Consider the following 56,954-nt stretch of genomic DNA (forward strand, 5'->3'; position numbering starts at 1 on the left):
CAAGAAGCTAAAACTCAGGAAGCAGTCAATCAAGCGCTAGAAACTGCTCTCGAACAAATCAGCAAGCTCCAAGCAGCTCAGTCTGAAAAACCGGCGCAACCGGAAACTCCAGCTCAACCTGAGAAACCAGCTCAACCGGAAACTCCAGTTCAACCGGAAAAACCGGCGCAACCGGAAACTCCAGTTCAGCCTGAAAAACCGGCGCAACCTGAAAAACCTGCTGAGCCTGAGAAACCAGCACAACCTGAAACCCCAGCGCAACCGGAAACTCCAGTTCAGCCTGAAAAACCAGTTCAACCTGAGAAACCTGCTGAACCTGAGAAACCTGCTCAGCCTGAGAAACCTGCTGAGCCTGAAAAACCTGCTCAACCGGAAAAGCCAGCTCAGCCTGAGAAACCGACGCAACCGGAAACTCCAGTTCAACCTGAGAAACCAATCACTTCTTCAAGTCCTGAGGAAGGGGTTAAAGACCTTGTCTTTACACTTCCAAGCTTGGAAATCGTCAATAAGGTAGTACCGTTCAAGACTATTCGTCGCGAAAACCCACAATTAGACAAAGGAAAAGAGCAAGTTCTATCAGAAGGAAAAGACGGTCTTTTAGTTGAGTATGTTGAAGTGGACGGTGACAATCGCAAGGTTCTCCAAACAGAAGCAACTCCAGCTCAAGATCGAGTGATTGAGGTAGGTAGCAAACAAAGCTCAGTTGGTACAGAAGCGCCACCAGTTGTGACTCTTCCTGAGTATGTTCTACCAAGAGAGACTGAAAAACCGGCTCCAGCCGTAATAGATAATTCATCAGCAAAAGATGAAAAAGCTCCTGTTACAGCTACAGTCAAAGAAGACAAGGAAAGACTACTCCCTGCAACTGGGGAACAAGAAGCAACTGCCTTCCTCTTCTTGGCGACCATTACTTCTATCTTGTCTCTCCTCATCTTCCAAAAGAATTTCAAAGACTAATAACCCTCTTTGATTGATTCTTTTCCATTATTTCAGTTCCCCCGTTGAGAAGACCATTTGGTCTTCTCTTTTTCTATCTGTAAAATTAAAAAACATCCACAAATTTATATGGATGTTTTAGTATAAAATTCTAAACTAAGGTTATCATTGAGGATAGGTATTTTCAAAGTCAACTACGATTTCAAGCAAACGGTCATCTAAAAAAGTCAAAGCCTCTTGTCTAATGTCTTCAGGAATGCCATAGTAAGCTTCAGCGATCCCTCCACAGATAGCAGCGATAGTATCGCTATCTCCTCCGATGGAAATCGCATTTCGGATAGCATCCTCGAAATTTTCAGACTCAAAGAAGGCCTCTAAGGCCTGGGGAACAGAGCCCTGACAAGTCACGTCAAAAGTGTAATCCTCTCTGATGTCGTCCAGAGTAAAGTCCATAGGATAGTAATTCTTATCAATATGGTCCCTGATTTCATCCATACTAGCACCATTTCGTGCCAAGAAAATTGCTACAGCCGTCGCTTCAGCTCCCTTTATGCCCTCAGGATGATTATGAGTCACTGCTGTAACCGCTTGTGACAAAGACTTGGCTTGCTCTATACTTTCTGCCGCAAAACCGACAGCACTAATGCGCATAGCGGCGCCATTACCATAACTACCATAGGATTGAGGATCCTCAGAAAAAATCCAATGGAAAAAGTGACCTCCATAACCACAATCGGGATAATGACGGCCGACTTTCTGCATATACTTGACAGAATTTTTTGACAGTTGACTCCAGTCTTCCTTACTGGCCAATATGGCTTTAGCAACCGCCAAAGTCATAATACTATCATCGGTCGGGCAAGAATTCTGGGTGAACAAATCAAACTCTTTGCTTTTATGATTATCCGCCTCGAATCGAGAACCAACAATATCTCCAATAACCGCTCCTAGCATGATTTACCTCCTGCAATATTCTCTACTCTTATGAAAATAGAATCAATTAAATTCTTTTGAAATTTATTTTATTATAGCATATTTAGACATTTTTCAGAGACTTGGACAGGCTCTATGCTTGCAGTCCCATATAGGCATAGGTTCGATTTCTGGGGCACTCTTTTTCTGTCACTAGCCTAAAATAAAAGCGATGCTCCCGCCCATCCTTGGCATTTTCCTTGTTCAAGACGAAGTAGTTCTTCTGATTCATTGCCATGGTTCGTAGGATATCATCGATCAAAAAAGTCAAGGGAACATTCATGGCAGAGTATTTTTGGAAATCCTCTTCAAAGCGGATGTAACTATCTGAAAAATAATCCATCTGTAGTTTGTTTTCATACAGCTCTTTTCTAGTCATAAACTTCCTCCTCCCACAATCGAATTTCGAGGACATCTACAATCTCTACCAGCCTATATCCCTCATTTGTCCTAATAGATAGAGTTTGAGGTGATAATTCGCTCACCTTACCGATGATCGTCATTTTTTGCTTTCTTTCCTTGACAACAAAACATCCCTTTAATTGACCAACATAAAGCTGAGAAAGCAAGCGTAGCTTCTCAACTAAATTCAAATTCGTCGAAAAATCAACACGATTTTTTTCTTCACCAAGCGAGCTAGTATGCTCTGAGAGGAAAAAGCCCATCCACTTCTGCATCCCTGGATCTTGATAGTCTCGCGCAGATTGAAAAGGTAAATAAGAACGATCAATCATTGTAATCCATCTAATCCTCCAGCAGAATGCCCACCAATCAGCTTGCTTCTGGCAAGACTCCTAGAGGCTTCTTCCAGTGCATTGGCCTTTAAGAGAGAGGTAAAACCAAATTGTTCCCGAATGGCATCAATAGCCGTCTGGAGCCTTTCTTCTTTTTCTAACTTGTCAACATCATCAAAGAGGGAGATCAAGCCAAAGGACTCATCCACAAATCCTGAATAGTTGACTCCGACACTTCTGACCGCTCCAGAAGTGTATTTGCTATGAAATAGCTTCAAAACATAATCCGTTAAGACAGCTGTATTATTGGTCGGTTCGACCTTCATTTGTGTATGAATAGACGGCCTGACCTCCTGTTTAGAGAAACCAACATAGAGAGAGACAAGGGTTGTTTTCTTTCCCGCCCTTCTCAGTCTAATAGCCACCTGCTCCGCCATTTCTCGGAGAATAATTTCGATATCCCGTAGCTTCACGTAGTCTCTCGGCAAGATTTGAGAATTTCCTAATCCCTGAGACTTGGCTTTATAGGGCATGTGAACATTGCTCTCATCAATCCCATTAGCATGAAACCACAAACGCAGGCCAGCCTGACCGAGAGCTTTCTGTAGCTGGTCTGGGTTGCTTGTAGCTAATTCTCTGATGGAAAAAATCCCCAGAGCATGCAAGCGTTTCTCCATCCGCCTGCCAATCCCCCAAAAGTCCGTCATCTTGGGAATGGCCCAAACCTTCTCTTCCACGTCTTGGTAAGACCAGTTAGCCCTCATGGTCGGGGTGTGCTTGGCCTCATTATCCAGTGCCAACTTGGCCAGTAAGGGATTGGCATTGGACATACCCACCGTAGAGTAGATCCCTGTCTGCCTCCAAATATCCCTCTGGATACGAGCAGAAAGCATATCTAGCTTGTCTTTGCGAGAGAGATTCTTGTCTGGGATGAAATAGTTGAGCGAACTAGTCAGGTCAATAAAGCCCTCATCGATAGAGTAAGGATAAATATCCTCTGGACTCCCATAGTTTTGAAAGATTCGCTGGATTTCCATATTGACTGCGATATACTCGTCCATCCGAGGAGGGACAATCAAGGTGACTTGAGCCCAATCTTCAATATAGCGCACATAGTCTGAATCTGTAGGCAACCCCTGCTTTCTGGCGTTATAGTAGGAAAATTTGCGGGTCTTGATATCAAAGGGCAGATCATAGGCCCGACCAACATTGGACTTGCCAAAAATCTTCTTAAACATGGGAGAGGAGGCTAGGATAAGGCCAGTTGAATTATCCGCGCGACTCATGACACAAAGCGAAGTCTTCAGCGGATGCAAGCCCCTTTTCACACACTCGACACTGGCATAAAAAGATTTCATATCGACAAAAGCAATATCACTCTTGGGCTCTCTGGAATAATCAAAGTAGCCCATAGACTAACCCTCCATCGGCACAAAATTCCCAACGATAATCCCTACAATCCGAGGATCATCCTCATAGGAGATGAAAATATCCTTGTATTTGGGATTGATCGATACCAGACGCAAGCCATCTTCCTCCCGATAAACCCGTTTGATATAGGTCTGGTTGTTGCAGACCACTGCATAAACCGCCCCATCATAATCAAATCCTGTTTCCCGAATCAGAGCCACCGAACCATTTTGATATTTAGGTTCCATAGAGTCCCCAGATACCCAAGATGCAAAATCATGGGCCAACTCCTCGTTAAAGTAGACCGTATCAAAATTCTGATCATCATAGACCGAAGCCCCGATCCCTGCTGACATGCGTTCATAGACGTGATACTCATAGAGGCGCTCTGGCATGGTCGTCACTTTCTGAGTTTGTTCTTCTTTAGCCAGGTTGCGAGCATAGAGCACAACCTTGTCCTTCCCTTGCTTGGAGAGGCTATTGTAAAGACGAACAATCTCAATCTGAGTAAAATAGCCTTTTGCCACTTTTAAAATCTTCTCCAGCTGAGCAACCTTCTCCTTGGATGGTTCCTTAATCCCGCGTTCCCAAGCGGAGTAAGCCTGAAAACTAATCCCTAATTCCTCTGCAATTTCCTTCTGTGTCAATTTTAACTCTTTTCTCCGAGCCTTGAGTTTTTCTGGTTGGTACATGATTCACCTCCTAGTGTGATGCTTTAATGAACATTATCTCCCTTAGAAAGATAAATCGACGGTTGAGCTTACACTTTCAAAACTCAACCAATTCGGTTTAGTTTTATTATATAAAAAAAGTGGACGATTGTCCACTGGGAAAATCAAGTTTAAACAGCAACACTTATCTATTTTGAACAAAAAAAGACATCCAAGAGTAAATTCTTAAATGTCTGGAAAGATTGATGCCTCCATTAACCTTGTTAATAGACCGGAATTGATGATATTATGGTCTCCTTATCTCAAATACTGCTGTATGAACCCACTCATTATGAATTTGTAAGTCATTTTCTATAACCCTACTAAAGGTGAAGCCATTTTTTAAAAGCACCCTCTGAGAGGCTAGATTACCTGTTGCCGTTCCTGCAATGATTCTATTGAAACCATAAGTCGTGAAGGCTTTTTCTAAAACGAGTTTAACCGCTTCGCTGGCATAACCTAAATTGTTAACATTTTCCCCAATCCTATACCCAAGTTCTACTGTATTTCGATCACTCTCTAAGACACTTAAATTGATTCTCCCAACCATAACACCTTGCGAATTTCTAATAAGATGCATGTAAACAGCACGATTCCTTTGTTCCGTTAACAATTCCCTTGTAATTTCTTTAAAACCTTCTAAATCAAAATAGTTAGCTGGTCTAGGAGGTAAATTTCGTTCAAAATACTCTCGATTTTCTTTTTCAAAAGAATAGACGTCTAGACTATTTTCTTCAGACAACAGCTCTAAACTGATCATTACAAATCCTCTCCCATCATTATCTACATTCAAATTTTCTCATGTTTACGCAAAGTGAAATTTACAGAATTTAAAGAGATTCTTTTATTTTCTGTATAGTTTCTACATTATAACACAAAATACTATGGATAAGCATAATGTTCAAGCGCCACACCAGCAAAACAAGCTGGAGTTTCGCTTGAAGAAATTTCTGAAGCGCTAACCCATAGTGATACGATTACAACTAAGACCTATGTTAACACTTCTAATGTGATTCCAATGGCTGTTGGAAAATTTGCTTTAAAGTCTCTAAAACAATAAGGTAAAAATAAGGTGAACTTTGAGGTAAACTTTTCAAAAAAAACACGAAAAAAGCACCCATAAGGTAAACTTTTGAGTGCTTTGAAACGTTGATAGTATCGTATTGATTAACGTTTTGAGAATTGAGATGCTTTACGAGCTTTCTTAAGACCTGGTTTGGAAAGTATGAGTTTCATTTGGACTAAAAATAGCGTAATATCAAGGCTTTTCAGAACTAAAACCACTTATTTATTTCATAAAATTTGAATCAATATTTTTTAAATAGGGGAATTTCTTAACGCAGAACTTTCAATCCTATCCTCTTCCTTCTTATCCTAACAAAGTTTGTAATATTGGAATAACAACGATAAATAGAACCGTACTTAGGGTCACCACATTCGTTGAAAACTCAACATCTCCTTTTCCTTGATTGGCAAGGATTGGAAGAACTGCTAGAGCTGGTGTAGCAGACTGAATCATAAAGGTCTTAAATTCTGCTGGTGCCATATTTGGGGCAAAGAACTTCAATACAAGAAGCATGATCAGAGGAGCTAGGATAAAGCGTCCAACCAAAGTGACAATTGTATCTTTATCAAAAGCAATCGTATTCAAGCCTGCCTTTGCAAGAACAATACCGATATAGACAAGAGATAATGGCGTTGTTAAACTACCAATATAAGTCAAGGTACTTTCCGCAAAACTTGGGACAGGAAGACGGAGCACTAAAAATACGAGGGCTACGAGAAATCCCAATAAAGGTGCTGGTAAGAGCTTCTTCCAATTGAATTTTTGAGCTTGCTTTGAAGCCCCTTCTTTGCTACCCGAGGTCATTAGATAGACACCTAATGTCCAAGTAGATACCGTATTTGTAATATAATACACCAAGAAGTAGGGAAGGGCTTGATTTCCAAACAGAGCTATGTTTAAAGGCAAACCAATAAAAATGGTATTGGCATTAACAAAGGTATTAATCATAGTTCCTTGACGGCCTGGGCTCACTTTAAAAAGTTTCACCGCTATAAAAGCTATTAGGTAACCGAGAATGAAGGCGATAAACGTATACAATAAACCGCTAGACAGGCTAATCAATTTATCTAAAGTTAAATATTTAAGAACAGAGGTAAAAATTGCCACTGGCATGGCCACATTCATAATGAGTTTAGATAAATCATTTCCAAAACTCTCTTGAAACCAACCACGAACTTGTAAGAAGTAACCTAGAATGATAATGACGATAATAGGTACAATACTCTGAATTGAAGTTAAAAAGATATCCATAGTCTCCCTTTCTATATGATCTAGCATATATTAGGAGGTGTACGAAGCATCCAGTCACACTCGTACACCCCATTTCCATTTACTTATTTATAGGTTGGATACCATTTCAAATCACGAACTGCTTTAGCCATATCAGTTTCTTTAGCACGTGCAAGACCTTGTTCTTGCGCTTTTTTAGCGACTGCTTCTGCTACTTTAACAGAAACATCTGCTACATACTTGAATGGTGGCAAGACAGGAGCTCCTGGTTGACCTGGATTGATAATACCACTCAATGAATGAGCCGCTGCTCCAATCATTTCATCTGTCAAAAGACTTGCTTCAGAAGCCAGCATACCTAGACCAAGACCTGGGTAAATCAATGCATTATTTGCTTGACCAATCACATAGTCTACACCTTTATAAGAAACCGTATCAGCAGGAATTCCTGTTGCGACAAAAGCCTTACCATCTGACCATTCAATCAAATCTTTGGCACTAGCTTCGGCTAGCTTGGTTGGATTTGATAATGGGAAAATCATTGGACGTTCAGTGTTTTCACACATAGCTTCTACAATTTCTTTAGTGAAGGTATTTGGCTGAGTTGAAGTTCCTACAAGAATGGTTGGCTTCACAGTCTTCACTACTTCAAGCAGATCAGTCAACTTGTCTGCGTTGCTAAAGTCAGCACGTTTCTTAGCAAACGGTTTTTGTTCAGGAGTTAGGTCATCCATGTCATCAAAGAGAAGACCTTGTTTATCAACCATAAAGAAACGTTTATAGGCTTCTTCTTCAGAAAGACCTTCACTCACCATTTCGCGAAGAACACGAGAGGCAATTCCTGCACCCGCAGTACCACCACCATAGCAGAGATAAACTTGATCTGTTAATTTTTCACCACTAATATCTAGTGAACCAAAGATACCACCCAAGGTAACGATTCCTGTACCTTGAATATCATCGTTAAAGGTTGGGATTTGTTTCCGATATTTTTCAAGAATATTAGCAGCATTTAAGCGACCGAAGTCTTCCCAGTGAAGGTAGAGTTTAGGAAAGAGACGTTCTGCTGTTTGAACAAATTGGTCAATGAAGTCGTAGTAACGTTCTCCGCGGACCCGTTCGTGACGATTTCCCAAGTAATTAGGATTGTTCCGAAGTTCTTCACGGTTAGTCCCTGCGTCAATGACTAAAGGAAGGACCATAGAAGGATCGATTCCAGCAGCGCCAGTATAGACCATCAATTTCCCAACAGAAATATCGACACCATTTGTTCCCCAGTCACCGATTCCAAGGATTCCTTCTGCATCTGTTACAACAATGAGACGAATCTCGCGATTCCCAGCAGCATTTTTCAAAGTGGCTTCAATATTTTCAGGATGATTGATATCAAGATATCCCGCATATTGTGGATCTACAAAGAGGTCACTATAGCCTTCAATGGTATCTGCAATAGTTGGATCATATACAATTGGATTGAATTCCTCCAAATGTTGAGAAAAGAGGTAATAGAAAAGAGTCCGGTTCGTGTTAAAAATTTCCATTAGGAAAAGACGCTTTTCCAAATCATTGGCTTTTGTTTGCATTTGTGCATAAGTTTGCGCCGCTTGTTCTTCAATCGTTTGAACATACGGTGGCAGTAAACCAATAAGACCTAGTTCCTTCCGCTCCTCTAAGGTAAAGGCAGTACCTTTATTGAGGAAAGGGTTGTTTAAAATATCATGTGCAGTCATAGTGCAACCTCCTTTTTACTTCTATTATACCACTTAAAACGAATTATTTAGAAAACTTTGTTTTTTAAAAAATACAATCGTGTACGCATATGTTATAATGAGTCTACGAAGACAATTTTCTAATAAGCTCTTTATACTTAAAACACCACTGTTAATGGCACTTTAAGTTGTTATATTTTATAAGGTTCTGAACTCATAAAACTCTCGATGATCACTCTTTACTAAAAGCTTCGAGTAAAAGAAACTAATCATACAAATTGGCAATCCGAATTAAAATAAATATCATATAAGTTTGTTATATAATACTTTGTATTTTTTAGGGTGTTTTTTTGTCATGCAAAACTTGTATTCTATTTATATGACGAATAAAAACTATTTACAACAATATATTTCCCAAAAAGTGAAATATTTTCGAACACAGAAAAAAATGAGCCAGGAAGAACTTTCGGAACAAGCGGGGCTCGGGCTTAAGTATATCAATCAACTTGAAAACCAAAATGTGAATCTGACCATTCACAGTCTTGAAAAAGTGATTGTCGCCCTAGAGATGACCCCAGAAGAATTTTTCAATTTTGATAGCCTTGAATCAACCTCTGATAAGACCGACAATCTTTCACTCAAAAGAATCAACATGAAGATTAAACAGCTCCCTATTGATAAACGAGAAAAGATGTTAGTCATTTTTGAAAGTATCTTAGATAACCTTTGATATCCCTGACTCACTTACATTTTAACCGGTGAATACTCGTATAGTCAAATTGTAGGATACGGATAAAAAGTATTTATCTGGTGATTTCCACTTATTTTCCTTCTCCAACTAATGAAAGTGAGCCTATATGAATTTAAAAGATCTACAATATTTTTATGACCTCTGCCAGCTTCAATCCTATAAGGAAGTAGCAAAACAACACAAAGTCAGCCAACCATCTATTTCTTATGCCATTAAGCGCTTAGAGGAATCTTTTAATTGCAAATTGATTCACCATGATCCTTCACATCGCTCCTTTAAACTAACTAATCAAGGACAAATCCTTCTGAAGCATACAGAACTAATTTTACCTGAGGTCATTTCTACTCGCAAAGAAATTAATCGCTCTTTGGCGCATTGCTCTACTGTAGGATTCCCTCCTATTATCATTCAGTATCTTTTCTCTGTCTTAAATAAAGAAACTGAATTTGATTTTTTAAAAAAGGTACGTCCTATTCGTGGTGGATCCGTAGAATTATTAAATCTTCTCCTTAAGGGAGAACTAGATGCGAGCTTACTCGGATTGATTGAACCACTCAATCATCCTTCAATAGAGACACATGAACTCTTTCATAAAGAACTGTATGTTGTTTTATCTAAGAACCATCCTCTTGCTACTGCTCTTTCCCTCACTTTTGAAGATTTAGTAGATCAATCCTTTATACTTTTAGACGAACACTTTGTTCACCTGAAAGCTTTTGAACTACTTAATCAAAAGCATCAAAACAAGGCAGAAATATTCTTCAAGAGTGACGACATTGTCATCATTAAAGAACTTTTAAAGAAAGGGATTGGCGTTAGTTTACTGGCTGATATCGCACTTTCTGATAAAGATGATGATTTAATAAAAATCCCTCTAATACCGGAGGACCAGATAACATTTACAGTTTATTACGCTTATCTCAAATCAGCTACACTGTCATCAGAAGTAGAGGATTTATTTAATTTTATTAAACTATACAAACCAAAAGAACTTGGCTCTTTGTCAACTGTAGTAGATTGAAGAAAAGCTAAGCTCGAGAAAGGACGAAATTCGTCCTTTCTTTTTTGATGTTTAGAGCGATAAAATCGCTTATCACTCAATTTACGGCTATCCTGTTGAATGAGCTTCCGGTAATGTTTGATGGCTTTATATTCATGAGATTTTCGCTCAAACTGATTCATGATTTGGACACGCACACGACTCATAGCACGGTTTAAGTGTTGGAGTAAAACAGTCCAGTGGACTGTTTTAGCCTGAGTTCAGAAATATAATAACGAAGGGTGAAAACGATCGAGAACGATTTTAGCACATGGAAAAAGCTGTTTAGCTAATTCATAGTAGGGACTAAACATATCCATAGTAATGATTTTCACCTGACAACGAACAGCTCGATTGTAGCGAAGAAAGTGATTTCGGATGACAGCTTGTGTTCTTCCTTCAAGAACAGTGATGATATCGAGCTTTTCAAAATCTTGCGCAATGAAACTCATCTTCATCTCCCGATTAAAACAGTCACTTCCCTAACTGTTTCAACATCCCATGATATAATCTCAGGAAGATGCGAAAAATCATGCTTAAAGTGAAAGTCATTGAGCTTTCAAATGACAGTTGAAGTTGAAATGGACAGCTGATGGGCAATATCGGTCATAGAAGTCTTTTCAATCAACTTTTGAGCAATCTTTTGGTTGATGATACGGGAAATTTGGAGATTTTTCTTGACTATAGGAGTCTCAGTGACCATCATTTTAGAGCACTGATAGCACTTAAAACGGCGTTTTTTAAGGAGAATTCTAGTAGGCATACCAGTCGTTTCAAGGTAAGGGATTTTAGAAGGTTTTTGAAAGTCATATTTCTTCATTTGGCTTCCGCAATCAGGACAAAGTGGAGCATCATAATCCAATTTAGCGATGATTTCCTTGTGGGTATCCTTATTGATGATGTCTATAATTTGGATATTAGGGTCTTTGATATCGAGTAGTTTTGTGATAAAATGTAATTGTTCCATATGATTCTTTCTAATGAGTTGTTTAGTCTCTTTTCATTATATGTCTTATGAGACTTTTTTTCTACAATAAAATAGGCTCTATAATATCCATAGGGGATTTACCCACTACAAATATTATAGAGCCTAAAAAGTAAGCCATCGGCTTACTCTTAATCAAATAGTCGGTGCCTTATTTCCTCTAGAGCCATAATGATAAATGGACAGACGAGCAAATAGAGCCAATCATCAAAACCAATCGGAGCTGTATTAAAGAGAGTGTGGAAAAGAGGTACATAGGACAGGATAATAAAGAGAATGATTTCTAAGATAATCCCCAGACTAATAATCTTATTTGCAAATGGTTTGATTTTGAAAATAGATCCTCTACCTTTGCGACTATTCATAGCCATACCAATCTGCGTGAAGATGATAGCTCCCAAAGTCATGGTTGTTGCCTCTCGATAAAGAGGTCCTGAACTAGCTAGATGATTCAGATGTCCTTGATTAACCCAATAATTAAGGAAGAAGGCACCCATAGCCAAAACAGACTCAATCATACCATACCAAGCAAAGGCTTTTAATAATAATTGCCGATTTAACAAACGATCTGATAGGCGTCTTGGTGGCCTGTCCATAATGCCTTCTTCTGGTGGCTCAACCCCCAATCCCAAAGCGGGCATCATATCTGTTCCAAGGTCAATCGCTAGGATTTGCATAACTGTTAAGGGAAGAGGAATGCGCCCCAAAGAGAACAAGAAGAAAGTAGAGGGTACAGCTTCAGGAGTATTGGAATTAAAAATATAGGTAAGGAATCTTTGAATATTTCGATAAACGGCACGTCCTTCTTCAACAGCATGGACAATAGAAGCAAAGTGGTCATCCGTTAAAATCATATCAGCAGATTCCTTGGCTACGTCGGTTCCAGATACCCCCATAGCTACACCGATATCAGCCTTTTTAAGAGCAGGGGCATCATTAACACCATCACCAGTAACAGCGACAACTTCACCAAGTTCCTGAAGTGCATTGACTACACGATATTTTTGTTCAGGAGCCACACGAGCAAAAACAATCTCGCCTTTAAGAGCTACTTTGAGCTCTTCGTCGGTCATATCTGCCAGTTCAAGCCCTGATATCACTCGTGCATTGTTACCTTTTACAATTCCAATTTTCTTGGCAATACTAAGAGCTGTCAAACCATAGTCACCTGTGAGCATGATAATGCGAATACTGGCACGGTGACATTGCTCAATTGCTTCACGTACACCTTGACGTGGAGGGTCACTCATGGCAACAAGTCCCACAAAGACCATATCTTCTTCGAGGGTCCGCATATCCCACTTGTCTTCTCTAATATCTTCGCTTTCCAAAGGACGATAAGCAACAGCTAAAACACGTAAGCCGTCACGAGCAAATTGATCGTTAGCAGCAAGAATTGCTTGACGTTCTGTAGCAGTCATAGATTTGATTGCTCCTTGACCATCATAATAGTCTGAGCAAAGTTCCATCACTTCTTTAGGTGCACCCTTAGTGATGGAAATATGGTGACTGCCATCCAGACTTTTTTCGAGACTATGTACCGTTGTCATTCGTTTACGATCCGAATCAAAGGGAATTTCTTTGATACGAGGAGCCCAGTTGTGGTTGTCATTTAAATCAATACCTGCTTTTTCTGCAAGAACATTAAGACAAGCTTCAGTCGGGTCTCCCAAGACCGTATAATCGGGATTGTCAGCACTTGGCGCAACCACTTGAGCATTACTAGCCAAGTGAGAAAAGCGAACCAAACGATTCAGGAGATCATTTCCCTTCAGAGAAACAGGGTCACCATCCTTCTCAATATGCCCTTCTGGTGCATAACCTAGCCCAGTCACCTCATAATTACCCGACAAGGTCCATAAATGATTAACTGTCATGGCATTTTGAGTTAGGGTCCCTGTTTTATCTGAGCAAATAACAGAGGTTGCTCCAAGAGTCTCAACAGAAGATAATTTCTTCACTAAAGCATGTTCTTTAGCCATGCGTTGTACAGCCATAGCTAGAGAGAGGGTAACTGTAGGAAGTAACCCCTCAGGGATAAAGGCAACAATCATTCCCAAGGCAAAGATGAAAGCTTGAGAAAGAGGCTGATGGACAAATAGTGTTGCTGCAATCATAAAGAAGAGACCTACAGATACTGCGATAACCGAAATCTGTTTTGTCAAATGGTCTAGTTCCTTTTGCAGTGGGCTCTTTTCCTGAGCTAGGTTTTGCGTCAAGTCTGCAATTTGTCCAAACTCAGTTTCCATACCGATGGCAGATACTATAAAATGTCCTGACCCAGAGGAAACTGTGGTCCCTGCAAACACCATATTGTCATATTCCAATTTAGTCTTATCAGGAGTCAAATCTGCTTGGTCTGATTTATAAATGGGATTAGACTCACCAGTGAGGGCAGACTGATTTACTTGCAAGTCTGTCACAGCAACCAAACGTCCATCTGCAGAAATACGGTCACCTTCTTCAATGAAAACCAAATCACCTGGCACCAAGTCCTGTGCAAGGATTTTATCTTCCTTTCCATCACGAAGAACTCGGGTATAGGATGGAAGAAGCTTATTCAGTGCTGCCGTGGCTTGACTAGCCTTATATTCTTGAATAAAACTAAAGAGACCATTAATGATATTGACCAGCCAAATCGCAATTCCCAACTCCAAGCTATGGGAAATCACAGCAATAAAGCCACCAACCCACAATAAGAGGGCCATGAGACTGGTAAAATGTTTGACAAAGGTCAACCAAATAGGTTCTTTCTTACTTTCTTTCAACTGGTTAGGACCATAAGTTGCTTGCCTCTTTTTTACTTCTTGTGAGTTTAACCCTTGAGGACTTGTTTGCAACACTTGATAAACCTGATCAGGGGCACGGGTTCCTAATGTAGTCCCCTTCTGTCTAGAATCACTCATAATCCTTTCCTCGATTCTAAATCATTAAAGCGATTTCATATTTACACCCTCATTATACTCCTTTTTCAGAAAATGTTGAAAGAAAAGGCTCTATAATTCCTATGGTGGCTTTACCCACTACAGAAATTATAGAGCCGAGAACTTTAGCTTGTATACCCAATAGCTAAAGTTCTTTTGGTAGTGTAAAATAAGCCGTGTAAACACAAACAGGAAGAAATCCGTTATAGTAGAGTTACGAAACATTACTGGAACGAGGTTTATTCCTATGACACAGTTTACTACAAAACTACTTAACTTCTTAGCCCAAAAGCAAGATATTGATGAATTTTTTCGTTCATTCCTTGAAACAGTTATGAACGATCTGCTTCAAGCAGAGTTATCAGCCTTTTTAGGGTATGAGCCTTACGATAAAGCTAATTATTTTAAAGCCAACAGTCGTAACGGAACGTATTAACGGAAATTCAAGGTTCAAATATTTGGGATGAACAGAAAAAGCATCCCGTATTTTTGATACGAAATGCTTTCAATAAGTGTAAATAAGTTTTAACGTTTACTAAATTGAGATGCTTTACGAGCTTTCTTAAGACCTGGTTTCTTACGTTCAACTTTACGTGAGTCACGTGTAAGAAGTCCTGCGCGTTTCAATGAATCGCGGAAGTCTGGGTCTACTTGAAGAAGGGCACGAGCGATACCGTGACGGATAGCTCCTGCTTGACCAGCGTATCCACCACCTACAACGTTAACGAAAACATCGTATGAACCTACAGTTGAAGTAACTGCGAATGGTTGGTTGATAACAAGACGAAGGTCAGCGTGTGGGATGTACTCTTCAACATCTTTTTTGTTAACAGTGATTTTACCAGTTCCTGGAACAAGGCGAACGCGTGCAACAGCGTTTTTACGACGTCCAGTACCTGCATATTGTGCTTGTGACATACTTTATTGTTCCTTTCCTTAGATAAGTCCTGAAATATCAAGAACTTCTGGTTGTTGTGCAGCGTGAGTGTGCTCAGCTCCAACGAATACTTTCAATTTCATACCTTGAGCGCGGCCAAGAGTATTGTGTGGAAGCATACCTTTAACTGATTTTTCGATCAAACGTACTGCATTTTTAGAACGAAGTTCACCAGCAGAGATTGATTTTAATCCACCTGGGTGGTTTGAGTGAGTGTAGTAGATCTTATCAGTTGCTTTTTTACCAGTCAATTTAACTTTTTCAGCATTGATAACGATTACGAAGTCACCTGTATCAGTGTGTGGTGTGAATGTTGGTTTGTTTTTTCCGCGAAGTACGCTAGCAACAACTGCTGAAAGGCGTCCAAGAGGTACATCAGTTGCGTCAACAACGTACCATTTGCGTTCTACTTGGCCTGGTTTAGCCATGAATGTAGTTTTGTTCATGATTTCTCCTATATGAATATCGTTTTTGTTTACTGGGCGGATGTTCCGGTCCGCGGGGTATTTGAAAGGTTCCGGGGCCTTACAAATGGGGTAAACAATACCGTCTACTATCATACCAAATTTTACTACTAAAAGTCAATAGATATGAAAAATATTTTTGCCGATTTCAGTGTTTAACATCTAGAAAAACCTCGCTTTTGCGAGGCTCTCCTATTTATAAGCTAAGGCGCGTTTAAAGGTCTTCCAGATTCCCAAATCATCCGTTTGAAGGACTAGACTAGCATACATGCGTCCGATAAAGGCTGTCGCAGTTACTGCAAAAACAACCGTTATGGCAAGCGAAATCCAAGCTTCTAGACCACTTGCATACCCATTTATAGCTCTAAATGGCATAAAGAAGGTCGAAATGAAGGGAATGTAGGAGCCAATTTTCAAAACCAAATTGTCCCCCGTAGCACCTAGAGCAGTCACTCCGACAAATCCTGCGATAATTAAGATCATCAATGGCGACAAGGCCTTTCCTGAATCCTCAGGGCGAGAAACCATAGAACCTAGGAAGGCTGCCAAAACTACGTACATAAAGAGGCTAACCAAGACAAACAATAAGGTATTAAGCGAGAAGGCATCTCCTAGATGATTTAAAATACCAGATTGAGCCAAGATTGGTAGGTCTTTAAAGAGCAGAATCGCAGCCAGACCACCCACGACGTAAATCCCAATATGGGTCAAAATCACAAGGAGCAGAGCCAGCATGCGAGCGTAGAAATAATGGCTAGCTTGAATACTAGAGAAGACCACCTCCATGATTTTGGTTCCTTTTTCACTAGCCACTTCCTGAGCAGTGACGCTAGCATAGGTAATCAAGATCATATAAAGGAAGAAACCAAGCCCCGCAGCCGCAATGGTTTGAACCATTTTTTTATTTTCTTTGGATTCGTCAATCTTCTCAGTAAAGTCAACAGTTTGAGCCAGGCGTTTTTCCTGCTCTTGGGACAAATTAGCCGCCGAGCGATTGAGTTGGTATTGCAGTTCGTTGAGCTTATTGGTTACTGCTAGCTTGATGCCTGTTTCAAGAGAAGTTTCACCATGATAGACAGCCTTGAGGACGCTGTCCTCTTGGTCAATGGTTAGGTAACCCTTGATTTTCTCATCTTTGATAGCAGCTTGGGCACTGGCTTCATCCTTATAATCAAAGTTGATACCATTGGTACCCTTGAGCCCATCTTCCACAGATGGCACAGTTGTTACTACTGCTACCTTGCTATTTTTAGCCATCGAAGAATTTTGGAGATAGCCGATTCCTGCAGATAAAGCCAAAAAGAGGAACGGCGAAATCACCATGAAGAAGAAACTCCACGACTTGACATGTCGAAGATAGGTTTCCTTCATTACAACCCACATATTTCTCATACTTCCACCCCTGATTCTAGTTTAAAGATTTCATCGATTGTTGGAGCTTGTTGGTCAAAGGTCGCGATGTATTGACCTTGAGTGAGGATGGGGAAGAGTTCCCTTCCAGCGCTCTCATCATCTAGGATTAATTTCCAACTGCCTTGCTTGGTCAAGCTCACCTGTTTGACATGAGGAAGACTTTCCAGTTCTTCCTTGCTTCGTTCACTTGAAACAAAGAGACGTGTTTTCCCATATTGATTCCGAACATCCTGAACTGGTCCATGCAAGACCACACGCCCATCTCGAATCATGAGAATATCATCGCAAAGTTCCTCAACGTTGGTCATGACATGGTCAGAAAAGATAATGATTGCACCGCGCTCTTTCTCTTTCAAGATGACCTGTTTGAGCAACTCGGTATTGACTGGATCCAAACCACTAAAAGGCTCATCCAGGATAATCAAGTCTGGTTCATGGATTAAGGTGATGATCAACTGAATCTTCTGCTGATTCCCTTTGGAAAGACTCTTGATTTTGTCGGTCAATTTGCCCTTCACTTCCAATTTTTCCATCCATTGAGGGAGTTTTTCCTTGACTTCCTTGGCATCCATGCCCTTTAGAGTCGCCAAGTAGCGAACTTGTTCAAAGACTGTCAGCTTGGGCATAAGACTGCGTTCCTCAGGCAGATAGCCAATCCGAGCGTAGGTTTCCTGACGAATCTCCTGCCCATCCAGACTGATTTCTCCTTGATACTCTAAAAATTTTAACATACTGTGAAAAATCGTTGTTTTCCCAGCACCATTTTTCCCGACCAAGCCCAGAATCCTTCCTGGACTTGCCTGAAAATCGACACCAAACAAGACTTGCTTGGAACCGAAACTTTTCTCTAGATTTCTTACTTCTAACATTTTCCACCTCCGAGATATGTTGCACTTATTATACTCCTTTTTGATAGCCTTTACAACGTTTTGTGTCTATTTTTATCGAGATTATTTATAGTAAAAATCTACCAAATCTAAGTTTTTTAAGCGGTTCAGTGATAACTTAAGTATAGCTCATTAAAGGCTTTCTGAGATGATTCCTCTCTCAACTGTTGCTTTTCTCTTCTGAACTGTCCTTTTGAAACTAAAAATCCACCCCGAAGGATGGATTGATGAGTTAACGTACTTCTGCATTCACTTTTTCTTCGAGTGATGCTTGGATTTTTTCCATGTAGCGTTCGACTTCCTCGTCTGTTAAACTATCTTCTGGATTTTGGAAGGTCAAGCTATAGGCCATTGACTTCATACCAAGTCCTAATTTTTCACCTGAGAAGACGTCAAAGAGTTTGATATCTGTCAAACGTTTCACGCCTGCAGCTTGGATAGCGTCTACAACTTCTTGGTGAGTGACTTCTGCCTTGAGAAGTAGAGCAATATCACGACTAACAGCTGGGAATTTGGTAATTTCCACAAATGGAGCAGCCGGTTGGAGGGCAGCTTCGATGGCTGAAAGGTTAAGTTCAGCTACATAAGTTTCTGGGATATCGTAGGCCTTCGCAGTGACTGGATGCACTTGGCCAAGGAAACCAAGAACTTGGTCACCGAGTGAGATTACGGCTGTACGTCCTGGATGAAGGCTAGCGATTTCAGATGTTGCTGTATAAGTTACTTGGAGTCCCAAACGAGCAAAGAGAGTTTCAAGGATTCCCTTAGCATAGAAGAAATCAACTGGAACTGCTGCCGTTTGGAAGTCTTTTTCAGCAACCAAGCCTGTCAAGGCAAAGGCAAAGCTGTTGATCTCGTTTGGTAGGTCTTCTTTTGGATTGCCTGTTTGTTCAAAGACTTTTCCAATCTCGTAAAGAGCCAAGTTTTTGTTCTTACGAGCCACATTGTAGGCAACCGTATCAAGGATACCTGAGACCATATTTTGGCGGAGAACGGAGCGATCCACTGTCATTGGCCACATAAGTTCTGTAAGGTTACTTGGTTGAGCTGTGAACTCAACTGCTTTTTCAGGAGTTGTTAGAGCGTAGGTAATGATTTCTGTCAAGCCTACTCCTTCAGCAATCGTACGAACTTGGCGACGCAATTTTTGTGTTGCAGTCAATTCACCTGCTGTACCATCATCTTTTGGAAGACTGGTTGGCAAACGGTCATAACCATAGATACGAGCGATTTCTTCAAAGAGGTCCGCTTCAATGGCGATATCCCAACGACGACGTGGAACGCTAACGGTAAAGCTGTCTTCATTTCCAGAAAGACCAAAGCCAAGACGACGGAAGACATCTTCGACATCAGCGTATGAAAGTTCTGTTCCAAGGACACGGTTGACATCGACAAGAGTTGAAGATACTTCTACATCTGAAGTGTCAAGCTCACCCGCTGAAACGATGCCCTTACGCACCGTCGCACCTGCAAGTTCTGCAATCATGCTAGCTGCAGCATCCAAGGCCTCATTGACTGTTGCCACATTGATCCCTTTTTCAAAACGAGAAGATGATTCCGAACGAAGGTTAAGGCGTCCGCTAGTCTTACGAATGGATGTGCCATTGAAAACAGCAGCTTCTAACACAATACGACTAGATTTTTCAGAGATTTCTGTAGCCTCTCCACCCATGACACCTGCAAGGGCGACTGGTTTGTCAGCGACAGTAATCACTAAGTCATTTGTTTCCAACTCACGTTCTTCACCGTCCAAGGTCACCAACTTTTCACCAGCACGCGCTTCACGCACACGGATGTCAGTCCCTTCAAAGTTATCCAAGTCAAAGGCATGCATAGGCTGACCAAAGTAGAGTAGGATATAGTTGGTCACGTCGACCACATTGTTAATCGGACGGATGCCTTCGTTCATAAGAAGGTTTTGCAACCATTGTGGACTTGGTGCGATGGTCACATTGTCCAAGATACGGGCCGCATAATATGGCGCCTTATCTGTTTCAATCCCTACAGAAAGAGCATCTGCTGCACTTTCATTTGTTTCTGTTAAACTGAATTCCTTAAAGCTAACTGCCTTGTCATAGATAGCTGCCACTTCGTGCGCTACTCCACGCATAGATAGAGCATCTGCACGGTTTGGAGTGATTGAAAGTTCGATAATTTCATCATCCAAGTCTAGGTAAGAAAAGACTTCGTCCCCAGGAATAGCATCTTGAGGCAAGATTTGGATACCATCTGCGAATTCCTTTGGCACAACTGAGTCAGAAATACCTAATTCACCAAGTGAGCAAATCATTCCGAGAGACTCTAAGCCACGGATTTTCCCTTTTTTGATTTTGTAATTGTCAGCGATACGAGCTCCTGGAAGAGCCACCATGACCTTGATACCAGCACGCACATTTGGGGCACCACAAACGATTTGACGGGCTTCTTCTTCGCCAACGTTAACCTGACAAACATGAAGGTGAGTTTCTGGCACATCTTCGCAAGACAAAACTTCACCGACGACAATTTTTGAGAGACCGGCAGCCGGTGATTCGACACCTTCGACCTCTATTCCTGTGGTTGACATTTTTTCAGCCAACTCTTGTGATGGCACATCAATGTCCACCAATTCTTTTAACCATTTATAAGATACAAGCATAATTTAGTTTTCCAGAATGACAGTTGTCACTCTAGTTTTTTCCTTTCCTATCATTTCAATAGAAGAATCCTCTTCTTACCTTAATTTCTTTTTCAGTAACCAATCCGTATCTACTTTTTGACCAACCATAAAATGATGTTGGCTAAATTTTTCAAAACCATATCGATTATAAAATGCTTGAGCTTTTGTATTATGTTCCCAAACACCTAGCCAAGCCCAGGAAAAACCATTTTTTTCGGCAAGTTCCAGAGCGAATTCAAACAGTTGCTTACCAAGTCCAAATCCTTGATATGTTTGTAGCACATAGAGGCGTTGAATTTCAAAAGCGTTCTCTAATTCCCTCTCAGTTTGAGCATTTCCCCAGTTGACTTTGAGAAAACCGGCTATCTCCTCTTCATGCATAATGAAATAAGTTTCGGAGTCAGGATTTTCCAACTCAGTTGACAAAGTTCTCAGACTATATGCCTCTTCAAAGTATTCCTGTAACTGCTCTTCCGTATTATCATGCGCAAATGTTTCACGAAAGGTTTGTTTGGCAATTTTAGCCAACATCTCAACATCTGCCATTTCTACTTTTCTAATCATTATTTAAACTGTTCTGAGAAGCGGACATCTCCTTGGTAGAATCCACGGATATCGTTAATTCCGTAGCGGAGCATAGCGACACGTTCTTGTCCAAGACCAAAGGCAAATCCAGAGTAAACAGTCGCATCGATTCCACTCATTTCAAGGACACGTGGGTGAACCATACCGGCACCCATAATCTCGATCCAACCTGTTTTCTTACATACGTTACAGCCTTCTCCACCACACTTAAAGCAGGAAACATCCACTTCAACAGATGGCTCTGTGAATGGGAAATAGGAGGGACGCAGACGGATCTGACGCTCTTCACCGAACATTTTTTTGACAATCAACTGGAGGGTTCCTTGAAGGTCAGCCATAGAGATGTTTTTCCCAACAACCAAACCTTCGATTTGGTGGAACTGGTGACTGTGGGTTGCATCATCCGTATCACGACGGAACACACGCCCTGGTGAGATCATTTTCAAAGGACCTTTTGAAAAATCATGGGCGTCCATGGCACGCGCTTGAACTGGAGACGTGTGAGTACGAAGCAAGATTTCTTCTGTGATGTAGAAAGTATCCTGCATATCACGAGCTGGGTGATCTTTTGGAAGGTTCATACGCTCGAAGTTATAGTAGTCTTGCTCCACTTCAAAACCATCCACGACTTGGTACCCCATCCCGATGAAAATATCTTCGATTTCTTCACTGGTTTGTGTAAGAACATGACGGTGACCAGTCGCAACTGGACGACCTGGAAGTGTTACATCTATGCTCTCACTAGTCAGTTGAGCTGCGACTTTCTTTTCTTCCAAGAGTTTCGCTGTTTCCTCAAAGGCTGCTGTCAAGACATCACGAGCTTCATTGACGTGTTTCCCGATGACAGGGCGCATTTCAGCAGAAACATCTTTCATTCCTTTAAGAATCTCCGTAAGCGAACCTTTTTTACCAAGGACAGAGACACGTAATTCTTGCATCTCTTTTTCATTTTCAGCAGTAATCTGCTTTAAGCTAGCCAGCGTTTCTTCGCGAAGCGCTTTTAATTGTTCTTCAATAGTTGACATAATTCCTCCATCAGTCGCTCGTAGATAAAAAGAAAACCACATGCCAAAAACTCCACTCGGAGCGTTGACACGCGGTACCATCCGTTTCATCTGACAAGTCAGACCTTCATTTCTAAATCCATGCGCAAGTGAATTCACTCAGCTTTCATATAGAGAGCTTGCAGTCATGGCTCTCCTCCCTGATATACTTCCCTTGAGTTACTAGTCTTGCGGATTCCTATTCAATTACTACATAGTTTATCAGATTTTTAGTTAAAAAACAAGTTAGACCAGACTAATTTCAATATAAAAAGGAACAAGACGCAATGCACTACCTATTTGTAAGATCTGTTTCATCCGCTTTCCTTTTCAACAAAAGAGTTGCTGCTTGATTAAAACCATCGCACCAGTTATACCATTTTGCTTCATACTCATCTTGAGCTAAGATACAGTCTTTTAAATCCAAAACAGAGTAAATCTTTCTTTCCTCGCAAGCTTGCGCATAGAGATAATACAGTTCATCGCCACCATCTCTATCCCACTCAGCAGAAATCATATTCCTACCCGCCAATAAAGCCTGATAAGCCCTGTGATGGCCATCTGTAATCAACAAGCAATCTCCGAACGCAAGAATACTGATTGGAGCAACATTGATTATTTCTGCCGACTGATAAAGTGTCTGGATGCCTTCTAGTTTCTTTTCTGATAAGTATAGTTGAGTCGGATGGAGAGCTTTTATGTTGACTTTCATTTCTTCCTCCTCAAGGGAATTCGATATTTACTTCTGTTTACCTTTAAATCGCCATTGGAAGCGTAGCTTGTCATAGAAGGGAAATTCGATAAACAAGACTCCCAAGCCCACACAGAGACTGGCAAGAACGTCTGATGGATAGTGAACTCCCAGATAGACCCTTGATACCAGTACACTGACTAGGTAGAACCCTAGCACGATTTGCACGATTTTTCTCCAAACCGGATCTTTAATCCGTTGACTCAGAATGACAATCAGAGTGCCTACCATCAAGGTTACAGCCAGAGAATGCCCACTTGGGAAGGAAAATCCCTTCTCCTCTACCAGATGTAAGATAGCTGGTCGTGGGCGCTGGTAAATATTTTTAAAGGTCACGATTAAAAGACCGGCTAAGGCCAGATTGCCCGCCATGAAGTAGCTTTCTATCTTCCACTGCTTACGATAAAAGATAAAGGCTGCGATGGCAACCCAGGTGATAATCACTGGGATATCAATCAAATGCGTAAGGGCACGGAACAAAACTGTCAAATAATCTGGCAAGTCCCCACGAAGGGCAGTCTGAATTGGTTGATCAAAACCGACCAGCATTTCAGGATAGAACTTAACCGTATAGCCAAGAAGGACGAAAAGTAAAAGGGCAAAACTGCCCTTCATTAAAAATGTTTGTTTATCTCTCATAATGTTTTAAGGTTGGTTTCAAGAGGACATACAACAACCAGAATGAAACGGCAAAGATGATACCCTCAATCAAGTTAAAAGGTAAAACCATGGTCATTAGGTAGTTAGAAAGTCCCAAAATTTTTCCAATATCAAAGTTGGCAAACTTCGCGTACAAAGGAACAGCATAGACATAGTTGAGAAGCAACATAGCCGCAGTCAAGCCGACAGTTCCCGCTAGAGATGCCAGTAGGAAACGAAGGGTGCTGCGTTCCTTTTTCCAAATCAAACCAAAAGCGATAACAAAAACTCCCAAGGCTACGATATTCATTGGCAAGCCAATGTAAGTATTCACTCCCTGGCTATTGAGAAGCAACTTCAAGAGTGAGCGCAGCAAGAGAATTCCTAGAGCAGCTGGCAAATCCATCACCACCAAGCCCACAAGGACTGGCAAGATACTAAACTCGATCTTGAGGAAGGTCGCCGCTGGCAAGAGCGGAAAGTCAAAGTACATCAGCACAAATGAAATGGCTGATAAAATCGCAATGGTCGAAAGTCGACGTGTGTTTGTCATAACAGGTTCCTCCAATTTTCTATAAAATCAGAAGAAGTTGGAAAGGATCCCTCTATCTATTCTCACTTTTTATATCCCAAAAGTTCCCCCCTCACTCTTTTGAGCAAGCGGTTGCAATTTATCTATAAACTCATCAGAACAGACAAGGCTATTCTTTCGTCTTCTCCCATCCAGACTATACTGTCGGTTGTGGAATCGCACCACATCAGCTTGCGCTCGCGGACTTCTTTAACTAAGATATCTTGGAGTAATCTAGGCGTCGCAGTCGAAGATAATACTTAAAGTATATCGAGACAAGACAAGGACGAGAAAGCCAAAATAGCTAGTTAAAGTCACCGCCGGTCGGGAATCACACCCAGCCCTGAAGACCCTTTAATCATAACAAAAAACGCTTGCAAGTGCAAGCATTTTGTTTATTTCAATTTATCCGCTTCATAGGTGTGAACGAGCTCTAAACCAGCAAAATGTTGCTGACGAAGAGCCTCATAGACAATCATGCAGACCGTATTGGAAACATTGAGACTGCGGACATGTTCATCATTCATCGGGATACGGAGAGCTTTCTCAGGATGTTCTCTCATAAAGTCCTCCGGCAAGCCCTTGTCTTCACGTCCGAAGAGAAAATAATGGGCTTCGTCAGTCGATAAATCTGCCTCAGAGTACACCTTTTCCGCGAATTTCGAAATCAGATAGAGTTTACCCTTCATCTGAGACATAAAATCTTCCAAACTGTCATAAAAATGAATCTCTAACTTATCCCAGTAATCCAAACCTGCTCGCTTCATCTTGCGATCATCAATAGGAAATCCCATCGGTTTGATGATGTGGAGGGGAGAATTGGTCGCAGCGCAAGTACGCGCAATGTTACCTGTATTTTGTGGAATCTGAGGTTCAAATAATACAATGTGATTTGTCATGACGGGTTTCCTTTTATCATTGCAAAAAAATAGCCACACTGCCCGGAGTCAAGCTCAGCAAACAGCGTGGTTAAGGCATCGTTAACTTACCTCACAACAGGTTTGAAGTAAATCAGCGAAACTACTTCCTTAGTATAACACTTTCAGAATCATTGTCAATAGAAATGACTTGATTTTTTTACTTTTTTGATAATATTTCCATACTTCGTTATTCTTTTTCTGAGAAAGGATATTAAATGAGCGAAATCATTTCATATAATAGACATTTCTATGAAAGGTGACCGATTTTATCTTTGAAAACTTAAAAAAAGCTTTTCTTATCCTCTGAAATGGCTTGGCAAGTGCATTTTTTGCGAAAAAAGGGTATGATAGTTACATCATGAAAAAGTAGGGTTTTTATATGAAAATTGTCCTTGTTGGTGGAGGGAAAGTCGGTTTCGCCCTCTGTCGTTCACTGGTTGCAGAAAAACACGACGTTGTCCTCATCGAACAAGATGAGGCTGTTCTCAATCATATTGTCAGTCGCTTTGATATCATGGGACTCCTTGGAAATGGAGCAGACTTTGCTATCTTAGAGCAAGCCGGTGTTCAAGAGTGTGATATCTTTATCGCTCTAACGGAACACGATGAAGTGAATATGATTTCAGCAGTACTTGCTAAAAAAATGGGCGCTAAAGAAACTATCGTTCGAGTGCGAAATCCTGAATACTCCAATACCTATTTCAAAGAGAAAAATATTCTTGGATTCTCACTTATCGTTAACCCAGAACTCCTAGCCGCCCGTGCTATCTCAAATATCATTGATTTTCCGAATGCACTCTCAGTTGAGCGGTTCTCAGGGGGAAGGGTCAACCTGATGGAGTTTGTTGTCAAAGATTCCAGTGGTCTCTGTCAAATGCCAATCTCAGATTTTCGTAAAAAATTTGGCAATATCATTGTCTGCGCTATGGAACGAGACCATCAACTTATGATTCCGAGCGGTGATATCACCATTCAGGATAGAGATAGAATTTTTGTTACTGGGAATCGTGTGGATATGATGCTTTTCCATAACTATTTCAAATCACGTACAGTGAAAAGCTTGCTCATCGTTGGTGCTGGAAAAATTGCTTATTACCTACTTGACATTTTAAAAGATAGCCGTATTGACACTAAAGTTATCGAGATTAATCCTGAGAGAGCTCGTCTCTTCAGTGAAAAATTTCCAAATCTCTATATCGTACAGGGAGATGGAACTGCCAAAGATATCTTGCTTGAGGAAAGTGCTCCCAACTATGATGCAGTTGCAACTTTGACTGGAGTTGATGAGGAAAACATCATTACCTCTATGTTCTTAGACCGTGTTGGTGTCCATAAGAATATCACCAAGGTGAATCGAACTAGCCTTTTAGAGATTATCCATGCACCTGATTTTTCAAGTATCATCACACCCAAAAGCATTGCAGTGGATACCATTATGCACTTTATCCGTGGTCGAGTAAACGCTCAATACTCAGACCTTCAAGCCATGCACCATCTAGCAAACGGTCAAATTGAAACTCTTCAATTCCAAATCAAGGAAGCTAATAAAATGACTGCCAAACCTCTTTCACATCTGAAATTGAAGAAAGGGGTTCTCATCGCAGCCATTATCCGAAAAGGAAAAACAATCTTCCCTACTGGAGAGGATAGACTTGAGGTAGGAGATCAGTTACTCGTGACGACCTTATTACCAAATATCACCAAGATTTATGATCTGATTGAGAGGTAAAAGATGAATAAAAGTATGATTCGTTACCTCCTCTCAAAACTTCTCTTGATTGAGGCGGTTCTCCTTCTAGTACCCGTTAGCGTAGCAACCTATTATCAAGAATCCAGCCAAGTATTTACAGCTCTCTTTACAACAATTGGAATTTTAATACTTCTTGGTAGCTTGGGAATTTTACGGAAACCCAAAAATCAGCGAATTTATACTAAGGAGGGAGTCTTAATCGTCGCCCTCTGTTGGATTCTATGGTCTTTCTTTGGAGCGCTTCCCTTTGTCTTTTCAGGACAAATCCCAAGTGTCATCGATGCCTTCTTTGAAACCAGTTCTGGTTTTACAACTACAGGAGCAACCATTCTGACAGATGTCTCCGTTCTCAGCCGTTCCCTCCTCTTCTGGCGAAGTTTTACTCACTTGATTGGAGGGATGGGGGTACTCGTCTTCGCGCTTGCCATTATGGACAATGCCAAGAATGGTCACTTAGAGGTGATGAAGGCTGAGGTCCCTGGGCCTGTCTTTGGCAAGGTTGTATCCAAACTGAAAAATACTGCCCAGATTCTCTATCTGCTTTATTTAGGGCTCTTCTCACTTTTTGTAGTCATCTACTATCTAGCTGGTATGCCTCTATTTGATAGCTTTGTCATCGCTATGGGAACGGCAGGAACCGGTGGCTTCACCGTCTATAACGACGGAATTGCCCACTACGGCAGCTCACTCATCACCTATCTCGTCAGTATCGGAGTTCTGGTTTTTGGGGTCAACTTTAATCTCTACTACTCCCTCATGCTCCGTCGGGTTAAGGCTTTCTTTGGTGATGAAGAACTTCGCACGTATGTAATCATTGTCCTAGTTTCTACCGGCTTGATTACTCTCAATACGCTCCACCTCTACCAAGGTGTCTCTAAGAGCTTTGAAATGGCCCTCTTTCAGGTTTCCAATATCATTACAACAACTGGTTTTGGTTATGGAGATATTACCAACTGGCCCCTCTTCTCCCAATTTATACTCCTCTTCCTTATGGGAATCGGTGGCTCTGCTGGATCAACCGCAGGTGGACTCAAAGTTATCAGAGGGCTCATCCTTTCAAAAATTGCTAAAAATCAGATCTTGTCCATCTTATCTCCTCATCGCGTATTGACTCTACATGTCAATAAAACTGTGATTGATAAGGATACCCAGCACAAGGTCCTAAAATATTTTGTCATTTATGTGATGATTTTACTGTCACTTATCTTCATTGTCAGTCTAGATAACAATGATTTTCTAGTTGTTACCAGTGCTGTCTTCAGTTGTTTCAATAACATCGGACCTATTCTAGGTACAACTTCTAGTTTTGCTATCTTTAGTCCCATCTCTAAAATCCTTCTCTCATTTGCAATGATTGCAGGTCGTCTAGAGATTTATCCCATTTTGCTTCTCTTTATGAAACGTACCTGGTCCAAACGCTAATCACAATAAAACTCCCCTTTTACAAGCTAGTGAAAGGGGAGCTTTTCTATTAAAAATGAGAAGACCTTTCGGTCCTCTCATAATCTGTTTATTTTTTAAGAGCTTCCTTGTAACGAGCAAGTTCTGCTTGATTGGCCCAAACATAGTGACCTGGACGAATTTCCACCATAGATGGTTTGTCTGTCTCATAGTCATGTTGGCTAGGATCATAGACTTTCAAGACCTTCTTACGTTCCAAGATTGGATCTGGAATCGGTACAGCAGATAGAAGCGCTTGAGTGTACGGATGAACAGGATTGTTAAACAACTCCTCTGTCTCCGCTACTTCAACGATAACACCCTTATAGATAACTGCGATACGATCTGAGATAAAACGAACAACTGACAAGTCATGCGCAATGAAGAGATAGGTCAAGCCCAATTCTTTTTGAAACTTCTTGAGCAAGTTCAAGACTTGCGCACGAACAGACACGTCCAAGGCTGAAATCGGTTCATCCGCAATAACGAAATCAGGTTCCATCACAAGAGCACGGGCAATCCCAATACGTTGACGTTGACCACCAGAAAACTCGTGTGGGTAACGGGTCAAGTGCTCTTTCAAAAGACCGACTTCATGAATCATCTTTTGAACTTTTTCTTTTCGCTCTTCTTCGTCTTTGAACAAGTGGTAGTTGTAAAGACCTTCAGAGATGATATAGTCAACTGTCGCACGTTCATTTAAACTGGCTGCAGGGTCTTGGAAAATCATCTGGATACGGCGGATCAACTCTGAAGATTCCTTGTGAGATTTTTTCCCATTGATCTTATGACCGTCAAAGATGATTTCACCTTTACTAGTATTATTCAAACCAATAATGGCACGACCAATCGTCGTTTTCCCACTACCAGATTCACCAACAAGAGAAAAAGTTTCTCCCTTGTTGATAAAGAAGTTAGCGTTTTTAACGGCAACAAACTTCTTACTTCCTTCACCGAAGGAAATTTCTAAATCTTTAATTTCTACTAATTTTTCAGACATTTCCTTCCTCCTAGTCTTCTAGATGAGCAAAGCCCATTTTATCACGAATTTTATCATGTAAATCTGCGATGATTTCTGGTTTTTCAACCTTAGGAGCATTCTCATGAAGCAACCAAGTCTTAGCCCAGTGAGTATCAGTGACTGAAAACTGAGGTGCTTTCTGTTCAAAGTCAATTTGCATCGCATAATCTGAACGAAGGGCAAAGGCATCGCCTTTCAACTCAGTATAAAGAGACGGTGGTGTTCCAGGGATAGAGTACAATTCCCCTTTATCATCAGCAAGCTGAGGCAAGCTAGACAAGAGACTCCAAGTATATGGATGACGTGGGTCGTAGAAAACTTCCTCAACAGTTCCGTATTCTACAATTTCACCAGCATACATAACTGCTACCTTATCCGCAATACTTGCTACCACACCAAGGTCATGGGTGATAAAGATAATGGTAAAGTGGTACTCGTTCTGTAAAGTTTTAAGCAAATCAATGATTTGCGCTTGAATGGTTACATCAAGGGCCGTTGTCGGCTCGTCACAGATCAAAATATCTGGGCGACAAGCAAGGGCAATCGCGATAACGATACGTTGACGCATCCCTCCAGAATATTGGAAAGGATACTCGTCAAAACGTTTTTCAGCGTCTGGAATTCCGACCTTGTTCATATAGTCGATTGCCATTTCTTTGGCTTCCTTAGCTGTTTTCCCTTGGTGTTTAACGATAACTTCTGTGATTTGACTACCGATTGTATTAATTGGATCCAAACTTGTCATTGGGTCTTGGAAGATGGTCGCAATTTTAGCACCACGGATTTTCTCCCACTCTTTGTTTGAAGTCAAGGCTGTCAAGTCTTGTCCACGATAGTCGATACTTCCTTGGGCAATACGTCCATTGTCTTCTAACATCCCTGTAAAGGTTTTTGTTAATACAGATTTACCAGAACCAGACTCACCTACCAAGGCAAGAACTTCTCCTTCAATCAGGTCCAGAGAAACTCCTCGGATAGCCGTCAGAACTTTGTCACGAACGTCAAATTCCACGACAATATCACGAGCAGTCAAAATTACATTATTTTCTTTTGTCATGTCTACTCCTATCTATGTGTACGTGGATCACTAGCATCCGCTAGGTTTTGACCAACAACGAATAGAGATAGGGACACCAAGATCAAAGTTGTCAACGGAATCCAGAATAAGTAAGCGTTGGTCGTAACGTTTTGTGAGTAATCTGAGATCAAACGTCCCAAACTTGGCACTGTTACAGGCAATCCCAATCCAAAGAAGGAAAGGAAGGCTTCATAAGAAATAAAGCTTGGCAACATCAAGGTCATCGTAGAAACAATAACGGATACCAATTGTGGCATGATATTTTTAACGATGATTTTGAAGGTTGGTGTCCCAAGTGTTTGAGAAGCAAGGTTGTATTCCAAGTCACGGTAACGCATGATTTGGATACGAATCATATAAGCAATCCCAATCCAAGTTGTCACACTCATGGCAAAAATCAGATTCCAGAAACCAGCACCGATTGAGTAAGTCAAGACGATAACAATCAAGAGAGATGGAATGTTTGAAATAATGTTATAAACTTCCATCATGACGCGGTCAACAGATTTTGAAATTCCCCAAATTCCACCAACAATAACCCCGATCACAAGGTTGATAAAAGTAGCAATTACAGAAATGAGGATAGAATTACGCGCACCAAACCAAACTCCATCAAACAAGGATTTACCATTGCTATCAGTACCAAACCAGTGTTCGGCATTGGGCTTAATAAAACGAGCGCTAAAGTCATTAACCTTACTTACATCGTTAAAGTCAAAGTTTGAGAACATTGGATAAATAAAGCTCATCAAGATAATAGCAATCAAAATCCCCAACATAATGACTGTTGATTTTTTCTTTAGAAATTGTCTAAATACAGAACCCCAGTATGAATAGGCAGGGGCGTCAATTGTTTCAGAGGCAAAATCGTCACGTTTTACGAACTGAAATTTTTCTTTTCCGATTGTTGACATTATTTGCCTCCTTTCTCTGTCAATTTAATACGTGGATCAAGCATGGTCATCCAGATATCTCCTACAAAGAGTGAGAAGATAGAAATACATGTGAAGATGAAGACGAGACCAACTACCATTGAGTTGTTGGATGCCTTAACAGAGTCGATCAACATTTTACCCATACCTGGAAAGGCGAAGACTGTTTCTGTCAATGTTGCACCACCAATAACTCCAATTACGGCACCAGGAATACCCGAAACCAAAGGAACCATGGCATTTTTAAAGATGTGTTTATTTGAAATTTCTTTTTCAGACAGTCCTTTTGCACGAGCAAATCGAACGAAATCTTGAGATTGCAAGTCAATCATATAACGACGAATCCAGATAGCTGTACTTGGCGCTCCCAACAAACCTAGAATGACTGCAGGCAAGACATAGGAACGCCAATCTCCAGCCCCCAAGATAGGGAATGAGTCTGGCAGACCAATAGATGATCCAATCAAGCGTACGATGTAAACCAAGGCAATCGTTGGAAGAGCAAGCAAGAAGGTTAGGGCACCTGTAGAGAAGCTGTCAATCCAAGTATTCTTGTGGCGAGCCATAGCAGAACCAAGAGGAATGGCGATAGCATAAGAAATAATCAAACCGATCAAACCAGCAACCGCTGAGCTTGCAATCATTGATGGGTATTGATAATTGCTTTCTGTAGCTGTATATGGATCGTCCTTCCCATAGTTGGCTACCTCACGCGCATCTGCTTGACTTGGAGACTTGTAGGTACGAGAGTAGATATCAACAGATGAAGTCTTTTTACCCGTAGGGAATTGAACTTCCGATGTCTTAGTTTGTCCTTGACCTTGTGTGATAACTTGAAGCACTGGTGTGTTTGCATAAGTTGGGTAAGAGTCACCCAAGTTAATGTTCACAAAGTTTTGGTGTACAAATGGGAATTGTTTGTTGAAATACAAAAGGTATTTATGTTTTGTACCTGAACCAACCAATGACCAACCAATAGCAGGATCATTTTCAAAACGAAGATAACGTTGCAAGTTTGGATTTTCAGGGTCTTGAATTTTGTTTGTATGATCAATATCAATCAAGTTGGCATAGAATTTGAAAACACGTTCAAAAATCGGAATTTCACGCGTCGCATAGAATTGACCACTCTCTGAAAAGACACCTAACGTCCAACCATTACCGAGTTGGTTGATGTATTTTTCGTAGATTGCCTTATTGGTATCATTGGCATCTACTGTTACAGATGAGTCCATTGAGCTAGCTTTTTCTTGCAACTCCTTAGTATCGTAGTACTCGATATAGCCCATACGTTCATAAACGGTATTCTCATAATTATCCCGCTTATCTGGAGTCGTTGCAATCTTGTTGTAGTTGGTATCCTGCTTGAAAATCAGTTTCCGAGGAACCATCGTATAGATAATCGTGTAGGTCAAGGTTGTCACCAAGAAGATAGACACCAATGAACGCAATACACGCATAAAAATATATTTCTTCATATCGTTTCCTTTTAAAATCCCAAAAGAACCTTCTCCTCATGGAGAGAAAGTTCTCTTGAGAGTTATTTATTTAACGTGATTAGCCAATTCTTTTTGAACTTTTTCGTTTGATTCTTTTTTCTCTTTGAGCCATTTCTCACGAGCTTGTTCATAGTCAGCTTTGGTTACAACCTTGTCTTGCAACTGAATATACTTGAAGTATACATCTGAGCCTTTATCTCCAGATTGGCTATATGATGCAGAGAATGGCACAACACGAGAAATGATTGGTGCAGCACCACTTGATGACATAGCTGGCAAGAAGAGTGAGCTGTCTGTTAACCAAGCTTGGGCAGCTGCGTATTTTTCATAACGAACATTCAAGTCGCTTGTTTCTTTAGCAGCTTCATCAACTAGCTTATCGTATTCTTTCAAACCAACTTGAGCTGCTGCAGCATTATCTGCACCTTCGTAACCCATGTATGTTTTTGTTTGTTCAGCATTCGTTGTCTTCAAGATATCAAGGTAAGTTGATGGATCTTCGTAGTCAGGGTTCCATCCAACTGCTCCTGAGAGGTCCCAATCTTCTGCCGCAGCGTTTGCAGCATAGTAAGTGATATTGTTCAACTCATCTTTAGAAATTTGTTGGATATCGATCACTACATTGTCTTCTCCAAGTACTGTTTCAACTGATTGTTTGAAAGATTGGATACGTGCAATATAGGCTTTAGAAGTTTGGTCTACTGGGATATCCAAGTGGATAGGGAATTTCACACCTTCTGCTTCCAATGCAGTTTTAGCTTTGGCAAATTCGGTTTTGGCTTTATCAGCATTGAAAAGGCCATCCTGACCATCAGCAAAGTTTACGTTCTTCCACTCATCGCCATAAGCAGCCATCTTTTCAGTTACCAAGTCACCGAAAGTTTTTTCGCCTGCTGAGACAAAGGTAGGTTTCACAAAGAGGTTACGAACTGCAAGAGGAGCGCCTTCTTTACCATTAATTTGTGCTGAGTAAGAAGTACGGTCAAAGGCAAAGTTCAAAGCCTGACGGAAGTCTTTGTTAAGAAGGGCTTTCTTAGTAGAAGTCTTCTCTTCGTCAGTTGTCTTAGAAGTGTATTTGTAACCTTGACGGTCAATATTCACACCCAAACCAGCGATACCAGGTCCTGATGGATTGTAGTAGATATTTTCCTTGTAGGTCTCTTCTACTTTAGAGTAGTTTGAACTTGTAGGGAAAAGGCGAGCATAGCTATAAGCTCCACTTGTAAAGTTACGCTCAATTGACTCTTGGTCTGACCCATCATAGAAAGCAAGGGTTACTTTATCAATATGAACATTGTCTTTATCCCAATAGTTTTCATTCTTAGCGAATTCAATAGAAGATTTAGCAGTCAACCCTTTCAGCAAGAACGGACCATTGTAAAGTAATGATGTAGGGTCAGTCGCTTTACCAAAGTCAGCCCCTTTTGATTTTTCAAAATCTTCGTTCAATGGCCAGAAGATTGCGTAGGCCATCTTAGAGTTCCAGTATGGTTCTGGTTTGTTCAAAGTATACTCAAGAGTATAATCATCAACAGCCTTCACACCGACTGAAGAAAAATCTTTATTGTTTCCAGCTGTATAGTCAGCTAGACCTTTAACTGAATCTTCTGCTAGATAAAGAGCTTCTGATTTTTTATCAGCTGCGTGTTTCAAACCATTTACAAAGTCTTTGGCAGTAACTTCTGCGTACTCTTCTCCGTCAGATGTAAACCATTTGACTCCTTTACGAATCTTGTAAGTATAAGTCAAACCATCTTTTGAAACTGACCAGTCTTCTGCAACTGCAGGAACTAGGTTCCCATACTTGTCGTTTGTGAAAAGACCATCGATACCATTTGAAGTGGCAACCTTAGTACTTTGTTTCCCTGAAATGAGGTAATCCAATGTTTCCGGATCAGCTGTATAAACATAACCATAATTTTTTGGTGCTGTTGAATCAGATGATTTTGAAGAACCGCAAGCAGCTAGTACTCCAGTTGCTAATAAAGCAACTCCTGCTGCAACAAATACTCTACTTTTTTTCATGTTTTTAACTCCTCTTGAAAAATTTAGGCTTATTGAAGATTATAACATATATCTTCTAAAAAGTAAACGAATTTTCAGAATATTTAGGCGTGCATCCATAAAAAACTTTCATTTGTCAAATTTCTTTATTCTTTGTTTGCTATCTATCGAGTCATAAGGCAAACTTAATGTTCATAAAGCCTGATTTTCAGGTTTCCTTTCTCCATTTTCTACCCAGTCAGAAAGGGCAATCTTCTAAATTGGATTTTCGATTAAGAAACTATTGACGGGAAATGATTTTCAAGGTATAATAATAAACGTTGAGGCGGTATAGCCAAGTGGTAAGGCACGGCTCTGCAAAAGCTTGATCGTCGGTTCAAATCCGTCTACCGCCTTTCAGTACCTGAATTAACAGGAATTAACCGAATAAAAAGCCCGGACAATCGGGCTTTTTTGTTATTCCAAATAGATAGGGATAACTATATCTACAATATAGATTTACAAAAAGCAGTGACTCAAGTCACTGCTTTATTCTGTTTCTTCTTCAGTCTCTATTTCAGTGATTTGGACTTTTACCTTGGTAACACGTCCGTTTTTCACCTTGTCATTGGTTAGGATGATTTGTTTGTTTTGGCTGACCAATTCATAACTGAGTTTCTCAGTCGTTGGAATCATTCCCACACCCGTCAAATAATAACCGGCGATGGTATCAACATCATCACTTTCCAATTCTACATCAAAGTAGTCATTAAAATCATTAAGATTCATGGTGCCTTGAACGATATAGGTGTCTTCTCCTATTTGATGGACTTCAATTTCAGCCTTGTCAGTCTCATCATCAATCTCACCAACAATTTCTTCTAAGAGGTCCTCCAGAGTTACCAAACCAGCCATTCCACCGTATTCATCTAGTAAGATGGCCATTTGATTTTGGGTATTTCGAAGTTCTTTAAGGAGATCGTCCACAAAGATAGTCTCAGGAACAAACAGTGGCGTTTGGAGAATTCGTTTCCAGACAATATTGTCAAAGCCATCCACAAAAGCGGCATTCAACAAGCGCTTGGTGTGAATCAAACCAATCACATTGTCCTTATCCCCATCATAAACAGGGATACGTGAGAAATTTTGCTTTAAAATACTCTCGATAATCGTTTGACTGTCATCCTGAATATCTACCATAAAGGCATCTGTTCGGGGCACCATTAGCTCACGAGCCATTAGTTCATCTAAAGAAAAGACTCCCTGTAGCATTTCAATCTCATCTGCATCCAAGGTTTCCTCACTCTTGGTCAACATGTACTCAATTTCATCTCGAGTCATCTTTTCATCCGCATCATCAAAGGTCATTGGCGTTACACGGCTCAGTAGATTAGTTGAAGCAGATAACAGCCAGACAAAGGGACTGACAATCTTTCCAAGACCAATAATAATTGGTGCTGTTCGAATCGCCAAAGCATCTTTGAGATTGAGGGCAATCCGTTTAGGATATAGTTCACCAAAAACAATAGAGATGTAGGTCAAGAATGCCAAAGAGAGGAAACTTGCAATGGCATAAGCTGTTTCTCCGTTCCCCATCCAAGAGGCAATTACTTGTCCAAGTGTATCTGCCAATTTTGCCCCTGACAAGATCGTGATCAAGGTGATACCGACTTGAATTGTTGATAAAAAGTGGTTAGGATTTTCAAGTACCTTTAACAAACGAATGTAACGTTTGTCTCCCTCTTCTGCCTTTTGTTCTACTCGGGAACGGTTTAGTGACACCATTGCCATCTCAGTGGCTGAGAAAAAAGCATTTAACAAGGTCAAGATAAATAATAATACAAACTGTAGCAACAAATTCTGACTGCTCGGGTCTTCCATAGTCCTTCTCCTAAAATAGTATCTTGTGTCCCATTATATCATAAAATCCATCAGGATTCACATTATTTTTCATTTAAACAACAGCTCCCCCCGTCTCTAGAAGACAAAGGAGCTGTTTTATTGTATCTATTGTTTCTGATCTGTCACCGTTACTTGACCTGTTCGGTAATCAAGCTGGATTCCCTTTTGAACATTGGGGATTAGGACATTGAATTCCAATTCGCCATCCGAAGATTTGGCTTCGATTTGTGAAGCAGACGGAACTAAATCCTCATTTGTCGCATAGTGGAGTGTCACCCGATAACGGACTCTCTTATTCTGGTCCAAGGCTTTTCTGACCAGACTCTCATAGTAGTTCTGACCTGTCGAATCCTCAGCCTGTGCTTGGTTTGCCCAAGCTGTCTGGACTGCAATGTTCTTGGGATTGCTGGTAGAGGCATCAAAACCATCCAAACCACCTATTAAGGCATAGCCTAGCAGGTGTCCTCTATCAACTGCATGTGTGTAGGCTCCCTTTAGATTTTTAACCTGATGCCATCCTGGTGGTGTCCAAGAGGTGGATCCATTTCCAGTCTCTTCACGATTCTTATACTGCCGAGTCGTTTTGGATAAGATGGCATTGGCAACAGTCGGGACTGTTTCTTTTCCAACTGTCTTTGTTTTATTATCCGCATAGGGTTTGCTTGAAACCTTGGCATCTAGATTGGTTTTATTGCCATTGACAACAAAAGCCCCTGCTCCATTCCACTCGAGATCCCCCTTGATTTGGTTCTTTATCGACTCAGTTAAGATATTTTCAGCCAGCTCCTGACTGGGAGCTTCTGAAGCTTGTTTTTTCTGACTAACCTTAGTTCGAGGGCTATTTGATGCCGATTGCATCTGCTTGATATAATAGCTTCCCGCAGCCAAGAGTAAGAATAGAAGTAACCCTATCAAAGTCTGTCTTGTTTTTTTGTCCATTTTTCTCCTTATTTCTTTAGAAAAAGACTGGTCTCCCAGTCTAATTTCCTGTAAATTTGCTAATCAATTCCTGCCACTTTGCCGGAGACAATATTGCCCATGGATCCTGTCCCTTTCCTAGGATGCCATAGCCAACCATCAAGCCGATTCCTAAAGCAAGGAAACCTAGCAAGAGTACGATAAAAATCAACAGTAGGCGACGGAGTACATAGCGTAAGTTTTTATTCTTCATCATTTGCCTCAATTCGCTGAATCTTCGCTCCTAACTGAGCTAACTTCTCATGGAAGCGGTAATAACCTCTATCAAGGTGGACTAGTTTACCGACAACTGTTTCTCCTTGCGCCACCAAACCTGTCAAAATCAAAGCAGCACTAGCGCGAAGGTCCGTTGATAAAACTTCTGCCCCCTGTAAAGCCTGCCCCCCTACAATACGAGCTGTGTCACGGATAATCTCTGAATGCAAGCCCATACGGCGCATTTCCTCCAAGTGTTGGAAGCGATTCTCAAACACCGTTTCCACCATGGTTGATTCCCCTTTTGCAACTGTCATCAGAGCTGTAAATTGTGCCTGCATATCTGTTGGGAATCCTGGATGTGGTAAGGTTTTTACATGAACAGCCTTGAGATTTTCAAGTTGAGAACGAACACGAATACCTTCTGATTCCTCTGTCACTTCAACGCCCATTTCAAGTAGTTTTGAAATCAAGGGACGATTATGCTCCCAGACTGCATCACGAACGAGAACATCCCCACCTGTCATAGCTGCTGCTACCATAAAGGTTCCAGCTTCAATACGGTCCTGTACTACAGTATGAGTCGTACCATGGAGTTCCTCAACACCAATCACGGTGATTGTTTCTGTGCCAGCTCCCTTGACCTTGGCTCCCATTTCATTAAGGAAGATAGCGAGATCAACAATTTCTGGCTCACGCGCAGCATTTTCAATGACCGTTACACCATCAGCTAGAGTTGCTGCCATCATGAGGTTTTGTGTTGCGCCGACACTAGGGAAGTCCATGTAGATATGAGCGCCATGCAAGTGGTCTGCCTTGGCTTCGATGTAACCAGCTGCCTGAGTGATTTTTGCCCCCATAGCTTCCAAACCTTTGAGGTGGAGGTCGATCGGACGACTCCCGATGGTGCACCCCCCTGGCATAGAAACTTTGGCATGGCCTACACGAGCAAGGATTGGTCCCAAGACAACGATGGATGCTCGCATCTTGCTGACATATTTATAAGGAGCTTCCTCCGTGATATCACCAGTCGCATCGACCTCGACAATATGAGCTTCCTCATCAAAGTCCACCTTGGCATTCAGACCACGAACTACTTGATTCATGGTGAAAACATCTGACAAGATTGGGACGTTCTGCAAGACTGTCTTACCCTTGCTTGCTAGAATAGTCGCTGCCAACAAGGGCAAGACTGCATTCTTTGCTCCCTCAATCGTCACACTTCCGACCAGACGATTATCTCCGCCTTGAACCACAATTTTTTCCATAGTTGTTTCCTTTACTTTTGATTTTATAATAGTCCTCTAAGTGCTTCTTGCCACAGTTGGTACAAACTGATAAAGAATGAACTCAAGATGTAGCCCATTACAATACTACAGAAGCCGACCAACAGACGAACTTTTTTTGTGTTAGTAGCAGTTACTTTTAAAACCTTTTCCCATCTTACAAGATCTTTTAAAAGGTAAAAACTCAAATAAATAAAGAGTATATGACTACTTATAGTGAATAATAATTGAACCATTTGACTATTATACCATCTTATCCGCTTGCGCGCTAGTTTTCGATTTTTCTACAAATTAGGGATTGTTTTTGAGGTAATCAATCGCATCCTGCAGGGTCTTAACAGGAACGATTTTCATCTCTGTTTTAATCGTTTTAGCAGCTTCTAAAGCTGTTTCATAGTTGCTTTTCGCATTTGGATCTGCTTTTTTTGCTTCCTCGGTGACTGGATTGTCAGGAGCAAAAAAGACGCTCGCCCCCTGACGAGAGGCTGCAACCACTTTTTTGTCAATTCCACCGATGTCACCAACATTTCCATCGCGATCAATGGTTCCCGTTCCCGCGACGATGCGACCATTACGAAGTCCTGGATCTGCTATCTGGGTGTAGATAGCTAAGCTAAACATGAGACCGGCACTTGGCCCGCCGATACCAGCTGTTGAAAAGCGAATGGGAACGTCACTGGTCACTTCCGTACGGTCAATCAGACCAATTCCAATCCCGTTTTTCCCGTTTTCGAGAGTGATAATTTTACCTTCAGCAGACTTGACTTTTCCGTCTTCTTCATAGGTTACCTTGACCGTGTCCCCTAATTGTTGAGAGTTGACATAGTCGACCAAGTCTTTTGAACTGTCAAATGTTTTGTCATTAACAGCCGTCACGGTATCTGCGATGTTCAGAATGCCCTTAAAAGTTGAATTGTCCGTCACGGTCAAGACATAAACTCCCAGGTACTTGAGTTCGATATCCTTACCAGCCGTCTTCAGTCCTTGATACTTGGCCATATTTTGAGAAGTTTGCATGTAGAACTGATTGATCCGCATAAATTCCGCATCCGTAGAGCCACCCGTAGTCTCCTTAGCACTTCTAATATCCGTGAAAGGTGTTAACCAAGCATAGACAAGATGCGACAGGGTTGCGTGTCGAATCCCAACTGTCACAAACTGGTAAGCTCCTGCTTCTGTATCTTCTGTTTCATTGACTTTTAAAACTTGGCGAATATCTTCCGCTCCACCTGGAACTTCTATGTAGTAAGGTAAAGGTACTACAAAGGCTAAAAAAGTCACTACTAGTGCTAGGATGACATATAAGGGCCATCTAGTTTTTTTCTTCATGTTCTAATTCCTCCACAACACTGTTTGGGACATATTGCTGAATCTCCTGGCCAAACTTCAGAAGTTCTCTCACGGCTGAAGAGCTAATATAAAGATGCTCTGGGCGACTATACAGGTAAATGGTTTCGATTTCTGGAGCCAGTTGATGATTGTAATAATCAAAACTAGACTCATATTGCAAGTCGGTGGCATTCCGCAAGCCACGGACAAGGGTCTTAGCACCCAATCTTCTTGCAACATTGACGACTAGTTGGTCATGAGAAGCCCGCACCTCTACATTATCTAAATGCGCCACCGCTTTTTCAACTGCTCGTTTGCGGTTTTCAACAGGGAGAAAACCTTGTTTGTGGGGATTGTAGAAAACCCCGACATAGAGCTTATCAAAAAGTTTGCTGGCACGTTCAATGATATCCAGATGTCCATTTGTCATCGGATCAAATGAACCTGTAAATAATCCAATTTTATCTGACATAGACTGTCACCTTACTAATCCCATATATTTTTTCCTTCCAGATGCCTAAGCAAGCGATTTCTTCTGGAAGTTCTACAGACTTATCTGTTTCGCAGACAACCATGACTTCTTCGGAGAAGAGGTTTCTTTCTGCCATTTTCTCGATATCTGCAACGATTTGTTCCTTGGCATAGGGAGGGTCTAAAAAGACCAGGTCAAAGGGACCTTTCACTTGCTCCAAGGCCCGTTCAGCCTCCATCTTTAAGAGCTGAAATTTGGAAACTTCCTTGGTCATTTGGATATTTTCAGCGATGATAGCTTGTGCCTTTCGATCCCGTTCCACTAGGACAGCATGGGACATCCCACGCGAGACTGCCTCAATAGATAAGCCGCCACTGCCAGCATAGAGATCCAATACACGACCACCATCAAAATAGGGACCTATCATGTTAAAGATAGCTCCACGCACCTTATCCGATGTCGGCCTCGTCATCTTTCCTTCTAGCGTCTTGAGAGGACGCCCTCCGTAGATTCCTGATACGATTTTCATACCGTTTATTATACCAAATTATAGGCAAAAAGAGAAAGAAAACCGAACCTTGCGGTTCGATTCTCTACAAGATATTTTCGTAAGTATCGCGGACTTCTTGAGGCCAAACACTAGTTTGAACTTCTCCAATGTGTTTCTTGCGAAGTAAGAACATGGCCATCCGAGACTGTCCGATACCCCCACCGATTGTCAATGGGAAAAGGCCGTTAAGCAGGGCTTTATGCCATTCCAGCTCAAGCCGATCTTCGTCTCCTGTAAGAGCCACCTGACGACGAAGTGTATCCTCATCTACCCGAATCCCCATTGAGGAAAGTTCAAAGGCACAACCAAGAGATTCGTTCCAAACTAGAATATCGCCATTCAACCCTTTGTAGCCATTTTCAGACTCTGTTGTCCAGTCATCGTAGTCAGGTGCACGGCCGTCATGAGGTTTGCCATCAGGCAACTCGCCACCAATACCAATCAAGAAGACAGCACCAAACTCTTTACAGATTGCATTTTCACGCTCTTTCGGTGTCAAATCTGGATAGCGTTCCACCAACTCTTCTGTATGGATAAAGGTGATTTGTTTTGGCAAGATGGATTCAATATCGTAGCGCGCTTCTACGGCTAGCTCTGTCAGACGAATAGCCTTGTAAATCTTCTCAACGGTTTCTTTGAGATAAGCGATATTGCGTTGACCATTTGGAATCACTTTTTCCCAGTCCCACTGGTCCACATAAACTGAGTGAGTCGCATCAAGCGAATCTTCATCTGGACGAAGGGCCTTCATATGAACAAATAGACCTTCACCTTCTCCAAAACCAAAGCGAGCCAAGGTGTGGCGCTTCCATTTGGCTAGTGAGTGAACGACTTCATAAGTTTCATCTGGAATCTGCAAGACCTTTACGGATACTGGATGTTCGACACCGGACAGGTTATCCTGCATCCCATCACCAACCTTGCTCAAGATAGGACCTTGAACTTCAACAACTTCTAACTTATCTTTCAAATACTGAGTAAAGGTGTTTTTGACAAAGGAAATCTCTTCTTGCTGATGGATAAAACTTTTCTTCATAAACGGCTCCTCAAAAATTAGTTAAAAGCATTATACACCTATTTCCAAGAAAAGAAAAGAGTAAATAAGAAAAAGTCAGAGCTCTTTCGAACACTGACTCTGTCATTCATTAATCGTTTCGACCAAAGATTCGTAAGATGCTAAGGAAGAGGTTGATAAAGTCTAGGTAGATGCTGAGTGCCATTGAGATGATCCAACCTGTCGCTACTTGTCCTCGTGACTGCTCATAAACATAGCGAATCTTTTGGTTGTCCCAAGCAATCAAACCTGAGAAGACCAAGACCATGGCAATACTAATCATGTAGTCAAAGAAGCTATTGGCTAAAAATAGATTGACAACCATGGCAATGATGAGACCGACAAGTGCTGCCATCAAAGCTCGTCCCACTCCACTCAAATCTTTCTTGGTGAAAATTCCGATCACCGCCATGACAAAGAAGAGAAGGGCACTGGATACAAAGGCTGATAAGACGGTCCCAGGTGTATAAAAGGCTACGACAAAACTAAGCGTAAATCCATTTAAAACAGAATAAACTAAAAATACTGGGAGAGCTGCTGGGCTGTTCTTTGCAGCCATGCTACTTGCAACAAAGACTAGAGCAAGTTCTGCAAAAGTTGCAATCACCAGCCAGAGACGACCATGCATTAAAAAGTAAATCAACTGGGACTGAAAAACTGTCAACATCAAAGCTGACACGAGAGCTGATAGACCAATCCCAAGTCCTACAAAGGCATAAACCTTAGCGTAAAATTGATTGAGACCTGAACGTTCTTGAATAATCGTTTGATTCATTCTGATTCTCCTTTTCTCTATAAGTATGTCTTGATTATAACAAAGATTTTATAAATTAGCTAAAATAAAACATCAATATACCTGCGGCAACTGCCACGTTGAGACTTTCTGCTCGACCTTTCATGCCAATATGAACCAGCTGATCAGCACTCTCAGCCATGACAGGACTAATCCCCTGCCCTTCATTTCCCATGACTAAAGCAAAGTTTTCTAAGGGAGAAAGCTCACGATAGTCCTTGGATTCTTTGGATAAGGTCGTTGCTAAAATGGGCAAGTTGCTCTTCTTTGCCTCTTCTACAAAAGCGGCAACGGGCATGCGATAGATGGGCAAGTGAAAATGACTTCCTTGCATGGAACGCAGGGTCTTGAGACTGTAGATATCTGCTGACTTATCTGAAACAATAACCCCTGTAAAGCCTGCCGCATCCGCCGTCCGAATCATGGTACCCACATTACCAGGATCTTGGACATTCTCTAAAAATAGAAACTTACCCTGACGGAAATCAGGCAGTCCCACTTCTTCTTTTTGAATAACAGCGACAATGCCTTGAGGGGTTTGCGTATCTGCTAAATCCCGCAAAATCTCCTCTGAAACCCAGATAGTTTGAGAAAAAGCAGCTAACTGACCTCGGTAACTTTCCAGAGCAAAGATCTTCTCAATCCTCACCCCAGCTTGAACAGCTTCTTCAAATAAGTGCCAACCTTCAATCAAATAGGCAGACTTTCGATATTTTTTTTGATGCAATTTCTTGGCATTTTTTACCACTGAATTGGCTTTTGAGGTTATAATAGTCATAGAAACATTATAACACAATCAAAGGGGTTTGGTATGCAAAAGGTTAGAATGATTGCCCAAGGCAGAGTACAGGGTGTTGGTTTTCGCTGGGGTGTTTATACTTTAGCTCTTGAAATCGGTGGCATCACTGGTCGGGTATGGAATAACGACGATGGCACAGTGGAAATTCTTGCTCAGGCAGACTCCTCTGCCACTATGGCAAAATTTATCCAAGAAATCCGAAAAGGTCCGACACCTTTTTCAAAAGTTACCTATCTAGATGTGCAGATGAGCAACTTTTCATCCTATTCGGACTTCAAAGTCGCAAATTAGGTCTCCAGAACTATTGTATATTTTACAAAAAAACAGTAGAATAGAAAGGTATAATTTTTAAAGAAGGAATGAAAACATTGAAATCTATTAAACGTTTTGCCCTCTCAGCTATGGGAGTGGCTATGCTACTTATCTTGACAGGCTGTGTCCAAGTAGACAAAGCAACAGGACAACCTACTGGTTTTATCTGGAACACTATCGGATCGCCTATGGCAGAGGCTATCAAATACTTCGCTACTGATAAAGGTCTAGGCTTTGGTGTGGCTATCATTATCGTAACCATTATCGTACGTTTGATTATTTTGCCACTTGGTATCTACCAATCATGGAAGGCAACGCTTCACTCTGAAAAGATGAATGCTCTCAAACATGTGCTCGAACCACATCAAACACGCCTTAAAGAGGCAACAACTCAGGAAGAAAAACTAGAAGCACAACAGGCTCTCTTTGCTGCACAAAAAGAAAACGGCATCAGCATGTTCGGTGGTGTAGGATGCTTCCCTATCCTCATTCAGATGCCTTTCTTCTCTGCTATCTACTTTGCAGCCCAGTATACTGATGGAGTATCTAGCTCTACCTTCTTGGGTATCAATCTCGGTTCTCCAAGTATGATCCTTGTCGCCTTCGCTGGTATCCTCTACTATCTCCAATCACTCCTTTCACTTCACGGAGTAGAAGACGAGATGCAAAGAGATCAACTCAAGAAAATGATTTACATGAGCCCACTCATGATTGTCGTCTTCTCCCTCTTCGCACCAGCCAGTGTGACACTTTACTGGGTTGTCGGTGGTTTCATGATGATTCTCCAACAGTTCATCGTTAACTATGTTGTTCGTCCAAAACTTCGTCAAAAAGTACGTGAAGAATTTGCCAAAAATCCACCAAAAGCAAGTTCAGCATCAACTACAGGCGGGCGAAAAGATATCACTCCTAACCAAGCAACTGCAATTACGACTACTAAGAAACATAAAAAACGTAATGCTGGTAAACAACATTCTAGAAAATAAAGTAACGGCTTAGCTGAAAGGCTAGGCCTTTTTTGCATCACAAAAGCCTGATGTTTCCATCAGGCTTCTTTTTTATCCATGTACACGTTTCATATAGTCTTGATAGCTTTCTGTATCCATGAGTTTTTTGGCATTCTTGACACGGTCTGCTGTTGGTGGTTTTACCCCTTCAAGTGAGTATGGAATTCCAAGTTCACGCCACTTGAATTCTCCCATAGTGTGATAAGGTAGAATTTCAAACTTATCAACGTTTTTGAGGGTTTTGACGAATTTACCAAGTTCGATCAAGTCCTCATCTCTATCTGTCAAGCCTGGAACCAGCACATGGCGAATCCACACAGGCTTCCCAATATCTGATAGATATTTTGCACAAGCCAAGATGTTTTTATTGGTTTGGCTGGTAACAATTCTGTGTTGTTCATCGTTGATTTCCTTGATATCCAAGAGAACCAAATCTGTCACCGCCATGAGTTTATTAAACTTTTCGAGATAACGTGGTTTATTACGGAACGGAAGAGCACAGGTATCCAAGGTACAGTGGATCCCTTTTTCCTTGGCCTTGGTAAAGAGGGCAATTAGGAAATCAATCTGCAAGAGGGCTTCTCCACCACTGACAGTGATTCCTCCCTTGTCTCCCCAGAAACCACGGTAGCGAAGGGCTTCTGTCAAGACATCGTCTACTGTCCGTCTTCGTGATTTATTGGTCTCCATAGCCCATGTATCAGGGTTATGGCAGTACTGGCAACGCATCTGACAGCCCTGCAAAAAGACGATAAACCGAATCCCAGGGCCATCCACCGCCCCAAAACTCTCTGTCGAATGCACCATTCCTGTCACTTGTCCATAGTCAATTGTTTCTTCAGACATATCGTCACCTTCCTTGAAACCGTTTTATAGTTTTATTATATCACGAGTGAGATGAAAAACAAGGTTTTTTGTCTATTTTTTAGAAAGCAATCTGTTTTTCACTTTCATTTTCATTCCCTCTTAGTGATCTGATTCAAAATCAAAACCATACAAGGTTGCGAAATAATCCTCAGGACGCTCTGCACGGCGGATTTGACGGGCTTTGCCTTCTTCGGTATAGAGGATTTCTGCAGAACGCAGCTTGGCATTGTACTGGTAACCCATGGAGAATCCATGTGCACCTGTATCATGAATAACCAGCAAATCACCGATTTCTGTATGAGGTAGTTCGCGATTAATGGCAAATTTATCATTGTTTTCGCAGAGTGAACCGACCACGTCTACCACCTCATTAGCTCCATCTGGATGGGTCAGATTGGTGATATGGTGGTAGGCTCCATACATGGCTGGGCGCATGAGGTTAACTGCTGAGGCATCCACGCCCAGATAGGTACGGTAGGTTTTCTTTTTATGAGTGACTTTGGTGACAAGAACTCCGTGAGGTGCCAGCATAAAACGGCCCAATTCAGTGAAAATCTTGACCTGACCAAGACCTGCCGGCGTAAGGACTTCTTCATACACCTTACGCACCCCTTCACCAATCAAGGCGATATCATTTGGCTCCTGCTCAGGACGATAGTTGACTCCGATTCCACCAGAAAGATTGATGAAGTCTAGTGAAATGCCTAACTTTTCTTTGATTTCAACAGCCAATTCAAAGAGCTGACGCGCCAACTCTGGGTAGTAGAGATGGGTGACGGTATTGGATGCTAGGAAGGAATGAATCCCAAATGTCTTGGCTCCTTTTTCCTTCAAAATCGCAAAGGCTTCAAAAAGCTGATCCTTGGTCATCCCAAACTTGGCCTCTCCAGGATTGTCCATGATGTCTGTTCCTAATTCAAAGACTCCACCTGGATTGTAACGACAAGAAATGATTTCTGGGATACCTGCAGCTCTCTCTAGATGTTCAATATCTTCAAAGGCATCCAAATTAATGGTCGCACCTAATTTACGCGCATAGGCGTACTCTTGGTCCGGGGTATTGTTAGAAGAGAACATGATCTCAGAACCGGGAAAATCCAGTTTATGACTCATCAAAAGCTCCACATAACTAGAACAGTCCACACCACAGCCTTCCTCTTTGAGGATTTTCAAGATGGCTGGGGTTGGGGTGGCCTTGACTGCAAAATATTCCTTAAATCCCTTGTTCCAGGAAAAAGCTTTGTTGACTGCTCGCGCTTTCTCGCGGATTCCCTTCTCGTCATACAAGTGAAAGGGAGTCGGAAACTCTGCAACAATCGTTTCTAAATCTTCTCGGCTGATAAATGGTGTTTTCATAAGCATCCTTCTATTCTGTTTGCAAAGAAAGGCTGGGACAATCGTTCCAACCTTTAGTTCTATTTCTTATTTGTCTTCGTCAAAGATATTTCCAATCTCAACATCGATGGATTGGTTCTTAACATCAATATTGGTTACTTTCAAGAGTGACTTGTAATCAAACTGCTTTTCACGTTCTTCTTGGGCATTGTCTGCAAAAACTGCGACACCAGCTAGTTCCGAATCAAACTCACGCAAGAGACTGATCATCCCATTGACAGTTCCCCCACCTTTCAAGAAGTCATCCACGATCAAGACACGACTGCCTGCCTTGAGGCTACGTTTTGAAAGGAACATTTTCTCTATGCGGTCACCGCTTGAACCTGAAACATAGTTGACGCTGACCGTTGAACCTTCGGTAATTTTCAAGTCACGGCGCACAATGACAAATGGAACATTGAGGACATTGGCAACTGCATTTGCAAGTGGCACACCTTTTGTTGCTACTGTCATAACCGCATCGATTTTTTGGTCCATAAAGCTCTTGGCAATGATACGACCAATATTTTTCAAAATGGCAGGCGTACTAAGCAGATCAGACAGGTAGATATAGCCGCCTGGCAAGATACGATCGCTTTCTGAAAGTTTGTCACGCAAGTCTGCGATCATTTCTTTGGCTTCATGACTCGAAATTGATGGTGTAAAGATAACGCCACCACCTGCTCCAGTCACAGTCTGAATATGGCCGATTTCAATTTCCTCAAAGGCACGCTTGATAATCACGATATCCTCCGAAATCGATGATTTAGCAGATTCGTACTTTTCTGCAAAGGTGTTGAGACTTGTTAGTTTGTATGGATTATTAATCAAATAGTTGGAAATGACAACCATCCGATCACTTCTTCTTAATTTCATTTTTATTTACCATTCCATTTAATTTTGATATTTTATCCATTATACCACATTCACATAAAAAAACGAACATTATTGCGTAAAAAATGCTCGTTTTTCTTAAATTATTAATCTAAATCTGGTTTATAGAAGGAACGATTGTCCATAGCGAAGATTTTATTGGTCATCTCTCCTTTGTCCACCAAAGCTAGAGCCGTTGACATCATCATCATGCTGGCATCCAGATTATCAATCATATGAATAATCTCTGCCTCCATAATGCGTGGTCGGACCGGACTTCCATACTCCAGCAAGCCATGATGACTGAGAATCACATGGCGCAGTAGCACCACTTCTTCTCTGGTATCATCGATACCGAGTTCCATAACTGTCTTGGTGATTTCGCTATCGATTAGGGCGATATGACCGATGAGATTGCCTCGCACTGTGTACTCCGTCTGATCGGGACCGCTGAGTTCTAAAACCTTGGCCAAGTCGTGCAACATAATCCCAGCATAAAGCAGGCTCTTGTTGAGCTGAGGATAGATATCGCTAATGGCATCTGCCAAGCGCACCATGGTTGCCGTATGAAAAGCCAAACCCGTTTCAAAGGCATGATGGTTGGTCTTGGCAGCTGGATAAGAGTAGAATTCCTTATCATACTTGGTGTAGAGACTGCGAACGATACGCTGCCAGACAGGATTTTCTATCTTGAAAATCATTTGCGACATGTAATCACGAATTTCCTTGACATCAACTGGAGATTTGACCTTGAAATCAGCTGGATCATTGGGTTCGCCAGGTTGAGGTAAGCGAAGAGTGATTTGATTTACCTGTGGAGTGTTATTGTAAACTTCTCGGCGCCCTTTCATGTGAACAACCTTACCTGCGGTAAAGGACTCAACGTTATGAGGTTGGGCATCCCAGAGCTTCCCTTCAATCTCGCCGCTATCGTCTTGGAAGGTAAAGGCTAGGTAGTTTTTCCCAGCACGCGTCTGTCTCAGGTCAGCTGATTTAATCAGGTAAAAACCTTCAAACAGCTCATCTTTTTTCATGTGACTAATCTTCATATTCTTCCTCATCTTCTTGGAAATGGAGTAGATCAAGCGCAGGCTCACCTTCTGATAACTCAATGTGACGGAGCGTCCGCTCAATAGCTGTGGTGCGACGGTTTAATAATTCATCAATATTGCCAGAGGCATGTTGAAGATGCTTTTGTGCCTTGACCAGAATGCCTCCGAACTTACCAAACTCGGTCTTGACACTAGCTAGGGTCTTGCTGATATGGTCGGCACTCTTTTGGATATTGAGAGTCTTGAAGCCAACTGATAGAGAGTTAAGCAGGGCTGATAGGGTACTTGGACCTGCGACAATAATCTGCTCCTCCCGTCTCAAATCATCAAAGAAGGCCGGATTTCGAACGATTTCTGAATAAAGACCTTCTGTCGGAACAAACAAAATCCCAAAATTGGTCGTCCGAGGCGGCGCTATATACTTGCTCTTGATATCCTTGGCAAAACGCTTAACGCTTGCCAAGAGTGACTTGCGACAGCGTTCGATTTCGTCCTTATCGCCTGCTTCATAAGCTTCTTCTAAGCGGTAATAATCCGCCAGTGGAAACTTGGAGTCAATCGGCAAATAGACAGTTACCTGGTCACCTTGACCAGGTAACTTGATGGCGTATTCCACACGTTCACTGGAGTTTTCAACCGTTGCAAATTCTCGTTCGTACTGGGCTGGTGTCATGATGTCTTCGATGATTTGCCCCAGTTGTAATTCGCCCAGAATTCCTCGCGTCTTGGTTCCAGAGAGAACCTTGTTGAGGGCCCCGACATCGCGGGCAACTGTCTGCATTTCTCCAAGGCCTCGATTGACCGACTCCAATTGCTTGGAAACTGTCTCGAAGGAAGCCTGCAAGCGTGTCTGCAAGGTCTTTTCTAGCTTTTCCTCGACCGTCTGGCGCATTTGTTCTAAACGTTGCTCATTGGACTCCTGCAGGGCTTGGAGACGTTGGTCGGTCTTGTCTCTGGTTTGAAGGAGATTCTCGTTCATCTCCTGTCTAACTTGAGTCAAGCCTTGGTGCAACTCCATTCGCACCTCCTGCAAGCGGTCGCTGACAGCCACTTCTAAGTCTTTTTGATCTAGTTGACTGGCTTGTCTGGCTTGTTCAAAGCGATAATCCAGTTGATCTGAAAGATTGTCTGCTTGATCCTCCAAACTCTTGGCTAGGTACTTGTCTTGCTTATCCTGCCTTTGCCAAATCAGAAAGAGTCCAGCTAGGTTGGCAATTAATAATAGTAATAATACAGTCTCCATCCTACCTCCTGTCCTTGCTATGCAGCACGACGACATAGCCATCTGGGCAAGTTATCAAAACTTCCCTATCTATATATTCGTTAGAAGCGTACACTTTTTTAAAGAAAAAATTTTCCTCTGTCAATTCGTACTTGGCTCCGATAATAGTCAACTGGCTATCCCGAACTGGCATAAAGGCTAGATAATCATAATCCGAACGGGGTTCTAGCTGACTGGTCCCTTCTGGACAATAGCTAATCAAGTTTTGTCCGTCCTCAATTTCTATCTGGCGCATATAGGGTGCCAACTTAGGATTGCTAGGTAGAAAAACATTAGCCAGCATATGATCAATGCGACCGCCAAGAGCACCGAAAATAGTCACCCGAGCCTGAGGACTTTGCTCAAAGATGGCTAAGAGAGCCAATTCCAGATCTGTATCATCCTTTTCTGGATGGGCTTGGACAAAATGCTGGGCACGTTTTTGAATCAACTGACGTTCGTCCGCAGTCACCGAATCAAAATCCCCAACTGCTAGAGTCAGAGGCAGATCTTCTTCCAAGACCCAGAGCGAGCCTCGATCCACACCGACAAAGCAATCAAAATCCGTCCGGTAGTGACCGCGTTCTCCGCCTGCAAAAACGGCAACCCTAGCCCAGTTGTTTTCTAAGAGTTTGTACTCGCTCATTGACATCTCCCTTAAAGACATAGGAACCTGCTACAAAAACGGTCGCACCAGCTTCTTTAGCCTGAGCAATGGTCTGATTATCAATCCCACCATCCACTTCAATTTCAAAGTTCAAACCTTTTTCCTGACGAAGGGCAACCAACTCACGAATCTTATCCATGGTTTCAGGCAGAAAAGCTTGTCCACCAAAGCCAGGGTTAACCGTCATAACCAAGACTTGGTCAATTAGATGAAGGACATGCTTAATAGCTTCAACAGGCGTACCAGGATTAATGACAACAGATGGCTTGACACCTAGAGAACGAATCTTTTGGAGGGCGCCATGGATATGAGGTGTTGCCTCTACGTGAATGCTGATGATATCTGCACCTGCACGCGCAAAGTCTTCTAAATGGTGCTCAGGATTAGCTACCATCAAGTGGCAGTCAAAAACCATCTTGCTATGTGGTCGAAGAGCTTCGACCACACCCGCACCAAAGCTGATTTGTGGTACAAAGTGACCATCCATGATATCGATATGGGCATACTCTGCCCCGGTTGCTTCTAGGCGTTTGATTTCACGTTCAAAGTTGGCATAATCTGCTGCCAGAATTGACGGAGCAATCTTGTATTGAGACATAGGTTTCTCCTTATTTTGGAATTTTTTTGCTGACTTTTTTGTAGGTTTCTCTGCGATTTTCAATTTCACTGAGGAATCGCAGGTAGTTGTCAAAACGGAAGCTGGCAATGATACCTTCCTCTACTGCTGGCTTGACTGCGCAGGACGGCTCATGGGTATGGGTACAGGTACGAAATTTACAGTCTCGACTGACACTAGCAACCTCTGGAAAGGCCTGATTAAGGTCTTCTGCCGTTGATACTTCATAATCCAGTGATGAAAATCCTGGCGTGTCCGCGATTTTACCACCATTGAGGTTGTAAAAACTAACAGCTCGAGTAGTGTGGCGACCACGACCTAGACTATCTGAGATTTCTCCTGTTTCAAGATTGAGATCCGGTGCGATTTTATTGAGAAGGGTTGACTTACCAACACCTGTCTGCCCCATAAAGACTGTCACCTTGGCTGTCAAAAGTGGCAAGAGTTCTTCCTTACTAGTCACAAAGTCGTAACCGATGGCACGATAGGTTTGTTGGAAAAAATCCAGTTCTCCCCTATCGCCCAACAAATCCATTTTAGAAATATAGACGACGGGATGGATGCCTTTGTGCTCCAAAAGAACCAAGAAGCGATCCAATAAATTGCTATTAAAATCCGGCTCCTTAACCGACATGATAACCACAGCTTGGTCAATATTGACAATAGGCGGACGGACCAGGCTATTTTTCCGTTCGTGAATCTTGAGAATGTAACCTTCTGAATTTTCCTCCGCAGAAAAGTCTACCCAGTCCCCGACGTAGGGTGTATGACCTTTTTTTCGGAAATTTCCGCGCGCACGCGTCTGGTAAACTTGACCCTCACTCTCCACATAGTAGAAGCCCGCCAAGGCTTTAATGATTTGTCCCTGCATCTTAGAATCCTTGCCCTTTAAGCGCATCTGCTAAGCTGGCAAATTCTGACAAGCTGAGAGCTTCTCCACGTACACTTGGTGACAAACCTGCTTGGTCCAAAGCCTTGGTCAACTTTTCCTTGACTTCCTCAGTCTTGCCAAAATAACCTGTCAAGTTATTCCACAAGGTCTTGCGACGATGAGTGAAACTAGCCTTGGAAACCTTAAAGAAGAGCTGCTCATCTTCTACTGCTACCGCAGGTTCTGGGCGGCGTACCATTTTCAAAATAGCCGAATCCACATTTGGTGCCGGTACAAAGACCGTACGAGGCACGATAAAGGCAACTTTGGCTGTCATATAATACTGCACAGCAATCGACAAACTACCATAAGCTTTAGTGTTTGGCTGAGCTGAAATACGATCTGCCACTTCTTTCTGCATCATGACCACAAACTCGCTAAAAGGAATGCCACTTTCAATCAGGTGCATGAGGATAGGCGTCGTAATGTAGTAAGGTAAGTTGGCTACTACCTTGATTGGCAAATCAGGATTTTTGAAATTCTGGATATGCTGGGCCAAGTCAACCTTAAGAATATCCTCATTGACCACGGTCACATTATCAAAATCACGCAAGGTATCTGCCAAAATCGGTACCAAACGGTGGTCAATCTCAAAAGCCATGACCTCAGCTGCGCGCTCAGCCAGAAACTCAGTCAAGGCACCAATTCCTGGACCAATTTCGATGACATTGACCTGATCATCAATCTCTGCCGTATCCACAATCTTTTGAAGGATATTGGTATCCGTCAGGAAATTTTGTCCAAAGGACTTTTTAAAGGTAAAACCGTGACGCTCCAGCACTGCCTTGGTCACGCTATAATCTGCAATTCTCATCTATTCTCTTTTCTAATTATTAGCTAAAAATAATATATAGAAGCCACATAATTCCTAGTGCCAGCAAAATCCAAAATATAGCAAGAACACGATGTTTGTTCCCTTTTGAATCAGCTCCAGTCATATCAAGTGCTTTTTTATCTTCTTGGAGGTTCATTTTCTTCAATTCATCCTGATAGGCAACCGAATCTAGAATATTGTCTTCTGGTAATAATTCTGAAGCATAATAATCAGGAAAACCCATAGCAAGGCCAATTAAGTTCTTATCCTTTAGAGAAAAATCCAAATCTTTTGGTTGATTTTCCTGAATAGCTCGGATATTTTTTAACAGTTTATCAGCGACTACAGACACTTGGTCCATAAAAACTACATCCAAAAGATCAAATCCAAGCACATCACCGTCTTTGACATTTGCAAGAATATAACGAACAAAGTCATCATAGAGTTGCAAGGCTTGCGGGGCATTCTCTTCTAAAAAAGAGCGGTTTTGGAGAGCATTCTGCTGGAATTTTGCAATAGGAAGTAAGATATCTACATTCTGCTCTTGGTAAAACTTTTCTGCTTGTTCTTCATCTTCTTCGAGTTGTTCTGCTGTTTCCCAGAGAGAAATGGGAGTTCTTAAATCTTCTTCATTCCAAAACAATTGCCAAAAATAGGGTATCGTGTAGATGCCTGCTGTTAAGATACGAGCTTCATCTCCGTTTTTTAAATAAATATAGCTTCTATTTGCCATTTCATTTCCTTTCACAATTTTTATGAAGGTTTTAACTTCCGTCAAAGTCACTCCAAACAGTTCCAATTGTTTATATGGGCTCTTGTTGCCAAAAAATCAATGCATATATAGCTTGGCCTTAGTCACGCTATAATCCACAACTCTCATCTATTCTCTTTTCTAATATAGTATGCTTCCGGGGTGCTATGATAGAGCAAAACAAATAAGGGAGTCTCAGTAATTCCTTCCAACATCTCTTTTAAGATTGCATCTGGATGGATAATCTCTCGTGTTTTGGTGAAATAAACACCTTGTTCACCATTCCGATTACGGAGTTCCCAGGCCACATTGTTTCCTTGGACAGACGGCAAATAACGTCCCTTTTCTAGAAATTCAAAAAAATCTTTCACCGTCATGTCATCAGGAACTTCAAATTCCACCTCATGAGGCAGTACATCGTCCCCCATACACACAGAATCTCTATCAACTCGGATTTTCATTTCGCTCTTTCCTTATAAGTTTCTATTTGAACACTATCAAAATAAATCTAAGCACCTCTATTGTAACACATTCCCTTTGTATTATCGGGTTATCTGGTTATTGTTATCACTTTTCAGGACTCTGCAAACAGATTTCGATATCTAAATTTCTTTCCACTATTGATGTAAGCATAAAATTTATTTTTCTAATCCTTTATGAATTGTCTCTTGAAAAAGTCAGGTGCTCAAGCAGAGAATAGAGTTTTTCTTGCTCCTCTTCTTCGTAAGCAGGTGCATTTGCTTTTACTTCCCTGCATTTCTCGTCATACAGAAAACCGTCTTGGCCATCTTCTGTAGATAAAGCTGTATAGACTTTCGCCATTTCTTCAGGACTAATCGAAAATTTCGACTTAATTTTATACAGATTTTTCATAAAAGTGTTGAGGTGATTGTAGCGGCTCATATCAACTTTGACATTGGTCACACGAATTGCCTGAACCTTGATACCTTTCCAATGTTTCCGCATATAAAGCGACAACATCAACAAGGCTAGTTTATTCTGATAATAGGTATTGGCAGGACTGTAACGTTTTTGACCAGCTAAATTTTCAAAATCAAGTTTCATGAAAGGATAGAGTATCAGCCCTTGAGAAGAAATATTAATAATCCGACCACTTTCTGATTTTTCCAACAAACCTTTCAACAGGATAGAAAGCAAGAAAGGGGCGACAACATTGGTCGCAAATTGCTTTTCCAATCCATCTTTGGTTACCACAGGACTTTTGATTGATAAATCAAAATCAGCCGCATTGTTAATTAAAACATCTAAAGTCTCTTCTTTTTGGATATACTGCTCCACTGCTTTCCTGACACTCTTCATCTCAGATAAATCAGCCAAGATATAATCTACATGTCGATTTCCTGTTTGTTGACGAATTTCCTCACAGGCTTGCTCAGCAGCTTCTTTTCGCCGGCAAAACAGGGTCACTGACCAGCCCTTTTCAGCCAACTGTTTAGCAGCCTGATAGCCAATACCACTATTGCCACCCGTAATAATCACTTTTTTCATTTCTGACTCCGTTAGTTTGAATATTTACGCATGGCTTCCTCCACTTCTGCCAAGGTCACCCCAAATAACTCTAAGCGCTTGAGGAGTTGCTTGCCGTTGGAATAGCCGACGCGGAGCTGTTCGCCCAGATACTCTCGGCGTCTACGGCTGTCTGCTCCCGCTAGGAAACCAAGACGAATCAAGTCACTACGACTGATATCAAACTCGTTCTCATTTTCAAATTGTTCTGTTACCTGAGCCAGCGCTGTTTTTAGATCTTCATAGCTGGCGTGTTCAATTCCCAGTGAACGCCCCTTAGTCTTGGACTTGGGAACCGCTTCATCACGTTTGAGAAAGGCATGCTGCACTGTCGGAAGGGCCGTCATAATCATACGACGGATTCGTTCCCCGTTAAAGTCAGGATCTGTAAAGACAATGACTCCATGCAGTTCATGCAGGCGTTGGATCCGCTCTATGTCCTGATCATTGATTGCCGATCCTCGTGTCTCATAGGTCTCTACGTCAAAGTAACGTTTGAGATTAGC

At 41.6% G+C, this 56,954-nt stretch carries 56 protein-coding genes, 1 tRNA gene, 4 pseudogenes and 1 riboswitch (1 of these 62 running past the window's edge); of the genes and pseudogenes, 10 read left to right on the forward strand and 51 right to left on the reverse strand.

Annotated elements, in window-relative coordinates; translation table 11 throughout:
• Positions 1–957, forward strand: a 957-nt coding sequence (locus HMPREF9188_RS10645) for a G5 domain-containing protein (protein ID WP_009730655.1), incomplete at its 5' end; no start/stop codon positions are given.
• Positions 958–1,101: 144 nt separating this feature from the next.
• Here HMPREF9188_RS10645 and HMPREF9188_RS08895 read toward each other — a convergent pair.
• From HMPREF9188_RS08895 to HMPREF9188_RS08920, 6 genes are all read right to left on the reverse strand, one after another.
• A complete protein-coding gene (locus tag HMPREF9188_RS08895) occupies positions 1,102–1,890 on the reverse strand; it encodes an ADP-ribosylglycohydrolase family protein (RefSeq protein ID WP_009730656.1) in 789 nt (262 codons plus the stop codon).
• A gap of 112 nt (positions 1,891–2,002) precedes the next feature.
• Positions 2,003–2,287 (reverse strand): DUF5960 family protein, encoded by a 285-nt coding sequence (locus HMPREF9188_RS08900; protein ID WP_009730657.1) that lies wholly within the window; start codon positions 2,285–2,287, stop codon positions 2,003–2,005.
• On the reverse strand, positions 2,280–2,642 hold the full coding sequence (locus HMPREF9188_RS08905; RefSeq protein WP_009730658.1) for a hypothetical protein: 363 nt from the start codon (positions 2,640–2,642) through the stop codon (positions 2,280–2,282). The genes HMPREF9188_RS08900 and HMPREF9188_RS08905 overlap by 8 nt, the downstream gene beginning before the upstream one ends.
• Positions 2,639–4,054, reverse strand: a complete 1,416-nt coding sequence (locus HMPREF9188_RS08910) for a Y-family DNA polymerase (RefSeq protein WP_000540280.1) — start codon at positions 4,052–4,054, stop codon at positions 2,639–2,641. The genes HMPREF9188_RS08905 and HMPREF9188_RS08910 overlap by 4 nt, the downstream gene beginning before the upstream one ends.
• Positions 4,055–4,057: 3 nt before the next feature.
• Complete coding sequence (locus tag HMPREF9188_RS08915; protein WP_000284660.1) at positions 4,058–4,744, reverse strand: LexA family transcriptional regulator; 687 nt, start codon at positions 4,742–4,744, stop codon at positions 4,058–4,060.
• 265 nt (positions 4,745–5,009) lie between these two features.
• Positions 5,010–5,522 (reverse strand): GNAT family N-acetyltransferase, encoded by a 513-nt coding sequence (locus HMPREF9188_RS08920; protein ID WP_009730659.1) that lies wholly within the window; start codon positions 5,520–5,522, stop codon positions 5,010–5,012.
• Between the two features lie 141 nt (positions 5,523–5,663).
• Here HMPREF9188_RS08920 and HMPREF9188_RS10320 point away from each other — a divergent pair.
• A pseudogene (locus tag HMPREF9188_RS10320) lies at positions 5,664–5,822 on the forward strand (site-specific integrase); the annotation flags it as partial.
• Positions 5,823–5,929: 107 nt separating this feature from the next.
• Here the strand turns inward: HMPREF9188_RS10320 and HMPREF9188_RS10730 are convergent.
• From HMPREF9188_RS10730 to HMPREF9188_RS08930, 3 genes and pseudogenes are all read right to left on the reverse strand, one after another.
• A pseudogene (locus tag HMPREF9188_RS10730) lies at positions 5,930–6,037 on the reverse strand (30S ribosomal protein S9); the annotation flags it as partial.
• 94 nt (positions 6,038–6,131) lie between these two features.
• Positions 6,132–7,079, reverse strand: coding sequence for an AEC family transporter (locus HMPREF9188_RS08925; protein WP_009730660.1), 948 nt, complete (start codon positions 7,077–7,079; stop codon positions 6,132–6,134).
• A gap of 83 nt (positions 7,080–7,162) precedes the next feature.
• Positions 7,163–8,788, reverse strand: coding sequence for a malolactic enzyme (locus HMPREF9188_RS08930; RefSeq protein ID WP_009730661.1), 1,626 nt, complete (start codon positions 8,786–8,788; stop codon positions 7,163–7,165).
• A gap of 358 nt (positions 8,789–9,146) precedes the next feature.
• Here HMPREF9188_RS08930 and HMPREF9188_RS08935 point away from each other — a divergent pair, with 358 nt between their 5' ends.
• On the forward strand, positions 9,147–9,497 hold the full coding sequence (locus HMPREF9188_RS08935; protein ID WP_025168989.1) for a helix-turn-helix domain-containing protein: 351 nt from the start codon (positions 9,147–9,149) through the stop codon (positions 9,495–9,497).
• A 127-nt stretch (positions 9,498–9,624) separates the two neighbouring features.
• Positions 9,625–10,539 carry a LysR family transcriptional regulator gene (locus HMPREF9188_RS08940; RefSeq protein ID WP_009730663.1) on the forward strand — a complete coding sequence of 305 codons (915 nt, stop codon included), beginning with the start codon at positions 9,625–9,627 and terminating at the stop codon, positions 10,537–10,539.
• 56 nt (positions 10,540–10,595) lie between these two features.
• Here HMPREF9188_RS08940 and HMPREF9188_RS10530 read toward each other — a convergent pair.
• Together HMPREF9188_RS10530 and HMPREF9188_RS08955 are read right to left on the reverse strand one after the other, a co-directional pair.
• A pseudogene (locus HMPREF9188_RS10530) lies at positions 10,596–11,524 on the reverse strand (ISL3 family transposase); the annotation flags it as partial.
• Between the two features lie 149 nt (positions 11,525–11,673).
• Positions 11,674–14,448 carry a cation-translocating P-type ATPase gene (locus HMPREF9188_RS08955; RefSeq protein WP_009730666.1) on the reverse strand — a complete coding sequence of 925 codons (2,775 nt, stop codon included), beginning with the start codon at positions 14,446–14,448 and terminating at the stop codon, positions 11,674–11,676.
• A gap of 265 nt (positions 14,449–14,713) precedes the next feature.
• Between HMPREF9188_RS08955 and HMPREF9188_RS08960 the strand changes: the two are divergent.
• Positions 14,714–14,899 (forward strand): annotated as a pseudogene (locus tag HMPREF9188_RS08960) (transposase); the annotation flags it as partial.
• A gap of 92 nt (positions 14,900–14,991) precedes the next feature.
• Here HMPREF9188_RS08960 and rpsI read toward each other — a convergent pair.
• From rpsI to HMPREF9188_RS09015, 11 genes are all read right to left on the reverse strand, one after another.
• Positions 14,992–15,384: a 30S ribosomal protein S9 gene (gene rpsI, locus HMPREF9188_RS08965; RefSeq protein ID WP_000075969.1), complete on the reverse strand. Its 393-nt coding sequence runs from the start codon at positions 15,382–15,384 to the stop codon at positions 14,992–14,994.
• An 18-nt stretch (positions 15,385–15,402) separates the two neighbouring features.
• Positions 15,403–15,849, reverse strand: coding sequence for a 50S ribosomal protein L13 (rplM, locus tag HMPREF9188_RS08970; protein ID WP_002876943.1), 447 nt, complete (start codon positions 15,847–15,849; stop codon positions 15,403–15,405).
• 210 nt (positions 15,850–16,059) lie between these two features.
• Entirely contained in the window at positions 16,060–17,259 is a 1,200-nt protein-coding gene (locus HMPREF9188_RS08975) for an ABC transporter permease (protein ID WP_033588941.1), read from the reverse strand.
• Positions 17,256–18,149 carry an ABC transporter ATP-binding protein gene (locus HMPREF9188_RS08980; RefSeq protein WP_009730668.1) on the reverse strand — a complete coding sequence of 298 codons (894 nt, stop codon included), beginning with the start codon at positions 18,147–18,149 and terminating at the stop codon, positions 17,256–17,258. The genes HMPREF9188_RS08975 and HMPREF9188_RS08980 overlap by 4 nt, the downstream gene beginning before the upstream one ends.
• 250 nt (positions 18,150–18,399) lie before the next feature.
• Entirely contained in the window at positions 18,400–20,805 is a 2,406-nt protein-coding gene (gene pheT / locus HMPREF9188_RS08985; protein WP_009730669.1) for a phenylalanine--tRNA ligase subunit beta, read from the reverse strand.
• Positions 20,806–20,880: 75 nt separating this feature from the next.
• The gene (locus HMPREF9188_RS08990; protein ID WP_009730670.1) at positions 20,881–21,390 is read right to left on the reverse strand and encodes a GNAT family N-acetyltransferase; all 510 of its coding nucleotides are present in this window, start codon (positions 21,388–21,390) and stop codon (positions 20,881–20,883) included.
• Positions 21,390–22,436, reverse strand: a complete 1,047-nt coding sequence (pheS, locus tag HMPREF9188_RS08995; RefSeq protein ID WP_009730671.1) for a phenylalanine--tRNA ligase subunit alpha — start codon at positions 22,434–22,436, stop codon at positions 21,390–21,392. The genes HMPREF9188_RS08990 and pheS overlap by 1 nt, the downstream gene beginning before the upstream one ends.
• A 310-nt stretch (positions 22,437–22,746) precedes the next feature.
• On the reverse strand, positions 22,747–23,166 hold the full coding sequence (locus HMPREF9188_RS09000; protein ID WP_009730672.1) for a hypothetical protein: 420 nt from the start codon (positions 23,164–23,166) through the stop codon (positions 22,747–22,749).
• A 27-nt stretch (positions 23,167–23,193) separates the two neighbouring features.
• Positions 23,194–23,844, reverse strand: coding sequence for a phosphatase PAP2 family protein (locus HMPREF9188_RS09005; RefSeq protein ID WP_033588942.1), 651 nt, complete (start codon positions 23,842–23,844; stop codon positions 23,194–23,196).
• A complete protein-coding gene (locus tag HMPREF9188_RS09010) occupies positions 23,834–24,397 on the reverse strand; it encodes an ECF transporter S component (RefSeq protein ID WP_009730674.1) in 564 nt (187 codons plus the stop codon). Before HMPREF9188_RS09010 ends, HMPREF9188_RS09005 begins: the two co-directional genes overlap by 11 nt.
• 154 nt (positions 24,398–24,551) lie before the next feature.
• Positions 24,552–24,770: riboswitch (FMN riboswitch) on the reverse strand.
• A gap of 40 nt (positions 24,771–24,810) precedes the next feature.
• Complete coding sequence (locus HMPREF9188_RS09015) at positions 24,811–25,314, reverse strand: tRNA (cytidine(34)-2'-O)-methyltransferase (protein WP_000181362.1); 504 nt, start codon at positions 25,312–25,314, stop codon at positions 24,811–24,813.
• A 400-nt stretch (positions 25,315–25,714) separates the two neighbouring features.
• Between HMPREF9188_RS09015 and trkA the strand changes: the two genes are divergently transcribed.
• Both trkA and HMPREF9188_RS09025 read left to right on the forward strand, forming a co-directional pair.
• Positions 25,715–27,064 carry a Trk system potassium transporter TrkA gene (gene trkA / locus HMPREF9188_RS09020; RefSeq protein WP_000706805.1) on the forward strand — a complete coding sequence of 450 codons (1,350 nt, stop codon included), beginning with the start codon at positions 25,715–25,717 and terminating at the stop codon, positions 27,062–27,064.
• A 3-nt stretch (positions 27,065–27,067) separates the two neighbouring features.
• On the forward strand, positions 27,068–28,507 hold the full coding sequence (locus HMPREF9188_RS09025) for a TrkH family potassium uptake protein (protein ID WP_009730675.1): 1,440 nt from the start codon (positions 27,068–27,070) through the stop codon (positions 28,505–28,507).
• A gap of 88 nt (positions 28,508–28,595) precedes the next feature.
• On the opposite strand, the gene HMPREF9188_RS09030 is transcribed toward HMPREF9188_RS09025, so the two are convergent.
• The 5 genes from HMPREF9188_RS09030 to HMPREF9188_RS09050 all read right to left on the reverse strand — a co-directional run bounded on the left by HMPREF9188_RS09030 (position 28,596) and on the right by HMPREF9188_RS09050 (position 35,080).
• Entirely contained in the window at positions 28,596–29,525 is a 930-nt protein-coding gene (locus HMPREF9188_RS09030; RefSeq protein ID WP_001291313.1) for an ATP-binding cassette domain-containing protein, read from the reverse strand.
• A gap of 10 nt (positions 29,526–29,535) precedes the next feature.
• Positions 29,536–30,603 carry an ABC transporter ATP-binding protein gene (locus HMPREF9188_RS09035; RefSeq protein ID WP_009730676.1) on the reverse strand — a complete coding sequence of 356 codons (1,068 nt, stop codon included), beginning with the start codon at positions 30,601–30,603 and terminating at the stop codon, positions 29,536–29,538.
• An 8-nt stretch (positions 30,604–30,611) separates the two neighbouring features.
• Entirely contained in the window at positions 30,612–31,538 is a 927-nt protein-coding gene (oppC, locus tag HMPREF9188_RS09040; RefSeq protein WP_009730677.1) for an oligopeptide ABC transporter permease OppC, read from the reverse strand.
• Positions 31,538–33,034 (reverse strand): ABC transporter permease, encoded by a 1,497-nt coding sequence (locus HMPREF9188_RS09045; RefSeq protein WP_009730678.1) that lies wholly within the window; start codon positions 33,032–33,034, stop codon positions 31,538–31,540. Before HMPREF9188_RS09045 ends, oppC begins: the two co-directional genes overlap by 1 nt.
• A 66-nt stretch (positions 33,035–33,100) precedes the next feature.
• Positions 33,101–35,080, reverse strand: a complete 1,980-nt coding sequence (locus tag HMPREF9188_RS09050) for a peptide ABC transporter substrate-binding protein (RefSeq protein ID WP_009730679.1) — start codon at positions 35,078–35,080, stop codon at positions 33,101–33,103.
• A 303-nt stretch (positions 35,081–35,383) separates the two neighbouring features.
• On the opposite strand from HMPREF9188_RS09050, the gene HMPREF9188_RS09055 reads away from it, so the two are divergent.
• A tRNA-Cys gene (locus tag HMPREF9188_RS09055) sits at positions 35,384–35,454 on the forward strand.
• Positions 35,455–35,587: 133 nt separating this feature from the next.
• On the opposite strand, the gene HMPREF9188_RS09060 is transcribed toward HMPREF9188_RS09055, so the two are convergent.
• From HMPREF9188_RS09060 to HMPREF9188_RS09105, 11 genes are all read right to left on the reverse strand, one after another.
• Entirely contained in the window at positions 35,588–36,919 is a 1,332-nt protein-coding gene (locus HMPREF9188_RS09060) for a hemolysin family protein (protein ID WP_007522376.1), read from the reverse strand.
• A 126-nt stretch (positions 36,920–37,045) separates the two neighbouring features.
• Positions 37,046–37,879 (reverse strand): DNA/RNA non-specific endonuclease, encoded by an 834-nt coding sequence (locus HMPREF9188_RS09065; protein WP_009730680.1) that lies wholly within the window; start codon positions 37,877–37,879, stop codon positions 37,046–37,048.
• Between the two features lie 40 nt (positions 37,880–37,919).
• Positions 37,920–38,114 carry a DNA-directed RNA polymerase subunit beta gene (locus HMPREF9188_RS09070; protein WP_000977280.1) on the reverse strand — a complete coding sequence of 65 codons (195 nt, stop codon included), beginning with the start codon at positions 38,112–38,114 and terminating at the stop codon, positions 37,920–37,922.
• Positions 38,101–39,381 carry a UDP-N-acetylglucosamine 1-carboxyvinyltransferase gene (murA, locus tag HMPREF9188_RS09075; RefSeq protein ID WP_009730681.1) on the reverse strand — a complete coding sequence of 427 codons (1,281 nt, stop codon included), beginning with the start codon at positions 39,379–39,381 and terminating at the stop codon, positions 38,101–38,103. The genes HMPREF9188_RS09070 and murA overlap by 14 nt, the downstream gene beginning before the upstream one ends.
• 23 nt (positions 39,382–39,404) lie before the next feature.
• Positions 39,405–39,635: a DUF1146 family protein gene (locus HMPREF9188_RS10340; protein ID WP_080585631.1), complete on the reverse strand. Its 231-nt coding sequence runs from the start codon at positions 39,633–39,635 to the stop codon at positions 39,405–39,407.
• A 55-nt stretch (positions 39,636–39,690) separates the two neighbouring features.
• Positions 39,691–40,728, reverse strand: coding sequence for a SepM family pheromone-processing serine protease (locus HMPREF9188_RS09080; RefSeq protein WP_009730682.1), 1,038 nt, complete (start codon positions 40,726–40,728; stop codon positions 39,691–39,693).
• Positions 40,712–41,200, reverse strand: a complete 489-nt coding sequence (gene coaD / locus HMPREF9188_RS09085; RefSeq protein ID WP_009730683.1) for a pantetheine-phosphate adenylyltransferase — start codon at positions 41,198–41,200, stop codon at positions 40,712–40,714. The genes HMPREF9188_RS09080 and coaD overlap by 17 nt, the downstream gene beginning before the upstream one ends.
• A complete protein-coding gene (gene rsmD, locus HMPREF9188_RS09090) occupies positions 41,190–41,729 on the reverse strand; it encodes a 16S rRNA (guanine(966)-N(2))-methyltransferase RsmD (protein ID WP_009730684.1) in 540 nt (179 codons plus the stop codon). The genes coaD and rsmD overlap by 11 nt, the downstream gene beginning before the upstream one ends.
• A 64-nt stretch (positions 41,730–41,793) precedes the next feature.
• Positions 41,794–42,786 (reverse strand): aspartate--ammonia ligase, encoded by a 993-nt coding sequence (asnA, locus tag HMPREF9188_RS09095; RefSeq protein ID WP_000747987.1) that lies wholly within the window; start codon positions 42,784–42,786, stop codon positions 41,794–41,796.
• 109 nt (positions 42,787–42,895) lie between these two features.
• On the reverse strand, positions 42,896–43,579 hold the full coding sequence (locus HMPREF9188_RS09100; protein ID WP_009730685.1) for a Bax inhibitor-1/YccA family protein: 684 nt from the start codon (positions 43,577–43,579) through the stop codon (positions 42,896–42,898).
• A gap of 55 nt (positions 43,580–43,634) precedes the next feature.
• Complete coding sequence (locus tag HMPREF9188_RS09105; protein WP_009730686.1) at positions 43,635–44,375, reverse strand: TrmH family RNA methyltransferase; 741 nt, start codon at positions 44,373–44,375, stop codon at positions 43,635–43,637.
• Positions 44,376–44,408: 33 nt separating this feature from the next.
• Here HMPREF9188_RS09105 and HMPREF9188_RS09110 point away from each other — a divergent pair, with 33 nt between their 5' ends.
• Positions 44,409–44,687 carry an acylphosphatase gene (locus HMPREF9188_RS09110; protein WP_001174620.1) on the forward strand — a complete coding sequence of 93 codons (279 nt, stop codon included), beginning with the start codon at positions 44,409–44,411 and terminating at the stop codon, positions 44,685–44,687.
• 77 nt (positions 44,688–44,764) lie between these two features.
• Positions 44,765–45,694, forward strand: a complete 930-nt coding sequence (gene yidC / locus HMPREF9188_RS09115; RefSeq protein ID WP_033588985.1) for a membrane protein insertase YidC — start codon at positions 44,765–44,767, stop codon at positions 45,692–45,694.
• Between the two features lie 72 nt (positions 45,695–45,766).
• Here the strand turns inward: yidC and pflA are convergent, their stop codons facing one another.
• From pflA to rnmV, 13 genes are all read right to left on the reverse strand, one after another.
• A complete protein-coding gene (pflA, locus tag HMPREF9188_RS09120; protein WP_009730688.1) occupies positions 45,767–46,561 on the reverse strand; it encodes a pyruvate formate-lyase-activating protein in 795 nt (264 codons plus the stop codon).
• 120 nt (positions 46,562–46,681) lie between these two features.
• Positions 46,682–47,938: a diaminopimelate decarboxylase gene (locus tag HMPREF9188_RS09125; protein WP_009730689.1), complete on the reverse strand. Its 1,257-nt coding sequence runs from the start codon at positions 47,936–47,938 to the stop codon at positions 46,682–46,684.
• A gap of 66 nt (positions 47,939–48,004) precedes the next feature.
• Entirely contained in the window at positions 48,005–48,832 is an 828-nt protein-coding gene (gene purR / locus HMPREF9188_RS09130; protein WP_002874197.1) for a pur operon repressor, read from the reverse strand.
• Between the two features lie 104 nt (positions 48,833–48,936).
• Positions 48,937–49,878 carry a 3'-5' exoribonuclease YhaM family protein gene (locus HMPREF9188_RS09135; protein ID WP_009730690.1) on the reverse strand — a complete coding sequence of 314 codons (942 nt, stop codon included), beginning with the start codon at positions 49,876–49,878 and terminating at the stop codon, positions 48,937–48,939.
• Complete coding sequence (gene rmuC / locus HMPREF9188_RS09140; RefSeq protein ID WP_009730691.1) at positions 49,868–51,124, reverse strand: DNA recombination protein RmuC; 1,257 nt, start codon at positions 51,122–51,124, stop codon at positions 49,868–49,870. The genes HMPREF9188_RS09135 and rmuC overlap by 11 nt, the downstream gene beginning before the upstream one ends.
• Position 51,125: 1 nt before the next feature.
• Positions 51,126–51,788: a thiamine diphosphokinase gene (locus HMPREF9188_RS09145; protein WP_009730692.1), complete on the reverse strand. Its 663-nt coding sequence runs from the start codon at positions 51,786–51,788 to the stop codon at positions 51,126–51,128.
• Positions 51,751–52,407, reverse strand: coding sequence for a ribulose-phosphate 3-epimerase (gene rpe, locus HMPREF9188_RS09150; protein WP_009730693.1), 657 nt, complete (start codon positions 52,405–52,407; stop codon positions 51,751–51,753). The genes HMPREF9188_RS09145 and rpe overlap by 38 nt, the downstream gene beginning before the upstream one ends.
• A gap of 10 nt (positions 52,408–52,417) precedes the next feature.
• Positions 52,418–53,296 (reverse strand): ribosome small subunit-dependent GTPase A, encoded by an 879-nt coding sequence (gene rsgA / locus HMPREF9188_RS09155; protein ID WP_009730694.1) that lies wholly within the window; start codon positions 53,294–53,296, stop codon positions 52,418–52,420.
• A 1-nt stretch (position 53,297) separates the two neighbouring features.
• The gene (gene rsmA / locus HMPREF9188_RS09160; protein ID WP_009730695.1) at positions 53,298–54,170 is read right to left on the reverse strand and encodes a 16S rRNA (adenine(1518)-N(6)/adenine(1519)-N(6))-dimethyltransferase RsmA; all 873 of its coding nucleotides are present in this window, start codon (positions 54,168–54,170) and stop codon (positions 53,298–53,300) included.
• Positions 54,171–54,189: 19 nt separating this feature from the next.
• Positions 54,190–54,903, reverse strand: coding sequence for a hypothetical protein (locus HMPREF9188_RS09165; protein ID WP_009730696.1), 714 nt, complete (start codon positions 54,901–54,903; stop codon positions 54,190–54,192).
• A 143-nt stretch (positions 54,904–55,046) separates the two neighbouring features.
• Complete coding sequence (locus HMPREF9188_RS09170; RefSeq protein WP_009730697.1) at positions 55,047–55,382, reverse strand: hypothetical protein; 336 nt, start codon at positions 55,380–55,382, stop codon at positions 55,047–55,049.
• 193 nt (positions 55,383–55,575) lie between these two features.
• A complete protein-coding gene (locus HMPREF9188_RS09175; RefSeq protein ID WP_009730698.1) occupies positions 55,576–56,430 on the reverse strand; it encodes an SDR family NAD(P)-dependent oxidoreductase in 855 nt (284 codons plus the stop codon).
• 11 nt (positions 56,431–56,441) lie between these two features.
• A protein-coding gene (rnmV, locus tag HMPREF9188_RS09180) for a ribonuclease M5 (protein ID WP_009730699.1) crosses the window boundary here: on the reverse strand, positions 56,442–56,954 show its 3' portion. 51 nt of this gene lie beyond the right edge of the window; only the last 513 of its 564 coding nucleotides appear in the window; its start codon lies beyond the right edge, outside the window; its stop codon occupies positions 56,442–56,444.

The sequence above is a fragment of the Streptococcus sp. F0441 genome (assembly GCF_000314775.2).
Taxonomy (GTDB): domain Bacteria; phylum Bacillota; class Bacilli; order Lactobacillales; family Streptococcaceae; genus Streptococcus.

Coding starts and splice junctions, on each gene's coding strand:
- HMPREF9188_RS08930 (WP_009730661.1), bottom strand. CDS start 8,788: ATGACTGCACATGATATTTTAAACAACCCTTTCCTCAATAAAGGTACT.
- HMPREF9188_RS09105 (WP_009730686.1), bottom strand. CDS start 44,375: ATGACTATTATAACCTCAAAAGCCAATTCAGTGGTAAAAAATGCCAAG.
- HMPREF9188_RS08990 (WP_009730670.1), bottom strand. CDS start 21,390: ATGATTAGAAAAGTAGAAATGGCAGATGTTGAGATGTTGGCTAAAATT.
- trkA (WP_000706805.1), top strand. CDS start 25,715: ATGAAAATTGTCCTTGTTGGTGGAGGGAAAGTCGGTTTCGCCCTCTGT.
- rpsI (WP_000075969.1), bottom strand. CDS start 15,384: ATGTCACAAGCACAATATGCAGGTACTGGACGTCGTAAAAACGCTGTT.
- HMPREF9188_RS09000 (WP_009730672.1), bottom strand. CDS start 23,166: ATGAAAGTCAACATAAAAGCTCTCCATCCGACTCAACTATACTTATCA.
- rmuC (WP_009730691.1), bottom strand. CDS start 51,124: ATGGAGACTGTATTATTACTATTATTAATTGCCAACCTAGCTGGACTC.
- rplM (WP_002876943.1), bottom strand. CDS start 15,849: ATGAACAAAACTACATTCATGGCTAAACCAGGCCAAGTAGAACGCAAA.
- HMPREF9188_RS09080 (WP_009730682.1), bottom strand. CDS start 40,728: ATGAAGAAAAAAACTAGATGGCCCTTATATGTCATCCTAGCACTAGTA.
- coaD (WP_009730683.1), bottom strand. CDS start 41,200: ATGTCAGATAAAATTGGATTATTTACAGGTTCATTTGATCCGATGACA.
- HMPREF9188_RS09015 (WP_000181362.1), bottom strand. CDS start 25,314: ATGACAAATCACATTGTATTATTTGAACCTCAGATTCCACAAAATACA.
- HMPREF9188_RS08940 (WP_009730663.1), top strand. CDS start 9,625: ATGAATTTAAAAGATCTACAATATTTTTATGACCTCTGCCAGCTTCAA.
- HMPREF9188_RS09165 (WP_009730696.1), bottom strand. CDS start 54,903: ATGGCAAATAGAAGCTATATTTATTTAAAAAACGGAGATGAAGCTCGT.
- HMPREF9188_RS09035 (WP_009730676.1), bottom strand. CDS start 30,603: ATGACAAAAGAAAATAATGTAATTTTGACTGCTCGTGATATTGTCGTG.
- rsmA (WP_009730695.1), bottom strand. CDS start 54,170: ATGAGAATTGCAGATTATAGCGTGACCAAGGCAGTGCTGGAGCGTCAC.
- HMPREF9188_RS08925 (WP_009730660.1), bottom strand. CDS start 7,079: ATGGATATCTTTTTAACTTCAATTCAGAGTATTGTACCTATTATCGTC.
- asnA (WP_000747987.1), bottom strand. CDS start 42,786: ATGAAGAAAAGTTTTATCCATCAGCAAGAAGAGATTTCCTTTGTCAAA.
- HMPREF9188_RS09110 (WP_001174620.1), top strand. CDS start 44,409: ATGCAAAAGGTTAGAATGATTGCCCAAGGCAGAGTACAGGGTGTTGGT.
- HMPREF9188_RS08915 (WP_000284660.1), bottom strand. CDS start 4,744: ATGTACCAACCAGAAAAACTCAAGGCTCGGAGAAAAGAGTTAAAATTG.
- HMPREF9188_RS08975 (WP_033588941.1), bottom strand. CDS start 17,259: ATGAGAAATATGTGGGTTGTAATGAAGGAAACCTATCTTCGACATGTC.
- HMPREF9188_RS09070 (WP_000977280.1), bottom strand. CDS start 38,114: ATGATGAAGAATAAAAACTTACGCTATGTACTCCGTCGCCTACTGTTG.
- HMPREF9188_RS09025 (WP_009730675.1), top strand. CDS start 27,068: ATGAATAAAAGTATGATTCGTTACCTCCTCTCAAAACTTCTCTTGATT.
- rsmD (WP_009730684.1), bottom strand. CDS start 41,729: ATGAAAATCGTATCAGGAATCTACGGAGGGCGTCCTCTCAAGACGCTA.
- HMPREF9188_RS08955 (WP_009730666.1), bottom strand. CDS start 14,448: ATGAGTGATTCTAGACAGAAGGGGACTACATTAGGAACCCGTGCCCCT.
- HMPREF9188_RS09135 (WP_009730690.1), bottom strand. CDS start 49,878: ATGAAGATTAGTCACATGAAAAAAGATGAGCTGTTTGAAGGTTTTTAC.
- rpe (WP_009730693.1), bottom strand. CDS start 52,407: ATGTCTCAATACAAGATTGCTCCGTCAATTCTGGCAGCAGATTATGCC.
- pflA (WP_009730688.1), bottom strand. CDS start 46,561: ATGTCTGAAGAAACAATTGACTATGGACAAGTGACAGGAATGGTGCAT.
- HMPREF9188_RS08900 (WP_009730657.1), bottom strand. CDS start 2,287: ATGACTAGAAAAGAGCTGTATGAAAACAAACTACAGATGGATTATTTT.
- HMPREF9188_RS09065 (WP_009730680.1), bottom strand. CDS start 37,879: ATGGACAAAAAAACAAGACAGACTTTGATAGGGTTACTTCTATTCTTA.
- HMPREF9188_RS09045 (WP_009730678.1), bottom strand. CDS start 33,034: ATGAAGAAATATATTTTTATGCGTGTATTGCGTTCATTGGTGTCTATC.
- HMPREF9188_RS09100 (WP_009730685.1), bottom strand. CDS start 43,579: ATGAATCAAACGATTATTCAAGAACGTTCAGGTCTCAATCAATTTTAC.
- HMPREF9188_RS09010 (WP_009730674.1), bottom strand. CDS start 24,397: ATGACAAACACACGTCGACTTTCGACCATTGCGATTTTATCAGCCATT.
- HMPREF9188_RS08935 (WP_025168989.1), top strand. CDS start 9,147: ATGACGAATAAAAACTATTTACAACAATATATTTCCCAAAAAGTGAAA.
- purR (WP_002874197.1), bottom strand. CDS start 48,832: ATGAAATTAAGAAGAAGTGATCGGATGGTTGTCATTTCCAACTATTTG.
- HMPREF9188_RS09170 (WP_009730697.1), bottom strand. CDS start 55,382: ATGAAAATCCGAGTTGATAGAGATTCTGTGTGTATGGGGGACGATGTA.
- murA (WP_009730681.1), bottom strand. CDS start 39,381: ATGGAAAAAATTGTGGTTCAAGGCGGAGATAATCGTCTGGTCGGAAGT.
- HMPREF9188_RS08910 (WP_000540280.1), bottom strand. CDS start 4,054: ATGGGCTACTTTGATTATTCCAGAGAGCCCAAGAGTGATATTGCTTTT.
- HMPREF9188_RS09145 (WP_009730692.1), bottom strand. CDS start 51,788: ATGAGCGAGTACAAACTCTTAGAAAACAACTGGGCTAGGGTTGCCGTT.
- HMPREF9188_RS09175 (WP_009730698.1), bottom strand. CDS start 56,430: ATGAAAAAAGTGATTATTACGGGTGGCAATAGTGGTATTGGCTATCAG.
- pheT (WP_009730669.1), bottom strand. CDS start 20,805: ATGCTTGTATCTTATAAATGGTTAAAAGAATTGGTGGACATTGATGTG.
- HMPREF9188_RS09125 (WP_009730689.1), bottom strand. CDS start 47,938: ATGAAAACACCATTTATCAGCCGAGAAGATTTAGAAACGATTGTTGCA.
- HMPREF9188_RS08980 (WP_009730668.1), bottom strand. CDS start 18,149: ATGTTAGAAGTAAGAAATCTAGAGAAAAGTTTCGGTTCCAAGCAAGTC.
- HMPREF9188_RS08905 (WP_009730658.1), bottom strand. CDS start 2,642: ATGATTGATCGTTCTTATTTACCTTTTCAATCTGCGCGAGACTATCAA.
- HMPREF9188_RS09050 (WP_009730679.1), bottom strand. CDS start 35,080: ATGAAAAAAAGTAGAGTATTTGTTGCAGCAGGAGTTGCTTTATTAGCA.
- HMPREF9188_RS09060 (WP_007522376.1), bottom strand. CDS start 36,919: ATGGAAGACCCGAGCAGTCAGAATTTGTTGCTACAGTTTGTATTATTA.
- oppC (WP_009730677.1), bottom strand. CDS start 31,538: ATGTCAACAATCGGAAAAGAAAAATTTCAGTTCGTAAAACGTGACGAT.
- HMPREF9188_RS08920 (WP_009730659.1), bottom strand. CDS start 5,522: ATGATCAGTTTAGAGCTGTTGTCTGAAGAAAATAGTCTAGACGTCTAT.
- HMPREF9188_RS10340 (WP_080585631.1), bottom strand. CDS start 39,635: ATGGTTCAATTATTATTCACTATAAGTAGTCATATACTCTTTATTTAT.
- HMPREF9188_RS09030 (WP_001291313.1), bottom strand. CDS start 29,525: ATGTCTGAAAAATTAGTAGAAATTAAAGATTTAGAAATTTCCTTCGGT.
- pheS (WP_009730671.1), bottom strand. CDS start 22,436: ATGTCAACTATTGAAGAACAATTAAAAGCGCTTCGCGAAGAAACGCTG.
- HMPREF9188_RS09005 (WP_033588942.1), bottom strand. CDS start 23,844: ATGAGAGATAAACAAACATTTTTAATGAAGGGCAGTTTTGCCCTTTTA.
- rsgA (WP_009730694.1), bottom strand. CDS start 53,296: ATGCAGGGACAAATCATTAAAGCCTTGGCGGGCTTCTACTATGTGGAG.
- HMPREF9188_RS08895 (WP_009730656.1), bottom strand. CDS start 1,890: ATGCTAGGAGCGGTTATTGGAGATATTGTTGGTTCTCGATTCGAGGCG.